The sequence below is a fragment of the Thermus albus genome (genome assembly GCF_022760855.1).
GTDB lineage: Bacteria > Deinococcota > Deinococci > Deinococcales > Thermaceae > Thermus > Thermus albus.
The window spans coordinates 217,271-271,950 of record NZ_JAKTNR010000001.1; the positions used below are offsets into that span (position 1 = coordinate 217,271).

54 protein-coding genes, 3 tRNA genes and 1 riboswitch (2 of these 58 running past the window's edge) are annotated in these 54,680 nt (G+C 64.6%); of the genes, 39 read left to right on the forward strand and 18 right to left on the reverse strand.

All coding sequences use genetic code 11. The features are described 5' to 3' along the window. On the reverse strand, positions 1-2,279 hold the 5' portion of the coding sequence (gene carB / locus L0D18_RS01135) for a carbamoyl-phosphate synthase large subunit (RefSeq protein WP_243026825.1). Its footprint begins 829 nt before the window's first position; the window shows 2,279 of its 3,108 coding nt (coding positions 1-2,279); the start codon lies at positions 2,277-2,279; its stop codon lies off the left edge, out of view. Between the two features lie 143 nt (positions 2,280-2,422). Here carB and L0D18_RS01140 point away from each other — a divergent pair, with 143 nt between their 5' ends. The 6 genes from L0D18_RS01140 (at position 2,423) to clpX (ending at position 6,025) form a co-directional block, all read left to right on the forward strand. Beyond that, positions 2,423-2,707 (forward strand): rhodanese-like domain-containing protein, encoded by a 285-nt coding sequence (locus L0D18_RS01140; protein WP_243026826.1) that lies wholly within the window; start codon positions 2,423-2,425, stop codon positions 2,705-2,707. A gap of 28 nt (positions 2,708-2,735) precedes the next feature. After that, positions 2,736-2,812, forward strand: a tRNA-His gene (locus L0D18_RS01145). 53 nt (positions 2,813-2,865) lie between these two features. Beyond that, positions 2,866-2,950, forward strand: a tRNA-Leu gene (locus L0D18_RS01150). Positions 2,951-2,984: 34 nt separating this feature from the next. Beyond that, positions 2,985-4,199: a trigger factor gene (gene tig, locus L0D18_RS01155; RefSeq protein WP_243026827.1), complete on the forward strand. Its 1,215-nt coding sequence runs from the start codon at positions 2,985-2,987 to the stop codon at positions 4,197-4,199. 61 nt (positions 4,200-4,260) lie between these two features. Further along, positions 4,261-4,845, forward strand: coding sequence for an ATP-dependent Clp endopeptidase proteolytic subunit ClpP (gene clpP, locus L0D18_RS01160; RefSeq protein WP_243026828.1), 585 nt, complete (start codon positions 4,261-4,263; stop codon positions 4,843-4,845). Continuing rightward, positions 4,832-6,025, forward strand: a complete 1,194-nt coding sequence (gene clpX, locus L0D18_RS01165) for an ATP-dependent Clp protease ATP-binding subunit ClpX (protein ID WP_243026829.1) — start codon at positions 4,832-4,834, stop codon at positions 6,023-6,025. The genes clpP and clpX overlap by 14 nt, the downstream gene beginning before the upstream one ends. On the opposite strand, the gene L0D18_RS01170 is transcribed toward clpX, so the two are convergent. Beyond that, a complete protein-coding gene (locus L0D18_RS01170) occupies positions 6,022-7,545 on the reverse strand; it encodes a nicotinate phosphoribosyltransferase (protein WP_243026830.1) in 1,524 nt (507 codons plus the stop codon). The genes clpX and L0D18_RS01170 overlap by 4 nt on opposite strands. 42 nt (positions 7,546-7,587) lie before the next feature. Here L0D18_RS01170 and metH point away from each other — a divergent pair, with 42 nt between their 5' ends. After that, positions 7,588-11,139, forward strand: coding sequence for a methionine synthase (gene metH, locus L0D18_RS01175; RefSeq protein ID WP_243026831.1), 3,552 nt, complete (start codon positions 7,588-7,590; stop codon positions 11,137-11,139). 26 nt (positions 11,140-11,165) lie between these two features. On the opposite strand, the gene L0D18_RS01180 is transcribed toward metH, so the two are convergent. Continuing rightward, positions 11,166-11,687 (reverse strand): Uma2 family endonuclease, encoded by a 522-nt coding sequence (locus L0D18_RS01180; protein ID WP_243026832.1) that lies wholly within the window; start codon positions 11,685-11,687, stop codon positions 11,166-11,168. Between L0D18_RS01180 and L0D18_RS01185 the strand changes: the two genes are divergently transcribed. The 3 genes from L0D18_RS01185 to greA are packed head-to-tail and all read left to right on the forward strand — an operon-like array spanning position 11,657 to position 14,903. Then, the gene (locus L0D18_RS01185; protein WP_243026833.1) at positions 11,657-13,561 is read left to right on the forward strand and encodes a chorismate-binding protein; all 1,905 of its coding nucleotides are present in this window, start codon (positions 11,657-11,659) and stop codon (positions 13,559-13,561) included. The two genes, L0D18_RS01180 and L0D18_RS01185, sit on opposite strands and share 31 nt — an antisense overlap. Beyond that, positions 13,558-14,376 (forward strand): aminotransferase class IV, encoded by an 819-nt coding sequence (locus tag L0D18_RS01190; protein ID WP_243027037.1) that lies wholly within the window; start codon positions 13,558-13,560, stop codon positions 14,374-14,376. The genes L0D18_RS01185 and L0D18_RS01190 overlap by 4 nt, the downstream gene beginning before the upstream one ends. Before the next feature lie 56 nt (positions 14,377-14,432). Next, complete coding sequence (gene greA, locus L0D18_RS01195; protein WP_243026834.1) at positions 14,433-14,903, forward strand: transcription elongation factor GreA; 471 nt, start codon at positions 14,433-14,435, stop codon at positions 14,901-14,903. Here greA and recO read toward each other — a convergent pair. Beyond that, positions 14,898-15,569, reverse strand: a complete 672-nt coding sequence (gene recO / locus L0D18_RS01200; protein ID WP_243026835.1) for a DNA repair protein RecO — start codon at positions 15,567-15,569, stop codon at positions 14,898-14,900. The genes greA and recO overlap by 6 nt on opposite strands. Positions 15,570-15,591: 22 nt before the next feature. Between recO and L0D18_RS01205 the strand changes: the two genes are divergently transcribed. The 6 genes from L0D18_RS01205 (at position 15,592) to queA (ending at position 21,434) form a co-directional block, all read left to right on the forward strand. After that, the gene (locus L0D18_RS01205; protein ID WP_243026836.1) at positions 15,592-15,822 is read left to right on the forward strand and encodes a hypothetical protein; all 231 of its coding nucleotides are present in this window, start codon (positions 15,592-15,594) and stop codon (positions 15,820-15,822) included. Positions 15,823-15,973: 151 nt separating this feature from the next. After that, the gene (locus L0D18_RS01210) at positions 15,974-16,477 is read left to right on the forward strand and encodes a DsrE family protein (RefSeq protein ID WP_243026837.1); all 504 of its coding nucleotides are present in this window, start codon (positions 15,974-15,976) and stop codon (positions 16,475-16,477) included. A 37-nt stretch (positions 16,478-16,514) separates the two neighbouring features. Beyond that, positions 16,515-17,273 carry a TIGR00282 family metallophosphoesterase gene (locus tag L0D18_RS01215; protein WP_243026838.1) on the forward strand — a complete coding sequence of 253 codons (759 nt, stop codon included), beginning with the start codon at positions 16,515-16,517 and terminating at the stop codon, positions 17,271-17,273. Continuing rightward, positions 17,270-19,855 carry a phosphoenolpyruvate carboxylase gene (locus L0D18_RS01220; protein WP_243026839.1) on the forward strand — a complete coding sequence of 862 codons (2,586 nt, stop codon included), beginning with the start codon at positions 17,270-17,272 and terminating at the stop codon, positions 19,853-19,855. Before L0D18_RS01215 ends, L0D18_RS01220 begins: the two co-directional genes overlap by 4 nt. 11 nt (positions 19,856-19,866) lie before the next feature. Continuing rightward, a complete protein-coding gene (locus L0D18_RS01225; protein WP_243026840.1) occupies positions 19,867-20,403 on the forward strand; it encodes a LabA-like NYN domain-containing protein in 537 nt (178 codons plus the stop codon). Then, entirely contained in the window at positions 20,400-21,434 is a 1,035-nt protein-coding gene (gene queA, locus L0D18_RS01230) for a tRNA preQ1(34) S-adenosylmethionine ribosyltransferase-isomerase QueA (protein WP_243026841.1), read from the forward strand. The genes L0D18_RS01225 and queA overlap by 4 nt, the downstream gene beginning before the upstream one ends. Positions 21,435-21,650: 216 nt before the next feature. On the opposite strand, the gene L0D18_RS01235 is transcribed toward queA, so the two are convergent. Next, positions 21,651-22,040: an ADP-ribosylglycohydrolase gene (locus L0D18_RS01235; RefSeq protein WP_341474579.1), complete on the reverse strand. Its 390-nt coding sequence runs from the start codon at positions 22,038-22,040 to the stop codon at positions 21,651-21,653. Continuing rightward, complete coding sequence (mgtE, locus tag L0D18_RS01240) at positions 22,040-23,389, reverse strand: magnesium transporter (RefSeq protein ID WP_243026843.1); 1,350 nt, start codon at positions 23,387-23,389, stop codon at positions 22,040-22,042. Before mgtE ends, L0D18_RS01235 begins: the two co-directional genes overlap by 1 nt. A 206-nt stretch (positions 23,390-23,595) precedes the next feature. Between mgtE and ffh the strand changes: the two genes are divergently transcribed. The 6 genes from ffh (at position 23,596) to rplS (ending at position 27,282) form a co-directional block, all read left to right on the forward strand. Continuing rightward, positions 23,596-24,900, forward strand: coding sequence for a signal recognition particle protein (gene ffh, locus L0D18_RS01245; protein WP_243026844.1), 1,305 nt, complete (start codon positions 23,596-23,598; stop codon positions 24,898-24,900). A gap of 6 nt (positions 24,901-24,906) precedes the next feature. Further along, a complete protein-coding gene (gene rpsP, locus L0D18_RS01250; RefSeq protein WP_243026845.1) occupies positions 24,907-25,167 on the forward strand; it encodes a 30S ribosomal protein S16 in 261 nt (86 codons plus the stop codon). A gap of 115 nt (positions 25,168-25,282) precedes the next feature. Next, on the forward strand, positions 25,283-25,501 hold the full coding sequence (locus L0D18_RS01255) for a KH domain-containing protein (protein WP_243026846.1): 219 nt from the start codon (positions 25,283-25,285) through the stop codon (positions 25,499-25,501). Positions 25,502-25,561: 60 nt separating this feature from the next. Then, positions 25,562-26,050: a ribosome maturation factor RimM gene (rimM, locus tag L0D18_RS01260; RefSeq protein ID WP_243026847.1), complete on the forward strand. Its 489-nt coding sequence runs from the start codon at positions 25,562-25,564 to the stop codon at positions 26,048-26,050. Continuing rightward, entirely contained in the window at positions 26,051-26,770 is a 720-nt protein-coding gene (gene trmD, locus L0D18_RS01265) for a tRNA (guanosine(37)-N1)-methyltransferase TrmD (RefSeq protein ID WP_243026848.1), read from the forward strand. Between the two features lie 56 nt (positions 26,771-26,826). Then, the gene (gene rplS / locus L0D18_RS01270; RefSeq protein WP_243026849.1) at positions 26,827-27,282 is read left to right on the forward strand and encodes a 50S ribosomal protein L19; all 456 of its coding nucleotides are present in this window, start codon (positions 26,827-26,829) and stop codon (positions 27,280-27,282) included. A 3-nt stretch (positions 27,283-27,285) separates the two neighbouring features. On the opposite strand, the gene L0D18_RS01275 is transcribed toward rplS, so the two are convergent. Further along, on the reverse strand, positions 27,286-27,939 hold the full coding sequence (locus tag L0D18_RS01275; protein WP_243026850.1) for a response regulator: 654 nt from the start codon (positions 27,937-27,939) through the stop codon (positions 27,286-27,288). A gap of 44 nt (positions 27,940-27,983) precedes the next feature. Here L0D18_RS01275 and sdaAA point away from each other — a divergent pair, with 44 nt between their 5' ends. Then, positions 27,984-28,847, forward strand: coding sequence for an L-serine ammonia-lyase, iron-sulfur-dependent, subunit alpha (gene sdaAA / locus L0D18_RS01280; RefSeq protein ID WP_243026851.1), 864 nt, complete (start codon positions 27,984-27,986; stop codon positions 28,845-28,847). A 37-nt stretch (positions 28,848-28,884) separates the two neighbouring features. Here the strand turns inward: sdaAA and L0D18_RS01285 are convergent, their stop codons facing one another. Continuing rightward, positions 28,885-29,742: a sulfurtransferase gene (locus tag L0D18_RS01285; protein WP_243026852.1), complete on the reverse strand. Its 858-nt coding sequence runs from the start codon at positions 29,740-29,742 to the stop codon at positions 28,885-28,887. 257 nt (positions 29,743-29,999) lie between these two features. Between L0D18_RS01285 and L0D18_RS01290 the strand changes: the two genes are divergently transcribed. Then, entirely contained in the window at positions 30,000-30,680 is a 681-nt protein-coding gene (locus tag L0D18_RS01290; RefSeq protein WP_243026853.1) for a zinc metallopeptidase, read from the forward strand. Next, positions 30,681-30,920 (forward strand): TFIIB-type zinc ribbon-containing protein, encoded by a 240-nt coding sequence (locus L0D18_RS01295; RefSeq protein WP_243026854.1) that lies wholly within the window; start codon positions 30,681-30,683, stop codon positions 30,918-30,920. It abuts the gene before it with no gap. A gap of 54 nt (positions 30,921-30,974) precedes the next feature. On the opposite strand, the gene L0D18_RS01300 is transcribed toward L0D18_RS01295, so the two are convergent. From L0D18_RS01300 to L0D18_RS01335, 8 genes are all read right to left on the reverse strand, one after another. Continuing rightward, a complete protein-coding gene (locus tag L0D18_RS01300; RefSeq protein WP_243026855.1) occupies positions 30,975-31,625 on the reverse strand; it encodes a peroxiredoxin in 651 nt (216 codons plus the stop codon). Between the two features lie 75 nt (positions 31,626-31,700). Further along, positions 31,701-32,027 (reverse strand): nucleoside triphosphate pyrophosphohydrolase family protein, encoded by a 327-nt coding sequence (locus tag L0D18_RS01305; RefSeq protein ID WP_243026856.1) that lies wholly within the window; start codon positions 32,025-32,027, stop codon positions 31,701-31,703. Next, the gene (locus L0D18_RS01310) at positions 32,014-35,052 is read right to left on the reverse strand and encodes an AAA family ATPase (protein ID WP_243026857.1); all 3,039 of its coding nucleotides are present in this window, start codon (positions 35,050-35,052) and stop codon (positions 32,014-32,016) included. The genes L0D18_RS01305 and L0D18_RS01310 overlap by 14 nt, the downstream gene beginning before the upstream one ends. Then, positions 35,049-35,546, reverse strand: a complete 498-nt coding sequence (locus L0D18_RS01315; RefSeq protein ID WP_243026858.1) for a GerMN domain-containing protein — start codon at positions 35,544-35,546, stop codon at positions 35,049-35,051. Before L0D18_RS01315 ends, L0D18_RS01310 begins: the two co-directional genes overlap by 4 nt. A gap of 2 nt (positions 35,547-35,548) precedes the next feature. Continuing rightward, complete coding sequence (locus L0D18_RS01320; RefSeq protein ID WP_243026859.1) at positions 35,549-36,694, reverse strand: N-acetylmuramoyl-L-alanine amidase family protein; 1,146 nt, start codon at positions 36,692-36,694, stop codon at positions 35,549-35,551. After that, entirely contained in the window at positions 36,691-37,125 is a 435-nt protein-coding gene (smpB, locus tag L0D18_RS01325) for an SsrA-binding protein SmpB (RefSeq protein ID WP_243026860.1), read from the reverse strand. Before smpB ends, L0D18_RS01320 begins: the two co-directional genes overlap by 4 nt. A gap of 1 nt (position 37,126) precedes the next feature. After that, positions 37,127-37,837, reverse strand: a complete 711-nt coding sequence (locus tag L0D18_RS01330; protein ID WP_243026861.1) for a carbon-nitrogen hydrolase family protein — start codon at positions 37,835-37,837, stop codon at positions 37,127-37,129. A gap of 1 nt (position 37,838) precedes the next feature. Then, positions 37,839-38,447, reverse strand: a complete 609-nt coding sequence (locus L0D18_RS01335) for a biotin transporter BioY (protein ID WP_243026862.1) — start codon at positions 38,445-38,447, stop codon at positions 37,839-37,841. Positions 38,448-38,632: 185 nt separating this feature from the next. On the opposite strand from L0D18_RS01335, the gene gap reads away from it, so the two are divergent. From gap to mnmE, 9 genes are all read left to right on the forward strand, one after another. Then, positions 38,633-39,628: a type I glyceraldehyde-3-phosphate dehydrogenase gene (gap, locus tag L0D18_RS01340; RefSeq protein ID WP_243026863.1), complete on the forward strand. Its 996-nt coding sequence runs from the start codon at positions 38,633-38,635 to the stop codon at positions 39,626-39,628. Beyond that, positions 39,629-40,798: a phosphoglycerate kinase gene (locus tag L0D18_RS01345; RefSeq protein ID WP_243026864.1), complete on the forward strand. Its 1,170-nt coding sequence runs from the start codon at positions 39,629-39,631 to the stop codon at positions 40,796-40,798. Between the two features lie 55 nt (positions 40,799-40,853). Next, a complete protein-coding gene (tpiA, locus tag L0D18_RS01350) occupies positions 40,854-41,606 on the forward strand; it encodes a triose-phosphate isomerase (protein ID WP_243026865.1) in 753 nt (250 codons plus the stop codon). Positions 41,607-41,638: 32 nt separating this feature from the next. Then, positions 41,639-42,754, forward strand: coding sequence for a pyridoxal phosphate-dependent aminotransferase (locus L0D18_RS01355; RefSeq protein ID WP_243026866.1), 1,116 nt, complete (start codon positions 41,639-41,641; stop codon positions 42,752-42,754). Next, positions 42,751-43,791 (forward strand): pyruvate dehydrogenase (acetyl-transferring) E1 component subunit alpha, encoded by a 1,041-nt coding sequence (pdhA, locus tag L0D18_RS01360; RefSeq protein ID WP_243026867.1) that lies wholly within the window; start codon positions 42,751-42,753, stop codon positions 43,789-43,791. Before L0D18_RS01355 ends, pdhA begins: the two co-directional genes overlap by 4 nt. Then, positions 43,785-44,780: an alpha-ketoacid dehydrogenase subunit beta gene (locus tag L0D18_RS01365; protein WP_243026868.1), complete on the forward strand. Its 996-nt coding sequence runs from the start codon at positions 43,785-43,787 to the stop codon at positions 44,778-44,780. The genes pdhA and L0D18_RS01365 overlap by 7 nt, the downstream gene beginning before the upstream one ends. Before the next feature lie 294 nt (positions 44,781-45,074). Further along, entirely contained in the window at positions 45,075-46,100 is a 1,026-nt protein-coding gene (locus L0D18_RS01370; protein WP_243026869.1) for an arsenic resistance protein, read from the forward strand. A gap of 21 nt (positions 46,101-46,121) precedes the next feature. Beyond that, positions 46,122-47,396: a glutamate-1-semialdehyde 2,1-aminomutase gene (gene hemL, locus L0D18_RS01375; protein WP_243026870.1), complete on the forward strand. Its 1,275-nt coding sequence runs from the start codon at positions 46,122-46,124 to the stop codon at positions 47,394-47,396. 3 nt (positions 47,397-47,399) lie between these two features. After that, positions 47,400-48,698 carry a tRNA uridine-5-carboxymethylaminomethyl(34) synthesis GTPase MnmE gene (gene mnmE / locus L0D18_RS01380; protein WP_243026871.1) on the forward strand — a complete coding sequence of 433 codons (1,299 nt, stop codon included), beginning with the start codon at positions 47,400-47,402 and terminating at the stop codon, positions 48,696-48,698. 2 nt (positions 48,699-48,700) lie between these two features. Here mnmE and metX read toward each other — a convergent pair whose 3' ends face one another. Then, the gene (metX, locus tag L0D18_RS01385) at positions 48,701-49,843 is read right to left on the reverse strand and encodes a homoserine O-acetyltransferase MetX (protein ID WP_243026872.1); all 1,143 of its coding nucleotides are present in this window, start codon (positions 49,841-49,843) and stop codon (positions 48,701-48,703) included. Continuing rightward, complete coding sequence (locus L0D18_RS01390; RefSeq protein WP_243026873.1) at positions 49,840-51,105, reverse strand: O-acetylhomoserine aminocarboxypropyltransferase/cysteine synthase family protein; 1,266 nt, start codon at positions 51,103-51,105, stop codon at positions 49,840-49,842. The genes metX and L0D18_RS01390 overlap by 4 nt, the downstream gene beginning before the upstream one ends. A 129-nt stretch (positions 51,106-51,234) precedes the next feature. Beyond that, positions 51,235-51,371, reverse strand: a riboswitch (SAM riboswitch). Between the two features lie 114 nt (positions 51,372-51,485). Here L0D18_RS01390 and L0D18_RS01395 point away from each other — a divergent pair. The 5 genes from L0D18_RS01395 to L0D18_RS01415 all read left to right on the forward strand — a co-directional run. Beyond that, positions 51,486-51,562, forward strand: a tRNA-Pro gene (locus L0D18_RS01395). Between the two features lie 41 nt (positions 51,563-51,603). After that, positions 51,604-53,094, forward strand: a complete 1,491-nt coding sequence (locus tag L0D18_RS01400; protein WP_243026874.1) for a PhoU domain-containing protein — start codon at positions 51,604-51,606, stop codon at positions 53,092-53,094. A gap of 10 nt (positions 53,095-53,104) precedes the next feature. Continuing rightward, a complete protein-coding gene (locus L0D18_RS01405) occupies positions 53,105-53,620 on the forward strand; it encodes an RsmD family RNA methyltransferase (RefSeq protein WP_243026875.1) in 516 nt (171 codons plus the stop codon). Beyond that, complete coding sequence (gene coaD, locus L0D18_RS01410; RefSeq protein ID WP_243026876.1) at positions 53,621-54,106, forward strand: pantetheine-phosphate adenylyltransferase; 486 nt, start codon at positions 53,621-53,623, stop codon at positions 54,104-54,106. Positions 54,107-54,125: 19 nt separating this feature from the next. Next, positions 54,126-54,680: the beginning of an aldehyde dehydrogenase family protein gene (locus tag L0D18_RS01415; protein WP_243026877.1), read on the forward strand. Its footprint extends 1,035 nt past the window's final position; the window shows 555 of its 1,590 coding nt (coding positions 1-555); it begins with the start codon at positions 54,126-54,128; its stop codon lies off the right edge, out of view.

The window sequence follows — 54,680 nt, forward strand, 5'->3', positions numbered from 1 at the left end:
ACGTCCAGCTCTAAGGCGCCTTCCAGGTACCGGTCCAGGAGGATGGAGGGCTTGTCCTGAAGGGGTTCGTAGACCTCCTCCAGGTAGCGCTCCAGTTCTTCCCGGCCGTGGAGCACCCGCATGGCCCGGCCTCCCAGCACGTAGCTGGGCCGGGCCAGGAGGGGAAAGCCCACCTCCTGGGCCAAGCGAAGGGCTTCCTCGGGGGTGGCTGCCACCCGGCCCTCGGGCTGGGGGATGCCAAGCTCTTGGCAAAGGCGGTTAAACTCCTGGCGGTCCTCCGCCTTATGGATGGCGGCGAACGGGGTGCCGAGAAGCCGTACCCCAGCCTCCTCCAGGCCCTTGGCCAGCTTCAGGGGGGTTTGGCCGCCCAAGGTGGCGATGACCCCCAGGGGCTTCTCGTGCTCCACCAGGTTGAGGACATCCTCCAGGGTAAGGGGCTCAAAGTAGAGGCGGTCCGCGGTGTCGTAGTCGGTGGAGACCGTCTCCGGGTTGGAGTTCACCATGATGGTTTCGTAGCCCGCCTCCCGCAGGGCCCAGACCGCATGCACCGTGGCGTAGTCAAACTCCACCCCTTGGCCGATGCGGATGGGCCCCGAGCCCAGGATCACCACCTTGGGTTTTGGCGTGGGCCAGACCTCGTCCTCCAGCTCGTAGGTGGAGTAGTGGTAGGGGGTGTAGGCCTCAAACTCCGCAGCGCAGGTGTCCACGGTCTTGTAGACGGGGACCACCCCCAAGGCCTTGCGCTCGGTGCGCACCTCCCCTTCTCCTCTGCCCAAAATCTCCCCCATGCGGGCATCGGTGAGGCCCAGACCCTTGTAGAAGCGCCAGTCCTCCCGGTCCTTAGGTGGGTTATGCCTTAGCCAAGCCTCGGCCTCCACGATCTCCTGGATTTGATGCAGGAACCACCGGTCAATCCGGGTGGCCTGGTGGAGGTCCTCGAGGGGCATCCCCCGCCGCAAGAGCTCTATGACCGCATAGATGCGGTCGGGGTTTGGGTAGAGCTTTTTCTCCAAATCTTCCGTGCGCACCTGGGCCAGGGCCTTCACGTCCCGCTCCAGGCCCCTCAGGGCCTTCATGAGGGCCTCCTTGAAGGTGCGGCCGATGGCCATCACCTCCCCCACGGATTTCATCTGGGTGCCCAGCTGGTCCGTGAGGCCTCCCAGGGTGTTGGGGAGGTCCTTGAACTTCTCAAAGGCAAAGCGGGGGATCTTGACCACCACGTAGTCAATGGTGGGTTCAAAGGAGGCTGGGGTCTTGCGGGTGATGTCGTTGGGAAGCTCGTCCAGGCGGTACCCCACTGCCAAGAGAGCGGCGATCTTGGCGATGGGAAAGCCCGTGGCCTTGGAGGCCAGGGCGCTGGAGCGGGAGACCCGGGGGTTCATCTCAATGACCACCTGGCGGCCTGTCCTGGGGTCCACGGCGAACTGGATGTTGGAGCCCCCGGTGTCCACCCCGATCTCCCGGATCACCGCCTTGGCGGCATCCCGCATCCTTTGGTACTCCACATCGGAAAGGGTTTGGGCGGGGGCCACGGTGATGGAGTCCCCCGTGTGCACCCCCATGGGGTCCACGTTTTCAATGCTGGTGATGATGACCACGGTGTCCGCATGGTCCCGCATCACCTCCAGCTCAAACTCCTTCCAGCCCAGGACCGATTCCTCCACCAAGGCGGTGTGCACCGGGGAAAGGAGGAGGCCCCGGCCCAGGATTTCCTTTAGCTCCGCCTCGCTATGGGCGATGCCGCCCCCGGTGCCCCCGAGGGTGAAGGAGGGGCGGACCACCACGGGGTAGCCCACCTCCCGGGCAAAGTGCAGGCCCTCCTCCAGGCTACTCACCATCTGGCCCCGGGGCACCTCGAGGCCGATCTTGCGCATGGCCTTCTGGAACTCCTCACGGTCCTCTCCCTTCTTGATGGCCTCCGCCTTGGCCCCAATAAGCTCCACCCCGTAGCGGGCGAGGATGCCTTCCTCGTGGAGGGCCATGGACAGATTTAGGGCGGTCTGGCCCCCCAAGGTGGGCAGGAGGGCGTCGGGGCGTTCCTTGGCGATCACCTTTTCCAGGTACTCCAGGGTCAGGGGTTCCAGGTAGGTGCGCTCGGCCAGCTCGGGGTCGGTCATGATGGTGGCGGGGTTGGAGTTGACCAAGATGGCCTCATAGCCCGCACCCCTTAGGGCCTTCACCGCCTGGGTGCCCGAGTAGTCAAACTCCGCAGCCTGGCCGATGGTGATGGGCCCGGAACCGATGATGAGGATTTTCTTGAGGTCTCTTCTCGGCGGCATCGCGTACCCAATGGGCGAGGATAACATATTTGCCCCGGGTTGTCCAAGGAGGACCCCACTTCTTATGCAGAACATCCCGGGGATGTTGCATAACTTTGCGCATGGTCCTCGAGGCCCCGCCTTCCCCTGGTACAATCAGGGGTATGCGTAGGGTCAAACCCGAGGAGCTCCCGGCCCTTTTGAACCAGGGGGTGAAGGTGGTGGATGTCCGCCCCGCGGACAAGCGCCACACCCCCTTGCCCTTTGCGGCGGAGTGGGTTCCCTTGGAGAAGATCCAAGCAGGGGAACACCACCTGCCCCGGGTTCCCCTCCTCCTGGTGTGCGAGAAGGGGCTTATCAGCCAGGTGGCGGCCCTTTACCTGGAGGCGGAAGGGTATGAGGCCATGAGCCTGGAGGGGGGGCTTCAGGCCTTGACGGTGGGGGGTTAGGCCCTTAGAATGGCGGATGCTGAGCGTGGTGAGCGTAGCTCAGCTGGTCAGAGCACCGGACTGTGGATCCGGGGGTCGTGGGTTCAAGTCCCATCGCTCACCCCAATACCTCCACCCCGAAAGGGGTGGTATTTTGAAGGGGGGCCTCGTCCTCCCACGCGAGGATGGCGGAACCGGTAGACGCGCCGGACTTAGGATCCGGTGGGGTAACCCGTGCGGGTTCAAGTCCCGCTCCTCGCACCACGCGGGCGAGGCCCCTTGTTCAGTGAGGTGAGGCGTGGCGGAGATCCTGGAGCGTTCCGGCTATCGGGTAAAGGTGCGGGTGGAGGTGCCTGCGGAGAAGGTACAAGAGCGCTACCAGGCCCTCCTCAAGGACGTGGCTAAGCGGGTGCGCATCCCGGGCTTCCGCCCGGGCAAGGCCCCCTTGAAGGTGGTGGAAGCCCGGATCGGGCGGGAGGAGCTTCTTTCCGACCTCAAGGAGCGCCTGGTGGAGGAAACCTATCCCTTGGCGGTGCAGGAGCTTGGGCTTTTGCCCGTGGCGGCCAGGGTGGTGGAGGAGGAGCTCAAGGAGGGGGAGGGTTTCCGCTACGTGGCGGAGGTGGAGAACTACCCCGAGGTCAAGCTTCCCGACTGGCGGAGCTTTGACCTCGGGGTGGTGCCGGAAGAGGTCACGGAGGAGATGGTGGAGAAGGCCCTCGAGGAGCTCCGCCAGCGCTACGCTGAGCTTGTGCCCGTAGATCGGGAGGCCCAGGAGAAGGACCACGTTTTCGTGCGCACCGAGGAGGGGGCGGAGTTCCCCATTGACCTTTCCAAGGCCCTTCCCCATGTGCGGGAGGCCCTTTTGGGCAGGCGTGCGGGGGAGGTGGTCATGGTCCCCGTCTTGAACGAGCAGGGGGAGAAGGTGCGGGAGGTGCGCACCGAGATTCTGGAGGTGAAGACCCTCGAGCTTCCCGAGCTGGATGAGGAGTTCGCCAAGACCCTGGAGGCGGAAAGCCTGGAGGACCTAAGGCAAAAGGTGCGCGAAAGCCTGAGACGGCAGGCGGAAGCCCAGTACCAGGAGGCCCGCGAACGCGCCTTCTTGGAGAAACTGGCCGAGGGGTTGGAGGTGGAGATCCCTCCCTCCATGCTGGAGGCGGAGGAGCGCCATCTCCTAGAGCACCTGGCCGAGGACCTGGCCCGTCAAGGGATTCCCCTGGAGGCCTACTTCCAAGCCTTGGAGGAGAAGGGCGAGTTGGCAAAGTTCCGGGAGGACCTGAGGCAGGAGGCCTTGAAGCGGGTGCGGCGTTCCTTGGCTAAGGAGCGCTTGGCTGAGGAGCTCAAGCCCGAGGTGAGCGAGGAGGAGTGGCAGGCCTACCTCCAGGCGGTGGCCCGGTCCTACGGCGTCTCCGTGCAGGAGCTGAGGCGGCAGTTTGGGGAGAGGGGTCTTGCCCGGCTGAGGGCGGCGTACATCCAGGAAAAGGCCGTCAAGGAGGCCTTGTCCAAGCTGGTTTAGGTGCGCCATGGTGGCCCAGGGGGGTTTTCCCCCTGGGCTTGCCGCTACAATGGGGACTGGTATGGTCATACCCTACGTCATAGAGCAGACCGCCCGCGGCGAGCGGGTCTACGACATCTACTCCCGGCTACTCAAGGATCGCATCATCTTCCTGGGCACCCCCATAGACTCCCAGGTGGCCAACACCATCGTGGCCCAGCTTCTTTTCCTGGATGCGCAAAACCCCAACCAGGAGATACGCCTTTACATCAACTCCCCGGGGGGTGAGGTGGATGCGGGCCTGGCCATCTACGACACCATGCAGTTCGTCAGGGCCCCGGTTTCCACCATTGTGATCGGCATGGCGGCCAGCATGGCCGCGGTGATCTTGGCCGCTGGGGAAAAGGGCCGGCGTTACGCCCTGCCCCACTCCAAGGTCATGATCCACCAGCCTTGGGGCGGGGTGCGGGGCACGGCCAGCGATATCGCCATCCAGGCCCAGGAGATCCTGAAGGCCAAGAAGCTTTTGAACGAGATCCTGGCCAAGCACACTGGCCAGCCCCTGGAAAAGGTGGAAAAGGACACCGACCGGGACTATTACCTTTCAGCCCAGGAGGCCATGGAGTACGGCCTCATTGACCAGGTGGTGAGCCGTGAGGAAGCCTAGGCCCTTCTGTAGTTTCTGCGGCCTGCGCCCGCCGGAGACGGGGCGGCTTCTGGAGAGCCCTGTCGCCGAGGTCTACATCTGCGAGGAATGCGTGGAGCGGGCCCGGGAGCTTCTTTCCAGGGAAAAGCCAGTTCCCAAGGGGCCCAGCCGCCTGCCCAGACCCCGGGAGATCAAGGCCCATTTGGACCAGTACGTGGTGGGGCAGGAGGCGGCCAAGAGGGCCTTGAGCGTAGCCGTCTACAACCACTACAAACGCCTCCTCCATCCGGAGGCGGAGATCGGCAAGGCCAACATCCTCCTCATCGGTCCCACGGGCACGGGCAAGACCCTTCTTGCGGAAACCCTGGCCCGGTTTTTGGACGTGCCCTTCGCCATCGCCGACGCCACCACCTTAACCGAGGCGGGGTACGTGGGGGAGGACGTGGAGAACGTTATTCTTCGCCTCCTGCAAAACGCCGACTTTGACGTGGAGCGGGCGGAGATGGGCATCGTCTACATTGACGAGATTGACAAGATCGCTCGCAAGTCGGAAAACCCCTCCTTAACCCGGGATGTTTCCGGGGAAGGCGTGCAGCAGGCCCTCTTAAAGATCATTGAGGGCACCATCGCCAACGTGCCGCCCCAAGGGGGGCGCAAGCACCCGCACCAGGAGTTCATCCCCGTGAACACCAAGAACATCCTCTTCATCCTGGGCGGGGCCTTTGAGGGCCTCGAGGCCATCGTGAAGGCCCGAACCGAGCGCACCACCATCGGCTTTACCCGCACCAAGACCAAGGACGAGCCCCTGGAGGTCATCCCCGAGGACCTGGTGAAGTTCGGCATGATCCCGGAGTTTGTGGGCCGGGCCCCCCTCATCGTCCAGCTCCACCCCCTTACGGAAGATGACCTGGTGCGTATCCTTACCGAGCCCAAAAACGCCCTGGTGAAGCAGTACCAGGAGCTTTTGCGCATGGAGGGGATTGAGCTCCGCTTTACCCAGGCGGCCTTGAAGGAGATCGCCCGCAGGGCCCTAAAGCGGGGCACGGGGGCCCGGGGCCTAAGGGCCATCCTGGAGAAGACCATGGTGGACCTGATGTTTGAGGCCCCGGGAAGCGGGGTAAAGGAGCTGGTCATTGACCTCCCCCACCTGGACCAGCCCCTTAGGGCCCTGGAGGAGGCCAAGCTTCGCCAGGCCTCCTAAGCCTGGCCCAGCCGGGCCACCAGTTCCTCCTTCAGGGCGAAAAGCCTTTCGCTAAGGGATACGTGGTAGATGTGGGGGTTTACCAGGCGGCGCACCCCGGGGTCTAGGCGCTCCACGTCCTTGTGCCGCCTTTCTTGTAGTATCTCTAGGGGCAAGGGGGGAAAGAGGCGCCTTCCCCGGTAGGCTTCTTCCAGGAGGGGCTCGAGGGTGAACCCTCCTGGCTTGAGGGTGCGGCGCTTGGTGGGGTCCGTGGGGTGGCGCAAGGTGAGGGGCTGGTCCTCTCTGACCTCCTCGTCAAAGGCGGCGAGGAGGTCGGCGGTGGCCAGGCCCCTATGGTCGTAGACCCGGAAGACCTTTTTGTGCCCGGGGTTCAGCACCTTTTCCAGGGAGTCCGAGATCTTGATGGCCGGGGCCCAGGTGCCGTTTTCCCGGATGGCCACCAGCTTGTAGACCCCTCCTAGTGCGGGATAGCCCCAAGAGACCACCATCTTGGTGCCCACCCCATAGACCAGGCGCTTCAAAAGCCGGTCCGGGTCCACCCCGTACCGGGGGGCCTCCTCCTGGATCTGGCTTTTGATCTGCCAGATGACCAGCTCGTCCAGGTCCCCGGAGAGCACGATGAGGGTCTCCGGGAAGCCCGCCTGGTCCAACTCCTTGGCCACCTGGATGGCCAGGTAGGCCAGGTCCCCGGAGTCAATGCGTACCCCCACGGGCCGGTGCCCTTTGCGCCTTAGCCTTTCAAATACCCGGATGGCGTGGGGCAGGCCTGAGTGGAGGGTGTCCACCGTGTCCAGAAGCAGGATGGTGTCGTCGGGGAAGACCTCGGCAAAGGCCTGGAAGGCCTCCTCCTCAGAGTGGCCCAACGCCAAAAAGGCTTGCACCATGCTGTGGGCGTGGGTGCCGGAGGAGGGAAGGCCCAGGAGGTGGGAAAGGCTTACGGCGCTACTGCGGTTGGCCCCCCCGATGAGGCTGGCCCGGGTGGCGGCCTCCCCCCCCTTGGCGGGGGCGCGGCGGAGGCCGAACTCCAGCACCGGCGCCTCCCCTGCGGCCTCCCGCACCCGGCTGGCCTTGGTGGCGATGAGGGTTTCGTAGTTGATGCGGTTCAAAAGGGCGGTTTCCAGGAGCTGGGCCTGGAGGAGAGGGCCTTCCACGCTGATGAGGGGCACCTGGGGATGGGCCACCCGGCCTTCGGGAAGGGCCCTTAGGGTAAGCCCCGGAAAGCCTCCTATCCCCCTTAGATATGCCAGGTAATCCTCGGCGAAGAGGGGCTTGCCGCTACGGCTCTTTAAGGTGCGGAGGGCGGCCAGCTCCTCTGCGCCAACCTGGGCGGCTTCCATCCAACTCAAGAGGGGATCCAGACCGGCGAAGACGGTGTAACCCGCCTGATGGGCCCCGTAGTCGGGGTTCTTGCGATAGAAGGCTTCAAAGAGGGCTTCCCTTTCGTGCAGGCCAAGCCGGAAGTAAACCTGGCCCATGGTGAGCTGGTAGAGGTCGGTGTAGAGGATGCCGAAGGGGTCCATGGGCCTAGCATAGCCCGCTTCTTTTCGCTACACTAGCGGGATATGGTGGAGGTCCACACCTGTAGCCCTGGCTGCCGCCACCACCTGGGGGGTGCAGGGTTTGGGGATGCCCCCTTGGTGCGGCTTGGCTATAACAAGGAAGCCCGGGCGCAGAAGTTCCCTTACCTGAAGGCCCTTTTGGAAAGACCCCTGGTCTTTGACGGGGCTATGGGCACCGAGTTGCAAAAGAGGGACCTCACCCCTGAGGATTACGGGGGGGAGGCCTACTTTGGTTGCCCGGAGGTTTTGAACCGTACCCGGCCCGAGGTCATCCAGGAGATCCACCGGGCCTACCTGGAGGCCGGGGCCGAGGTGATTGAGACCAATACCTTTGGTGCTCTCCGCCATGTGCTGGCGGAGTATGGCCTCGAGGGGGAGGCGGAGGAGCTGGCCTACCTGGGGGCTCGCATCGCCAAAGAGGTGGCCGCGCCCTACGGGGCCTTCGTGGCGGGGGCCCTAGGCCCAGGGACCAAGCTTATCTCCCTGGGCCAGATCACCTGGGACGAGCTTTTTGCCGCCTATAAGGAGGCGGTACGGGGGCTTCTAAGGGGCGGGGTGGACCTGATTCTTCTGGAAACTGCCCAGGACATCTTGCAAGTGCGGTGTGCTGTCCTTGCGGCCCGGGAGGCCATGGCCCAGGTGGGCAGGGAGGTTCCCTTGCAGGTCCAGGTGACCATGGAGGCCACGGGCACCATGCTGGTGGGCACGGACGAGCAGGCGGCCCTGGCAGCCCTGGAGAGCCTGCCCATTGACGTGGTAGGCATGAACTGCGCCACGGGCCCCGACCTCATGGACGCCAAGATCCGCTACTTTGCCGAGAACGCTACCCGTTTCGTGAGCTGCTTGCCCAATGCGGGCCTGCCCCGGAACGAAGGGGGAAGGGTGGTCTATGACCTCACCCCAGAGGAGTTGGCCAAGTGGCACCTCAAGTTCGTGACCGAGTACGGGGTGAACGCCGTGGGGGGCTGCTGCGGCACGGGGCCGGAGCACATCCGCCAGGTGGCGGAGGTGGTCAAGGGGAAGCCGGCCCCCAAGCGTCCTGAAGCCTTCCCACCCCAGGTGGCCTCCCTGTATCAGGCGGTTCCCCTGCGCCAGGAGGCCAGCGTCTTCCTGGTGGGGGAGCGCCTGAACGCCACCGGGAGCAAGCGGTTTCGGGAGATGCTCTTTGCCCGGGACCTGGAGGGGATCCTGGCCCTGGCACGAGAGCAGGTGGAGGAGGGGGCCCACGCCCTGGACCTCTCCGTGGCCTGGACGGGAAGGGATGAGCTTGCGGACCTCGCCTGGCTCCTTCCCCACCTGGCCACGGCGGTCACCGTGCCCTTCATGGTGGATTCCACTTCCCCCGAGGCCATGGAGCTGGCCCTGAAGCACCTTCCGGGCCGGGTCCTTCTCAACTCTGCCAACCTCGAGGACGGCCTCTTGAAGTTTGACCAGGTGGCTTCTCTGGCCAAGGCCCACGGGGCGGCCTTGGTGGTCCTCACCATTGACGAAAGGGGCATGGCCAAAACGCAGAAGGAGAAGGTGCAGGTGGCCTTGCGCATGTTTGAGCGCCTCACCGAGCACCACGGTTTCCACCCGGAGGACCTCCTCTTTGACCTCCTCACCTTCCCCATCACCCAAGGGGACGAGGAGAGCCGCCCCTTGGCCAAGGAAACCCTGCTGGCCATGGAGGAGCTACGGGAGAGGCTTCCCGGGGTGGGCTTCATCCTGGGGGTATCCAACGTTTCCTTTGGCCTGAAGCCCCGGGCCCGGCGGGTCCTGAACTCCATTTTCCTGGACGAGGCCCGGAAGAGGGGGCTTACCGCCGCCATTGTGGATGCGGGGAAGATCCTCCCCATCAGCCAGATCCCCGAGGAGGCCTACGCGCTGGCCCTGGATCTCATCTATGACAAGAGGAGGGAGGGGTACGACCCGCTACTGGCTTTTATGGCCTATTTTGAAACCCACCGGGAGGACCCTGCCCTTAAGGAGGATGCTTTCCAGACCCTTCCCCTTTTGCAGAGGCTAAAGCGCCGGGTGGTGGAGGGGAGGAAGGGGGGCCTCGAGGCGGACCTGGACCAGGCCTTAAGGGAAGGGCATAGGCCCTTGGACCTCATCAACGGTCCCCTTCTGGAGGGGATGAAGGAGGTGGGGGAGCTTTTCGGGGCGGGGAAGATGCAGCTTCCCTTTGTCCTGCAGGCCGCCGAGGTGATGAAGCGGGCGGTGGCCCACCTCGAGCCCCACATGGAGAAGCGGAGCGAGGGCCGCGGCAAAATGGTCCTGGCCACGGTGAAAGGGGATGTCCACGACATCGGCAAGAACCTGGTGGACATCATCCTCACCAACAACGGCTACCAGGTGGTGAACCTAGGCATCAAGGTGCCCATAGAGGAGATCCTGAAGGCGGTGGAGGAGCACAAACCCCATGCCGTGGGGATGTCGGGCCTTTTGGTGAAAAGCACCGTGGTCATGAAGGAAAACCTGGAATACATGCGGGATAGGGGCTATTCCCTGCCCGTGATCCTAGGGGGTGCCGCCCTTACCCGCGCCTACGTGGAGGAGCTCAAGGCCATCTATCCGAACGTCCATTACGCGGAGGACGCCTTTGAAGGCCTTAGGCTCATGGAGACCCTCACCCGAGGCGAGGCGTTTCCCCCCCCTAAGGAAGCCCCAAGGCCAAGGGAGGCGTCCAAGGTGGCTCCCAGGGCCAAACCGGTGGGAGAGGCCCCCTTCGTTCCCCGGCCCCCTTTCTTCGGGGTGCGGGTGGAGGAGAACCTGGATCTGGCCACCCTCGCCCACTATGTGAACAAGCTGGCCCTGTACCGGGGCCAGTGGGGCTACAGCCGCAAGGGGCTTTCCCGGGAGGCGTGGCAGGCCTTGGTGGATCGGGAGGCGGAGCCGGTTTTCCGGCGTCTCCTCAAGGAGGCCATAGAGGAGGGGTGGCTTAAGCCTAAGGTCCTCTACGGTTTCTTCCCCGTGGCCCGGGAGGGGGAGGAGCTTCTGGTGTTCTCCCCTGAGACCGAGGAGGTGCTGGAGCGCTTTGCCTTTCCCCGGCAAAGGGGTGGGGGCCTAAGCCTGGTGGACTACTTTCGTCCCCGTTTTGCCCCTCCCTTGGGGGATGAGGCCGGGTGGCTTCCCGCCTTTAAGGCCGGGGCGAGGGATGTGCTGGGAGTGCAACTGGTCACCATGGGGGAGGAGCCAGGCCAAAAGGCCAAAGCCCTTTTTGAGACTGGGGCCTACCAGGACTACCTTTTCGTGCACGGTTTCAGCGTGGAAATGACCGAGGCCTTGGCGGAGTACTGGCATAAGAGGATGCGGCAGATGTGGGGGATAGCGGGTAAGGATGCCACCGAGATCAGAAAACTTTTCCAGCAGGGCTACCAAGGGGCCCGCTACTCCTTCGGCTACCCCGCCTGCCCCGATCTGGCTGACCAGGCCAAGCTGGACCGCCTCATGGGTTTTGGCCGGATTGGGGTGCGCCTCACGGAGAACTTCCAGCTGGACCCGGAGCATAGCACCAGCGCCATCGTGGTGCACCACCCCGAGGCGCGGTATTTCAACGTGGATAGGGCTTAGTCCATGGAAAGCGGGTTTGGCCCGGGCTAGACCCACCAGACGATGGGTCGGTGGGGAAGGGCCTTTGGGGATACGGGGGTGCCCTTGGGATACCGCTCCTGCGCGTAGTGGGGGAGGGCGTAAGTCTCCAGTACCTCTTCCCCTAGGTTTACGATCCAGACCTCGGGAATACCGGCCTCTTGGTAAAGGGGAAGCTTGAGGGAGCGGTCTTGCATCAAGGTGGAGTCTGAGATTTCCACCACCAAAAGGGCGTCCTCGGCGGTGGGGGGGCGTTGGTCATATCGGCTTTCCGGCAACCTGAGGAGAACTAAGTCGGGCTCAGGCTCTGAGAACTGGGAAAGAAGCAAAGGAATTTGGGAAACCACTAGGGCCTCTTGGGAAAAGGCCTCGCTTAGAACGCGGGTAAGGTGTATCAAATAGCGGATGTGGTTTTTGCCCATGAGGGACATGGTATAGACCTCACCGTCTAGAAGCTCCACCCGTTCGGGCAGGATGCCCGCCTGGTAGGCCTTATGGTATGCCTCAACGGGGAAGCGATACCGGACCATCACCTCTCAGTATACTTGGCCCCGTGTTGGGGCTTTACCACGCTGCCCGTACCCTGGGGCTAAAGCCCTTTCTCCTGGAATCCTTGGGGGTCAGGACCCCTTTCTCCCAACTTTCCCTCCTGGGAGTGCGGCCTAAGCACCGCCTCGAGGTCCAGGAGGGGCGCCTTTACCTGGATGGCCGGCGGGTGGGGGAGGCGGTGGATCTCTTCGCCTATCTGGAGAAAGGTCTTGGGCGGGGATACTTCCCGGCTTGGATGGGCTTTGTGGCCTACGAGTTTGCCCGTCACCTGGGGCTTGCCGCCCACCCACCCTTACCCGGTTTACCCGAGGCGGTTTTCTTCTACTATCCGGAGGGCTTTGCCCTCCTGGAGGGGAAGCTTGTGGAAAGGCCTTCGATTTCCTTAAGGCCCCTGGCTTACACCCCGCCCCCCTTACTCCCCCATCCCGTGGTTTCGGACTTCCCCCAGGAGGCTTTCCTCCAGGGGGTTTTGGCGGTGCAGGAGAGGATCCGGGCCGGGATGGTCTACCAGGTAAACCTTTCCCACCGCTTCCGGCTTCTTGGGGCGGTGGACCCCCTTCTCCTTTACGCCCGCCTCCGCGCCATAAACCCTTCTCCCTTCATGGGCCTTTTGGAGGGGGAGGGGTGGGCGGTGGTGTCAGGAAGCCCAGAGAGGCTCTTCCAAAAGGTGGGTAGCCGCATCCAGGCCCGGCCCATAGCGGGCACCCGGCCTAGGGGCCACTCCCCGGAAGAGGACGTGCTCCGGGAGGGGGAACTTCTTTCCTCTCCCAAAGAGAGGGCGGAACACGCCATGCTGGTGGACCTCCTGCGCAACGACCTGGCCCGGGTGGCTTTGCCGGGAAGCGTAAGGGTGCGGGAGCTTTTCACGGTGGAGCGTTATGCCCACGTCATGCACCTGGTTTCCCAGGTGGAGGGGTATACCCGGGCTTCCTTAGGCCAGGTGTTCGCCAGCCTTTTCCCAGGGGGTACCATTACCGGAGCCCCTAAGGGGATGGTGATGGAGGCCATCCGGGAGCTGGAGCCTGTACCCCGGGGGGCGTATACGGGAAGCCTAGGGTATGTTTCCGGCCGAGGGGCTGACTTCAACATCCTCATCCGCTCCTTCCAAAAGGTGGAAGAAGAGGTGCTTTTTGCTGCGGGAGCAGGCATCGTGATGGGTTCTCGGCCGGAGGCGGAGTACCAGGAAACGCTTCACAAGGCGGAAAGCCTCCTTCTGGCCCTGGACAGGGGCCGGCCCGGGGCTAGCCCAAAGCTGCCTAAGCCCAGGGCCTCCTGGGCCCCACCCCTTCCTCCCCGCCAGGTGAAGGCCAGGGTCCTCTTTGTGGAAAACCGCGATTCCTTTAGCTATAACCTGGTGGACTACCTGAGGGCCTTGGGGGCGGAGGTGGTGGTGGTGGACCAGGAGGAGCCTCCCCGTTTCCAAGGCTTTACCCACCTGGTGGTGGGGCCAGGGCCCAAGGACCCCTTTGCGGCGGGTAGGCTTATGGATTGGACCCATGGGGCTTTGGCGGAAGGAATCCCCTTCTTGGGCATCTGCTTGGGGCACCAGGCCCTGGGGGTAGCCTTGGGGGCGGAGCTCTACCGGGAAGCGCCCGTGCACGGGGAGGCCCACCCCATCTACCACCGAGGACAGGATCTTTTCCAAGGGCTTCCCAACCCCCTTCCCTTCGCCCGCTACCACTCCCTGGCCCTAAGAAACCTCCCTGAGGGGGTGCGCCTTCTGGCCTGGACAGCGGAGGGGATCCCCATGGCCATCTGGGATGGGCGGCGGGCCTATGGCGTCCAGTTCCACCCGGAGAGTATCCTGTCCCCGTGGGGGATGGAGCTTCTGGCAAGGTTCCTGGAGGAGACCTGAGGCGGGTCCTTCTGCGGGGGGAGCCCTTCAGCGAGCCCCTTCCGGAAGGGTTTTTGTACCATGGCCTAAGCGTTTTCACCACCTTGCGGGTGGAAAGGGGAGAGGCCCTTTGGCTAGGGGAACACCTCCACCGCCTAAGGCGGCATGCTTCGGCCTTGGGGCTTCCCTACCCGGGGGATGGGGTGTTCCTAAAGGACCTCGAGGCCCTGAAGAAAGAGCTTTCCCACCTTCCTTGCCTCCGCCTCCGCTTCACCGTGGGGGAGGGGGTCTGGCTTACCGAGGCCCGGCCCTATACGCCCCTTCCCTTGGCGGCCTATGAGGAAGGGGTGCGGGTTCTCTTGACGCCCTACCGGGTGCATCCGGACCTGTACCGCTTTAAGACGGGCAACTACCTGCCCTACCGTCTGGCCTGGAAGGAGGCGGAGGGGCAGGGGGCTTTTGAGGGGCTTTTGCAGGATGGCGAGGGCTATGTGGTGGATGGAAGCCGCACCAGCCCCCTCCTTTACCGGGATGGGGTGCTCTTGCTCCTGGAGGGGGGCCTCGAGGGGATCACCCGGATAAAGGTGGCTGAGGCGGCTCGGGAACTGGGCCTCAGGGTGGAAAGGGCCCGGCTTTACCCCTGGGAACTTCCCTTGGCCGAGCCGCCACCCCTTCCGCCGCAACTGGCCCTGCGCCGTCGGGGAGGGGAGCGGGAAGGGGCAAGGGGAAACTTGCTCCTAGCGGGAAGCGGCGTGGGGCTTTTGCCCGTGGGGTTTGGTCCCTCTGAGCTTCGCCCCTTGGTGGAGCGCTTCCTTCCCGCCTGCTATACTAAATAGCGGAAGTTCCAGCCCATGCCCATGGGCTGGTGTGTCTTTTCACGCGGAGGGAAGGGATGAAGAAGCCGGTCTACCTGACCCCAGAAGGCTATAGGCGCCTTCAGGAGGAACTCAACCACTTAAAGACCACCAAGCGGCAGGAGATTTCCGCTGACTTTGAGCAGGCTTTGGAGGAAGGGGATTTAAGGGAGAACGCTGGCTACGATGAGGCCCGCCGGGCCATGTGGCAGAATGAGGCCCGGATTGCCCAGCTGGAGGACCTCTTGGCCCGGGCGGTGGTGGTGGAGGGGAATGGCTCCTATGAGCAGGTGGCCTTGGGCTGCCAGGTGGAGCTGGAAACCGAATCCGGGGAGAGGCTCTCTTTGGCCATTGTGGGGAGCCACGAGGCGGATATTTTCAGCGGCAAGATCTCCGACGAGTCCCCCTTGGGCCAGGCGCTTTTGGGCAAGAAGGTGGGGGATGTGGTGGAGATAAGGGGCAAGAAGGGAGCCCAGGTCTACACCATCCTCGAGATCAAGCCCCTATAGTTCTGCGGTGAGCGCGGGCGTGGCCTTAAGAGGGCCCAGGGCCTCTTCCGCATGGTGTTTGAGGGCCAGCAGTAGCCTTTCCAAGGGAGCTTCCTCCAGATAGGGAAGGGCCTCGCTACCCGGGAGGTGGAGGATGGCCCTGAGGGCTTCCACGCCCCTTTCCCCCAGGTAGACGCCCTCATCCTCCAGGCGGCCCGTCTTCAGGTATAAACCCGGCCCCAAAAGGTTGGGACCCAGGCCCCCCGCCTTCACCACCCGCCAGCCTGCCCATACCAGGGGTAGAAGGGGCCGGGGGTGTTTGGCGATGCCCCGTAGGCCCGAGATGAAGACGGGGTAGATCCTGGGCGCGGCCTCGGGGGAGGCCAGGCGGTAGGCTAGTTCCGCCAGAAAGGAGGCCAGAAGGAAGCGCCTAGGCTCCTCCAGACCATGGAGCCGGCCCATTAGCTCGGCCTGGGTGAGGGTGGGCAGGCCCTCGCCCTTGCGGTAAAGCTGGAAGCGCACATGGTGAAAGAGGGAAAGCCTTCCCGAACGCCCCGTGGGGCGGAGGCCTTTGCGCACCATGGCCTCGAGGCTTCCCCCTGGGGTTAGGAACCGCAGGAGCAGGTCCCCTTGGGGTAAGGCTTTACGCCCCACCACGATGCCTTCCTCCAGGTGGTACCCCTCCACATTTCCAGTGTATCCTTAAGGCATGGAACGGACCCTGCGCGACATCCTGGAATGGGTAGTCCTGGGCCTACTGGTGGTGGTAGGGGTACTCCTTGCCCTCTGGGTTGGGGGATGGGTCTTCACCTTTTTAGGACGGGTGCTTTTGGCCCTTTCGGGGCTGATCTGGGAGCTACTTAAGTTCGCCATTCCCTTGCTGATCCTGGCGGCCATCGGCTACGGGGTGGTTTACCTTTTGCAAAAGCGTAGCGCATAAGGAGGCGGCAGCAAACGGTGCTCTCTGGATAAACCGCGATAAGTACCCGGCCTTAGCCCAGAAGGGCGGGTTTATCTATAACGTGCCCTATACCCTTGACCAAAAGACAATCAGGGGTGTATACTTTTTCCTTAGTTTAGGGGGAGGGAGTATGGACCGTAGGCTTCTGTTGAGGTTAGGTGCTCTTTTGGGGGCGGGCTCCCTGATGGGGGCTCGGGCCAACGAGAAGGTGGCCTATAAGGACTTCAAGAAGGAAACCCCGGTGGCGGTGGTCTACCACCTGGACTTTGGGGATCCTAACCGCTTTGGGCAGATGCTGACCAACATCGGCAACCACCTCTCCGTCTACGACAACGACCCCTTCAAGGTCAAAATCGTGGTGGTGGCCCATGGGGCCGGGGTTCAGTTTTTCCTCAAGGATCTGGAGGGTACCCCGTGGGCCTCGGCCCAGTACGACCGGGAGGCCCTTTTCAGCCGGGTGAAGCAGCTGGCCCAGCTGGGGGTGGAGTACTACCTCTGCGAGATTACCTTCAGCCGGAACAATATCCCCAAGGAAAAACTGCGGTCCGACGATTTCCTCAAGTGGGTGCCGTCTGGGGTAGGGGCTTTAGGGGAGCTCCAGGCCAAGGGTTATGCCTATATCAAGGTAGGTTAGGCCTTAAAGGGCCCATAGGGGTGCGTATAATGCCCCCATGCGGGTCCTTTTCATCGGCGACGTGATGGCCGAGCCCGGCCTCAGGGTGGTGAGCCTGCACCTGCCGGATATCCGGGACCGGTACGATCTGGTCATTGCCAACGGGGAGAACGCCGCCAAGGGCAAGGGCCTGGACCGTCGTTCCTACCGCATCCTACGCGAGGCAGGGGTGGACCTGGTTTCCTTGGGGAACCATGCCTGGGACCACAAGGAGGTCTACGACCTTTTGGAGAAGGAGCCGGTGGTCCGAGCCCTCAACTACCCTCCGGGTACCCCGGGGCGGGGTTGGTGGCGGCTTTGGGCAGGGGAGGAGAGCCTCCTCTTTGTGCAGGTGATGGGCCGGATCTTCATGGACCCCCTGGACGATCCCTTCCGCACCCTGGATGCCCTTTTGGCCCAGGAAAGGGCGGATTATATCCTGGTGGAGGTGCACGCCGAGGCCACCAGCGAGAAGATGGCCTTGGCCCACTACCTGGACGGGCGGGTTACCGCGGTGCTGGGCACCCATACCCACGTGCCCACCCTGGACGCCATGCGCCTGCCCAAGGGTACCCTGTACCAGACCGATGTGGGCATGACTGGCACCTACGAGTCCATCATCGGCGGGGAGGTGGAAACCTTCCTGGCCCGCTTCCTCACGGGTAGGCCCCAGCCCTTTAGGGCTGCGCAGGGAAGGGCCCGTTTCCATGCCACGGAGCTGATTCTGGAAGGAGGCAAGGGGGCTTCCATAGGCCCTTATGTGTGGGAGGAACCTTGACGCAGGGGAAGGAGGACACCTTTGACCTCTTGCGGGCGGAGGTGGACCTTTTGGGTCGCCTTCTGGGGGAGGCCATCCGGGCCATCTCGGGGGAGCGGTTTTTTGCCTTGGTGGAGGAGGTGCGCCTGCTTTCCAAAGCCCGGCGGCAAGGGGACGAGGGAGCGAGCGCCGTCCTCCTAAAGCGGGTCGAGGGGCTTTCCCTGGAGGAGGCGGAGGCCCTGGTGCGGGCCTTCACCCACTACTTCCACCTGGTGAACCTGGCGGAGGAGAGGCACCGGGTGCGGGTGAACCGGCTCAGGGCCCAGGCGGAAACCCCGGAGAACCCTAGGCCCGAGGGCTTCCTGGCCTTGGCCCAGGCCCTGAAGAAAAGGGGTCTTTCCCTGGAGGAGGTGGAGGCCCACCTCAACCGCCTGGAGCTATGGCTCACCTTCACCGCCCATCCCACCGAGACCCGCCGGCGGACCCTAAGGTACCATCTGGAAAAGCTTCAAGAAGAGCTGGAGGCCAAGGACCGCTCCCGTTTGGCAGCCAGGGTAGCCCTGCTTTACGCCACCGAGGAGGTGCGCAAGGCCAGGCCCACGGTGGAGGACGAGATCAAGGGGGGGCTGTACTACCTGCCCACCACCCTTTGGCAGGCGGTGCCGCGGGTGGTGGAGGGCCTCGAGGCGGCCCTGGAACAGGTGTATGGCAAACGGCCCCGCCTGAAGAGTCCGGTGCACTTTAGGAGCTGGATCGGAGGCGACCGGGATGGCAACCCCTTCGTCACCCCAGAGGTGACCGCCTTCGCCGGTCGGTATGCCCGCCAGGTGGCCCGGGAACGGTTTCTACGGGAGCTGGAGGACCTGGTGCGGGACCTCTCCCTCTCCGAAACCAAGGTGCCCGTCCCCCGGGGTATCCGGGAGGGGGGAGAAGGGGTGGAGCGCTTTCCCGGCGAACCCTACCGCCGCTTCTTTGCCCGGCTTTATGCCCGGCTGGAAAGGGAAGAGGTCAGCACCGAGGAGCTTTTAAGGGCGCTGCGGATGGCGGAGGAGGGCCTGGGGACGGTGGGCTTAGGGCAGGTGGCCCTCTCCTTTTTCCGGCCCCTCGAGGCCCGCCTGCAGGCTTTCGGCCTGGAGCTGGCCCCCCTGGACCTCAGGGAGGAGTCCATAAAGCTTCTGGAGGCCGCCCAGGAGCTTCTGGCCGTGGGGGGTGTCCATCCCGGCTTCCTCTCCCTTTCCCCGGAGGAGAAGGAGGCGCTTCTCACCCGGGAGCTGGCAAGCGCCCGACCCCTTTTGCCCGTGGGGGAGGAGCCCAGGGGCGAGGCCCTGCGGGTAGCCCTGGGGGCCCTTAGGGCCTGGCGGGACAAGGGGGCCCATGTGGTCTCCATGACCCACCATCCTGCGGACATCCTGGCGGTCTTCCTCCTGGCGCGGGAGGTGGGGTTATACCGCCCGGGCGCCTCCTTGCCCTTTGACGTGGTGCCCCTTTTTGAAACCCTAGAGGACCTCCACCGGGCCCCGGAGGTGCTGGCCCGCCTTCTCTCCAACCCCGTCTTTCTTGCCCATGCTCGGGGCCGGGGTGGGGTGGAGGTGATGATCGGTTACTCCGATTCCAACAAGGATGTGGGCTTCCTGGCCGCCAACCTGGCCCTGTACGAGGCCCAGGAGGCCTTGGCCAGGGTGGGGGAAGGCTTTGGCCTGCCGGTTTTCTTCTTCCACGGCCGGGGTACCTCCACCGCCCGGGGTGGGGGCCCCGCAGGCCGGGCCATCGCCAGCCTGCCCCCTAAGAGCGTGGGGTACCGCATCCGTCTCACGGAGCAAGGGGAAGCCCTGGCGGACCGGTACAGCCACCCTGAGCTGGCCGTGCGCCACCTGGAGCAACTCCTCTTCCATTTCGCCCAGGCGGCCTTGGGGGAGGGGATAGAACCCAAACCCGAGTGGCGGGAGGCCCTTTGGCAGGCGGGGGAGGAGAGCGTGCGCCGGTACCGGGCCCTTCTGGCCCAGGAGGGTTTCTTCCCCTTCTTTGAGGCCCTCACCCCCATCCGGGAGATCGGGGAGCTCCCCATCGCCAGCCGCCCCGTGTACCGGCACGGCCGGGTGCGGGAGATCCGGGACCTGAGGGCCATCCCCTGGGTGATGGCCTGGACCCAGGTGCGCCTCCTCCTGCCGGGTTGGTATGGGCTTAGCGCCTTGGAAAGCCTTCCCCTGGACCTTCTCAGGCGGATGTACCGGGAGTGGCCCTTCTTGGCCACCACCCTGGAAAACGCCGCCATGGCCCTGGCCAAGGCGGATATCGGGGTGGCGGGGCTTTACCTGCGCCTGGTGCCAGAGGAGCTTCATTCCCTTTTCCATGGCATCGCCCAGGAGTACCGAAAGACGGTGGCGCTTCTGGAAAACATCTTCCAGGCCCCCCTCCTCCACAACCAAAGGACCCTGGAAAGGCAGATCGGGCTACGCAACCCCTACGTGGACCCCATCAACTTCGTGCAGGTGGAGCTCCTCCGCCGCTACCGTGCCCCCGGAGGCCGGGAGGACGAGGCCCTGAGGAAGGCCCTCTTGCTTTCCTTGCTGGGGGTGGCGGCGGGACTCAGGAATGCGGGGTAAGATGGAGGCCGATGGAACTCGGCCAGCATCCTGACCAGCGGGTGGGCGTCTTCGTGGACACCCAGAACCTCTACCACTCCGCCCGGGACTACTACGAGCGCAACGTGAACTTTGAGAGCCTCCTGCGTTTTGCCGTGGGGGGGAGGCGCTTGGTGCGGGCCACCGCCTATGTGGTGGAAAAGGAAGGGGATACCTCAGCTTGGCCTTTCATCTACAAGCTTTCCACCATCGGCTACCGGGTTAGGCGCATGTACCTCACGGTGAAGGAGCTGGGCGAGGGAGGGAAGCCCATCTACGAGGGCAACTGGGATATGGGTATCGCTGCGGACATGGTGCGGCTCATGCCCCACCTGGACGTGGTGGTCCTGGGAAGCGGGGATGGGGATTTTGTGGAGATCCTCGAGGTCCTCATGGAAAGGGGCATCCGGGTAGAGGTCATCGCCTTCCGGGAGACCACGGCCCAGAGGCTCATAGACGCTGTGGACCGCTTTACGCACCTTCCGGAGATTCCCAACGCCTTCATGGAGCCCAAAAACGCCGAGCGATGAGCCTGGAGGCTTACGATTACTTCCTTCCCCCGGAGCTCATCGCCCAAGAGGGGGTGGAGCCCCGGGACCTGGCTCGGATGCTGGTGGTCCATCGGCAGGGCCCCTTTAGGGTGGAGCACCGCCGGGTGCGGGACCTGCCCGCGTACCTTCGGCCTGGGGATGTCCTGGTCTTCAACGAGAGCCGGGTAATCCCGGCCCGTCTCCTGGCTACGAGGCCCACAGGGGGAAAGGTGGAGGTGCTGTTGGTGCGGGAAAGGTCCCCAGGTCTTTGGGAGGCTTTGGTGGGGCCTGGGAGGAAGGCCAAGCCTGGGACTTGGCTGCGTTTTCTTTCGCCGCGGGATTTGCGGGAGGTTCCCGGCCTGCACGCGGAGGTGGTGGGGGTGGAGGAGGGTGGGGTGCGGCTTCTTCGCTTTGAAGGGGACCTCCTGGCCCATTTGGAAGAGGTGGGGGAGGTGCCCTTGCCCCCCTACATCAAGGCCAGGATTCCCCCTGAGCGCTACCAGACCGTTTACGCCAAGCGCCCGGGCTCGGTGGCGGCGCCCACCGCGGGGCTTCACTTTACCCCTGAGCTTCTCGCCCGCTTGCCGGAGATGGGGGTGGAGCTTCGTTTCCTAACCCTTCATGTGGGGCCTGGTACCTTCCGCCCGGTCAAGGGGGACCTGGAAAGCCACCCGATGCACTCCGAACCCTTTGAAATCCCCGAGGAAACCGCCGAGGCCGTAAACCGGGCCAAGAAGGAGGGGAGACGGGTGGTGGCGGTGGGCACCACCGTGGTGCGGGCCTTAGAAAGCGCCTATAGGGAAGGGGTGGGGGTGGTGCCGGGTGCGGGGGAGACCCGGCTTTTCATCCACCCTCCTTACACCTTCCGCGTGATAGATGCCCTTTTCACCAACTTCCACCTGCCCCGCTCCACCCTCCTCCTGCTGGTGGCGGCCTTTTTGGGCTACGAGAGGACCATGGAGGCCTACCGGCTGGCGGTGGCGGAGCGGTACCGGTTTTACTCCCTAGGGGACGCCATGCTTATCCTGTAGGGCGTTCCGTGAGGGCAGGAAGCCACGCAGCACCCACCGGATGCCTCGCCTGCGTGCTTTTCTCCGAAGCGCTATCGGGGTGCGCTTTTTTTAAGCGAAGGCGGTGTGGATTGATACCCTTTTTTCGTGTTTCGTTCCACGAGTTCTAGAGAGATGTCGCCTATCCAAGGGCTTTTCCGGGGCCCCCACCCTGGCGCAAGCCAGGGTGGGGTGGTATTAGAGGGGAAGGCCTAGGCTTTTGAGGAAGGCTTGGGCCTCGAGGGGGCCCAGGAAGGCGGGTTGGCGATCCGGGTGAAACCAGGCCAGGAGGGGTTCTATAGCCCGGCTGTCTAGGGGTTTCTGGCCGGCCAGGACCAGTTTATGGTCCCCATCCCTAAGCCATACCATGCCCACCACCTCCCCTTCTGCCCGGGTTCCTGGGGGAAGGGGAGGGCCGAGGAAAACCGCATCCACCTCCTCTCCGTCCGCGGGGTTAAAAAGGCCGGGGATAAGGCCGTAGTTCACCGGCGCCGGTTGGTCCACCGCCACCAGGCTGAGCTTCCCTTCCTTCCAGGCATAGCGGAAGGGGCTTCCCTTGCTCCACTCCACCACCATGGAAAGCCGCATCATCCCAGGTTAAGGAGAAGCCGGGCCACGGTAAGGTAGATGAGAAGGCCCGAGATATCCGAAAGGGTGGCCACCAGGGGATTGGACACCAAGGCGGGGTCTACGCCAAGACGCCTCAGCACCACCGGGAGCATGGCCCCTACCAGGTTGGCAAACAGGACCAGGAGGAAGAGGGCTAGGCCCACCGCCGGGGCCAGTGGGGCGTGGCCGTCCAGGAAGACCTTGCCCAAAAGCAGCGTGGCCAGGGTGAGGCCCAGAAGGCTTCCCACCAGGCTTTCCTTGAAGAGGACCCGCCGCCAGTCCCTTAGGTCCAGGTCCCGGGTGGCCAAGGCCCGGATGATGAGGGTGGCGGACTGGTTGCCGGTGTTGCCTCCCGTGCCCAGGAGCACGGGTACGTAAAAGGCCAGGGCCGTGGCCGCCTCGAGGAGGCTTTCAAACCCTTGCAGGATGGAACTGGTGACCATGCCGGTCAGGATCAGGATCACCAGCCAGCGCACCCGGGCCAGCCACAGGGTGATGGGGGAGGCCTGGCTATAGACCAGATCCGGCACGTCCACGGCGGCCAGGCGGTGGATATCCTCGGTGGCCTCCTTTTCAATCACGTCCAGGACGTCATCTACCGTGACGATACCCACCAGCACCCCGTCCTCGTCCACCACGGGCAGCACGGTGAAATCGTAGTCGGCCATCAGCCGGGCCACCTCTTCTTGGTCGGTGTCCGTGCGGGCGAAGACCACCTTGGGGTTCATGATCTCCGCCACCTTGGTCCGGGGGTCGGCCACGATGAGGTCCCGCAAGGAGAGCACCCCTTTAAGGCGCCCCGCCTCGTCCACCACATAGATGTAGTAAATGGTCTCCGCATCGGGGGCGGCCCGGCGCAGGAAGCGGATGACCTCATCCACGGTCATCCCCTCCCGCACCGCCACGTACTCGGGGGTCATGAGGCCGCCCGCCTCGTCCTCCTCGTACTGGGTGAGTTCTTCCACCTCGGCCCGGGTCTCGGGGTCCAGGGCTTCCTTTAGGCGGCGGAAGAGCTCGGGGTCCTCCTCCTCCACCGCCTGGAGGGCGTCGGCCAGGTCGTCTAGGGAAAGCTCTTCCAAAAGCTCCCGCACCCGCCAAGGGGGGAGGGTCTTCAGGTACTCCGCCTGTTCTTCTGGGGGAAGGTTGGAAAAGACCTCCGCGGCCCGATCTTTGGGGAGGAGGGTGAGGATCACGTAACGGTGCTCCCCCTCGAGGTCATCCCAAAGGGCCAGGAGGTCCTGGGGATGGATTTCCTCCAGGAGCCTTTGCAAGGTAAGGGTGTCGCCTTCTTGCAGGGCTTGGCGAAGGGGGGAAGGGGTCGTTTCCACAGGCGGCCTCCTTTCTCGCTGAAGGCCGCCCATGGCGGCCTTCAGGACCTAGGACTCGAGGGCAAAGCCCCTGTCATACCCTTTCTAGCCTAGGGGGTCAGACTTTCCCCGTCAACCGACCTCGCTAGAAGTGTGGGAAAAATTGAGGTTGACACGCTCAAGGGGTGTGCCCTATCCTAAGGCCCGGCCTGGTGGCCGGGAGGCGCATGTTTGCCAAGCTAGCGGGGAAACTGCAGGAAGCCATAGACCGCCTAAGGGGCCGGGGCCGCATCAGCGAGGAGGACCTGAAGGCCACCCTCAGGGAGATCCGTCGGGCCCTGATGGACGCGGACGTGAACCTGGAGGTGGCCAGGGCCTTTGTGGAGAGCGTGCGGGAAAAGGCCCTGGGCCAGAAGGTCCTGGAGAGCCTTACCCCGGCGGAGGTGGTCCTGGCCACGGTCTACGAGGCCCTAAAGGAGGCCTTGGGCGGCGAGCCCCGTTTCCCTACCCTGAGGGACCGTAACCTCTGGTTCCTGGTGGGTCTGCAGGGCTCGGGTAAGACCACCACCGCCGCCAAGCTGGCCCTCTTTTATAAGGGCAAGGGGCGCAGGCCCCTCCTGGTGGCCGCCGACACCCAGCGCCCCGCGGCCCGGGAGCAGCTTCGCATCCTGGGGGAGAGAATCGGGGTTCCGGTCCTGGAGGTCCAGGACGGGGAGGCGCCTGAGTCCATCCGCCGCCGGGTGGAGGAAAAGGCCAGGCAGGAGGTTCGCGACCTGATCCTGGTGGACACCGCCGGGCGTCTGCAGATTGACGAGCCCCTCATGGCGGAGCTGGCCCGCCTCAAGGAGGTCTTGGGCCCCGACGAGGTGCTTCTGGTCCTGGACGCCATGACCGGCCAAGAGGCCCTGGGGGTGGCCCAGGCCTTTGACCAGAAGGTGGGGGTCACGGGCCTCATCCTCACCAAGCTGGACGGGGATGCCCGGGGTGGGGCCGCCCTTTCCGCCCGGCACGTGACGGGGAAGCCCATCTACTTCGCCGGGGTTTCCGAGCGCCCTGAGGGTCTGGAGCCCTTCTATCCGGACCGGCTGGCGAGCCGTATCCTGGGCATGGGGGACGTGGCCACCCTGGCGGAGAAGGTGAGGGCGGCAGGCCTCGAGGCCGAAGCCCCTAAGTCCGCCAAGGAGCTCACCCTGGAGGACTTCCTCAAACAGATGCAAAACCTCAAGCGCCTCGGTTCCTTCTCGGAGGTGCTCTCCATGCTCCCTGGGGTGGGGAAGGCCTTGCCCGCAGGGGTTCAGGTGGACGATAAGGCCATTAGGCGCCTGGAGGCCATCGTCCTTTCCATGACCCCGGAGGAGCGGAAGGACCCCCGCATCTTAAACGCCTCCCGGCGCAAGCGCATCGCCAGGGGAAGCGGCACCAGCGTGCAGGAGATCAACCGGTTCATCAAGGCCTTTGAGGAGACCAAGGCCCTAATGAAGTCCCTGGAGAAGAACAAGGGCCGGGGACTCATGGGAATGTTCAGGAGGTAAGGGAGAATGGTCAAGATCCGTCTTTCTCGTTTCGGCTCCAAGCACAACCCCCATTACCGCATCGTGGTGACCGATAGCCGCAAGAAGCGCGACGGGGCGTACATTGAAAAGATAGGCTACTACGATCCCCGGAAGACCACCCCGGAGTGGCTTAAGGTGGACGTGGAGCGGGCCAGGTACTGGCTCTCCGTGGGCGCTCAACCCACGGACACCGCACGTAGGCTTCTCCGGCAGGCGGGGGTTTTCCGGCAAGAGCAGCCCGCTTAGCCCTTCGCCCAGCTGGGGCCCCAGGTATAGCCAGGGCTCGGGGCCAAGGGGGCGAAGGGGGAGGCCAAGCGCCGGCAGGGTTTTCCCTCCGGCGTTTTCCCATTAGGATTAGGGCATGAAGGACCTGGTGGAATACCTGGCCAAGAGCGTGGTGGACCGGCCGGAGCAGGTCCGGGTGCAGGAAAGGCGCACCCGCGAGGGGCCGGTGTACATGGTGGAGGTGGCCCCTGAGGACAAGGGCCGGCTTATCGGTAAGCAGGGCCGGGTGATTGAGTCCATCCGCACCCTGGTGCGGGCCTACGCCAAGCGCAAGGTGGGGGTGGAGGTGCGCTAGGACTAGACCCCTTCCGCCTCAGCGTGGGCGCAGGCAAGGGGATTTTGGCATAATAGGGGTATGCGCCTGGTGGAGATAGGCCGGTTTGGGGCCCCCTATGCCCTTCAAGGAGGGCTTAAGTTCCGGGGTGAACCCGTGGTGGCCCACCTGGAGCGGGTCTATGTGGAAGGGCATGGCTGGCGGGCGCTGGAGGACCTCTACCAGGTGGGGGATGAGCTGGTGGTGCACCTGGTGGGGGTGCGAAGCCGGGAGCTGGCGGAGCCCTTGGTGGGCCTCAGGGTGTACGCCGAGGTTTCGGAGCTTCCCCCTTTGGAGGCGGGGCAGTACTACTACTTTGCCCTCATGGGCCTGCCGGTGTTCGTGGAGGGGGTTCAGGTGGGCGAGGTGGTGGACATCCTGGACGCCGGGGCCCAGGACGTCTTGATCATCCGCGGGGTGGGGGAGAGGCTTCGCGACCAAAGGGAGTTCCTGGTACCCTTGCAGGCTCCTTACGTGCGGGTGGAGGCGGAAGGGATCCACGTGGAGCCCATCCCTGGGCTTTTTGAGTGAATGCGCTACAGCATCCTTACCCTTTTCCCTGGGCTCATCCTTCCTTGGCTTTCGGAATCCCTGATCAAAAGGGCCAGGGAGCGGGGGCTCATCAGGGTGGAGGTGGTGGACCTAAGGGCCTTTGGCCTGGGCCGCCATCGTACCGTGGACGATACCCCCTATGGCGGCGGGGCGGGGATGGTGATCCGTCCTGATGTGGCGGTGGCGGCTTTGGAGACGGTGCTCCCTGCGGACGAGGTGATCCTCCTCTCCCCGGCGGGGGAGCCCTTCACGCAAAAGGTGGCGGAGGAGCTGGCCGAGAAGGAGCACCTGGTCCTTCTTTCCGGGCGTTACGAGGGGTTTGACGCCCGGGTGGAGGCCTTTGTGACCCGTTCCCTAACCATTGGGGACTACGTGCTCATGGGGGGAGAGGTGGCGGCCTTGGCGGTGTTGGAGGCCACGGCTCGGCTTCTTCCCGGGGTGATCGGGGATCCGGAAAGCCACCGCAAGGACTCCTTCGTAGGGGGGCTTTTGGACTACCCCCACTACACCCGTCCGCCGGAGTTCCGCGGACTAAAGGTACCCCAGGTCCTCCTTTCCGGGAACCACCAGGAGGTGGAGCGCTGGCGCCGGCGGGAGGCCTTGCGGAAAACCCTGGCCCTGCGCCCCGAGCTTCTTAGGGAGGCGAGGCTTGGGCCCCTCGAGGCCCAGTGGCTTGCAGAAGCGGACCGGGAGGGCTAGACTAGAGGCTGTTGCCCATGAACCCCTAAGGGTTCCTCTGGGGTAGGAGGATTGGGATGAACCGAGGAGCTCTTCTTAAAGTGGTGGAGGCCAAGTATACCCGCACCGACCTGCCCGAGTTCCGGCCTGGCGACACCGTGCGGGTGGCCTACCGGGTAAAGGAAGGCAACCGCACCCGGGTGCAGAACTTTGAGGGCATCGTCATTAAGATCAAGCGGAACGGCTACAACACCAGCTTCACCGTGCGCAAGGTGAGCTATGGGGTAGGGGTGGAGCGCATCTTCCCCCTGAACTCCCCCCTCATTGAGCGGATTGAGATCGTCCAGCGGGGCCGGGCCCGGCGGGCCAAGCTTTACTTCATCCGTGAGCTTTCCGAGAGGGAGATCCGCCGTAAGCTCCGCGCCGACCGCAAGCGCATCGGCCAGGACCAGGAGATGGCCAAGGCCGCCAAGGAGGCAGCTATCGCCGAGGCCGCCGAGGCACCCACCCAAGGGGAGTCCAGCGCCGAGTAGCCGTTATCCCGTGCTAGGGGGCGGGGAATCCCGCCCTCCGGCTTTTGTCAGAAACCCCAGGGCTCTGGCCCTCGCCAAGGCCTCCACGCGGTTCCGGGCCAGGAGCTTGCCGTAGAGGCTTTCCAGGTGGTCTTTCACCGTATCCGGGGAAAGGCCCAAGGCCTTGGCTATCTCCTTCACGGAAAGCCCGTGGGCCAGAAGGCCCAGCACTTCTTCTTCCCTGGGGGTCAGGACGGGGAGGTCAGGGGGGGTGAGGCGTTCCTCCCCCCGGGCCACGCGCAGGAGGCGCCTTTTCAGCTCGGGGGCAGACAGCTCCTTGGAAAAGTAGGCGTCGGCCCCAGCCAGATAGGCTTCCCGTACCAAAGCGGGCTCCTGGTAGGTGGTGAGGAGGGCGATAAGGCCTTGGTATCCCGCTTGGCGTAGTTTCCGGGCGCACCCTAACCCGTCCAATACGGGCATCCTGAGGTCCAGGAGCACGGCTTCTGGCCCTAGGGCCAGGGTCTTGTCCAGGGCTTCTTGTCCGTCCTGGGCCTCGGCCACCACCACAAGGCCTTCCCCCTCGAGGCCCGCCCTAAGCCCCAGGCGGAAGAGGGGGTGGTCATCGGCGATCAGGACGCGGAGGCTAGGTTCTGGAGTCCCCATTCCTGCCCTTAGCATAGGCCCACCCCTGGGCGGATGGGGCCAAAGCCTATACTGAGGCTATGCCATTAACCCTGAACGAACTGGCAAGCCTTTCCGGCCGGGCGTCGGAGGCGGTGCTTCGCGAGGAGGTGGAGGAAACCGGTTTAGTCCCGGAGGTTATCCTGGATAAGCTTCGGGAGCGCCTGGGCGTCATGCGGGATTCCATCCGCAGGGGTCTAGCCTCGGATGCTCCCAGCGTGGCGGGGATGGTGGGTAGGAACGCCAAGACCTTGTGGGAGACTCCCGATCCCTTGCGGGACCCCCTCTTGAAACGGGTCCAGGCCTACGCCATGGCGGTCAATGAAGAGAACGCCCGCATGGGCCGGATTGTGGCCGCACCCACAGCGGGTAGCGCCGGGACCCTGCCGGGGGCTCTTCTGGGGGTGGCGGATCACCTGGGTATCCCCGACGAAGCCCTCCTCATGCCCATGGTCCTGGCCGCCGGCGTGGCCAAGATCATCAACCGCCAGATCTACATCGCGGGGGCCAGCGGGGGGTGCCAGGCGGAGATCGGTTCCTCGGCAGCCATGGCGGCCGCCGCCGTTACCGAGCTCCTCGGAGGGAGCCCCGAGGCTTGTGCCCACGCGGCCGCTTTAGCCCTGCAGAACACCCTGGGCCTGGTTTGCGACCCCGTGGGGGGGTTTGTGGAGGTCCCCTGTGTGATGCGCAATGGGTTTTATGCGGTCCATGCGGTGAGCGCTGCCTCCATGGCCCTTGCGGGCATCAGGAGCGTGATCCCCCCCGATGAGGTGATCCTGGCCATGGCGGGCATCGGCCGTCTCCTGCCCTTGGAGCTAAAGGAAACGGGCCTTGGGGGCTTGGCGGACACCCCCACGGGGCGCCGGCTTGCCGCCCAGGCCCTAGGGCAGGTTTCCGAGGATTGAGCCCGGCCACCATGGAGCGCCAGGGGGCAGGATGGGGCTACTCCTCTCCTTTGGCCACCGGCACCCCCACCAGGTTGCCCCACTCTGTCCAGGAGCCATCGTAGTTCTTCACGTGCGGATAGCCCAGAAGGTACTTGAGGACAAACCAGGAGTGGCTGGAGCGCTCGGCGATGCGGCAGTAGACCACCACGTCCTTGTCCGGGGTGATCCCCAGGGACTGGTACAGGGCCGCTAGTTCCTCTACGGTCTTAAAGGTGCCATCGGGGTTCACCGCCTTGGCCCAGGGGATGTTTTTGGCGCCCGGGATGTGGCCGGCCCGTAGGGCCCCTTCCTGGGGATAACCGGGCATGTGGGTGAGCTCTCCCCGGTACTCCTCGGGGCTGCGCACGTCCACCAGGGCTCCCTTACCCTCCTTGGCCTTAAGGATGTGTTTGAGCACCTCGTCCCGGTAGGCGCGGATGGACTCATCCCGATAGGGGACGCGGTAGTGGCCTTTTGGGAAGGTGGGCACCTCGGTGGTGAGGGGGCGGCCCTCCTGCACCCATTTCTGGCGCCCCCCGTTCATCAGGCGCACGTCCTGGTGGCCGTTGTACTTGAGGAACCAGAAGGCATAGGCGGCCCACCAGTTGTTCTTGTCCCCGTAGAGGATCACCGTGGTGTCGTTGGAGATGCCAAGCCTTTCCATGAGGTTGGCAAACCCCTCTTCATCCACGAAATCCCGCACCACGGGGTTCCAGAAGTCCCTCTGCCAGTCCACTTTCTGGGCGTTGGGGATGTGGCCGGTGTCGTAGAGGAGGATGTCCTCGTCCACCTCGAGGATCCGAACCTGTGGGTCCTGCAGGCGCTCCTGAACCCATTCCGTGCTTACCAGTACCTCAGGATGGGCATACCCCATACCTCACCTCCCAGGCCAACATACCCCTGAGCGTGAAGTAATAAAGGAAACGAGCCCACATTTGGCAACAGGGCCTTGCCATGGGGGTGGGCGTCTGGTATAAAGGTACCTGCGGGGAGTAGCCTCCCCTAGTGGGGGCCAGCCGGTCGTCAGTACGGGAGCCTTCCCCGGTCGGCTGGGGCGCCTGAAGGCGCATGGCGAGACCACCTACGGGTGGCCTCGGTTTTTTGCTACTCTCCGTAAGGAGGTGGACGGGAATGGACATGTTGGCGCTTTTGCTCATGGTGCTGGTCTTCGTGGCCAGCTTGGCGATTCAAGGGGGTTTACAGGCCACCTTTGCCCGCTTTAGCCGGTTGGCCAATAGCCGTGGCCTCACGGGGGCCCAGGTGGCCCGGGCCATCCTGGATGCCCATGGCCTCACCCACGTGCGGGTGGAGCCGGTGCCGGGGGCTCTCACCGACCATTACGACCCCCACGCCAAGGCGGTGCGGCTTTCCGAGCCCAACTACGCCTCGCCCAGCCTAGCCGCCCTGGCGGTAGCGGCCCACGAGGTGGGGCATGCGGTGCAGGATGCCCAGGGGTATGCTTGGCTGCGGGTAAGGGCCAGCCTGCTGCCGGCCGCCAGCCTGGGTTCCAACCTGGGGCCTTGGCTGGTGATCCTGGGGCTTATGGTGGGGGCGATCGGTTTGGCCAAGCTGGGCCTCTACCTCTTCCTGGCGGTGGCCCTTTTCCAGCTGGTCACCTTGCCGGTGGAGTTTGACGCCTCGAGGCGGGCCTTGGAGTTCCTAAGGCGCATGGGCTTTCTTTCCCAACAGGAGATGGCCCCCGCCCGCCAGGTGTTGACCTGGGCAGCCCTTACCTATGTGGCGGCCCTAGCCAGCTCCTTGGCCACCCTTCTTTACTACGCCAGCCTCCTCATGGGCCGCCGGGAGGAGTAGATGCCCCTTCTCCTTTGCCCCAACTGCCAGGTGGGCATGCGGGAGGTGGAAAGACGGGGGGTCCTGTTGGACGTATGCCCCCAGTGCGGGGGTGTTTGGCTGGACAAGGGGGAGCTGGAGAAACTCCTGGCCGAGGCCCGGGAAGTGGAGCGTTCCTACGAGGAGGAAAGGGAGGCCTACTACCGCAAAGAAGGGAAACCCTACAGGAAAAAGAAAGGGTTTCTGGACATCTTTGACTGAGGGCATGCCACCTGAAAGCCCCCGGGAGACTCCGGGGGCTTTTTGGGGGATAGGCTACTCCGCCTTCTTAAGGCGGAGGTACCAGCGCCTGTACTCGGCGTACTCGGTTTTTCTGGCTTCGTCGGCCTTGAGCTCGTCCAAGGTGGCCGGAGGCTTGACGATGGCGGCCTCCCCGGGTTGCCAGTCGGCAGGGGTGTTCAAGCCGGTGCGGTCGGTGAACTGGAGAGCCCGGATGAAGCGCAGAATCTCGTCAATGTTCCGACCCGTGGTGAGGGGGTAATACAGCATCCCCCGGAGGATACCGTTGGGGTCAATGATGAACACCGCCCGCACCGCAGCGGTTTCGCTGGCGGCGGGGTGGATCATGCCATAGAGCTTGGACACCTTCATGTCCAGGTCGGCGATGACCGGGAAGTTAATCTGGACCCCGGACATCTCCTCCAGGTCCTTCAGCCAGGCCAGGTGGGCGTAGATGGAGTCAATGGAAAGGCCTACCAGCTGAACGCCCAGCTCCTCAAACTCCTTTTGCCGCTTTGCGAAGGCCAGAAACTCCGTGGAGCACACCGGGGTAAAGTCGGCGGGGTGGCTGAAGAGCACCACCCATTTGCCCTTGAGGTCGGATAGCCGAAGCTCCCCAGCCGTGGTCTTGGCCACGAAGTCCGGCGCAGGTTCGTTTAAACGGGGAAGGGTAACGGTCTCTTCCATATCAGACCTCCGCGGCTGATGTGCCAGCCGAGGGACACTATACCTTAAAGGGGTATCAGATGCAAGTGATTTGCGTTAGCGGTTGTCCCCTGAGCCCCCGATCTTTCCCCGTTCCAGCCGGGAGCGGAGCTTAGCTAGATTGCCTTGGGCAACCTCCTCCAAGCTCACCCCCAGGTCGGTGGCCAGCTGGGCCACATACCAAAGCACGTCCCCAAGCTCAGCCAAGAGATCCTCCCGAGCGTCCGGGCCGAGGGTTCCCCCGCGGTCTCTAAGCACCTTCTTTACCTTGTTGGCCAGTTCCCCTGCTTCACCCACCAGGCCCAAGGTGGGGTACAGGATCCGGTAGGCCTCGGGGTAAAGGGCGGTCTTCTTGGCCTGCTGCTGGTACTCATTCAGGGTCATGGGCTACCTCCTTGCGGATGGAGTAGACCCGGCTCACGCCTCCTTGGGCGGTGACCCCGTAGAGGGCGTGGCAGGCCTCCATGGTGCGCTTTTGATGGGTGATGAGGATGAACTGCTGCCCCGAGTGCAAGAACCTGGTGAAGCGGGCCAGGTTGGCGTCATCCAAGGCGGCGTCTACTTCGTCCAGTACCGCTAGGGGCAGACCCCCTTGGAGTTCCCCCAGGGAGAACAGAAAGGCCAAGGCGCCCAGGGTTTTTTCTCCCAGGGAAAGGAGGCGGAGGTCCTGGGTGCGTTTGCCTGCGGGAACCAGCGCCAGCTTCAGGCCCCGGCCCTCCCGCCGCACCTCGGCCTGGGCTCCCAGGAGGGCAGAAGCATTGCGCCGGAAGGCTTCCTGGAACACGGCGAAGCTTTCCCGCAAGCGCTCAGCGTATTCCCTTTCCACGGCCTTGGTCTCCGCCTCGAGGCGGTGCAGGGCTTCCAGGGCTTCTTGGACCTCCTCCTCCTGGGCTTTAAGGCGGGCTTCCAGCTGGAGGAGTTCCCTTTCCGCCAGGGCGTTCACGGGTCCTAAGCTGGCCCGCTCCCGTTCTAGCTGGGCCAGCTTGGCCTGCAGGGCCTTGGGGGTACCGGGGATCCTTTCCACGGGAGGCAAAGCGGCCCGCTCCCGCAAAAGCTCCTCCAGGAGGGCTTCCCGGCGGGCCAGGAGGAGGCTTAGGTTTTCCCGCTCGGCCAAAAGGGCGTTGGCCCGGGTGAGGGCCCGGGTTTCCCGTTCCTGGAGCGCTCGCCTTTCCTCCCGTAAGGCCACCAGCTGGCTTTCCAGGGCTTGCATCTCGGCCAGGAGGGGTTCGGTGGCGGCCAGTTTGGCCTTCAGCTCCTCCATTCGCAGCTGGAGGCGGCGCACCTCCTGTTCCGCCTCTTCCCAGGCTTTCTGGGCTTGGGAAAGAAGCTGCCAGCGTTCGTGGGCATCGGCCTGGGCCAAGGCTTCCTCCAGCTTTGTTAGCTCCTCCTCCAGGACCTGAAGCTGGGTTTCCTCCCAGGGGTCTTGGGGAGGCGGGGGGGGCTCTGGGGGCGGGGGTAGGGGGGAGGCGAGGGAACGCTTGAGGGTGGCCACCTGGGCCCGGAGTTCCTCCAGGTGCTGGTAGGAGGCCAAGGGGGCCAAGGCCTCCTCCAGGGCCCGGACCTTTTGCGGGAGGAGCTCTTCTTCGGCCTCGAGGTCCTCCAGGCGCCGTCTTAGGAGGAGGGTCTCCCCTCCTCCCCTTGGCCTTCCCCCGGTGAGGGCCCCCAGGCGTTCCAGCACCTCTCCTTCTACGGTGACCAGCCGTTCCCTGCCCCCCGCTTTACGGTAGGCGAGGGCGGTATCCAGGTCCCTGAAGACCAGGGTGTCCCCGAAAAGGGTGAGGAGAACTTCCTCTTCGTGGGGTACCCCGAGCCGCAGCCGGGCCAGCCGGAAAGCGGGTCCCAGGAGGCCAGAGGCCGGCTGGGGTGAAGGGGGAGGTGGGGGGGAAAGAAGGCTGAGGGGTAAGAAGGTGGCCCGGCCCCCTTCCCGCTTCAGGAGGGCGATGGCGGCTTTGGCGGCTTCCTCATCCTGGGTAAGCACCCATTGGAGCCGGGGGCCCAGGGCCACCTCCAAGGCCAGCTCCAGCCCCGGTTCGGGCCTCACCAGGTCGGCCACCACCCCCAGGACCCCGGGAAGCTTGCGCACCTTTCTGGGGCCCTCTTGCAGGTCGCTTCCCGCCTGCAACAGGCGCCTGAGGCGCTCGGCCTCCCGCTGGGCGGCCTGGGCTTGGGCCTTGAGCTCGGCCAGCCTTGCCTCCAGCTGCCTTCTTTGGGCCGCCTGGGCCTCGAGGACCCTCAGGGCCTCCTGCTTGCGGCCAAGTTCCTCCTCCAGACGTTGCCGCCGGGCGAGGGCCTCCGCATAGGCCTTTTGCCTCTCCTCGTAGCGGGCCCGTTCGCTCAGATAGCGGCGCAAGGCTTCTTCGTGGCGGCGCTTTTCCTCCTTTAGCTGGTTTTCCCGGGCCCGCAGGGCCTTGAGGCGCTGGCGGAGTTCCTCCGCCGGTACGGGGGGAGGGGGAACGGGGGGACCGGGGTCAGGCGGCGGGGGACGGTCCAAGGTCTTTTGAAGCCGGGAAAGCTCTCTTAGCTCGCGCTCCCAGCCCTCCCGTTCCTTGAGGCGAAGGCGCACCGCCTCCAGTTCCTGGCGCAAGGCCTCCTCCTTCTTGCCTAAGGTTTGGCGGTGGGCCTCGAGCCCTGCCCGTTCCTCCTTTAGGGTTTCCTCTTCCTGGGCTAGGGCTTCAAGCCTTTCCTGGGCCCTTTGCATCTCCTTCTGGGCTTCCTCTATCCGGGCCTCGAGGAGGCTTGCCTTCAGCGCCAGAACCTGGAGGTCCAGCTCCCGGGCCTTTTGCGCGGTTGCCGCTTCCCTTCTTAGCCCTTCTGCCCGGGCCTGGAGTTCCTCTAGCCCAAGCCTTCGCTGCTCCAAGAGGTCCCAGGCTTCCCGAAGGCGTTCTTCCGTGGTCCGGGCCGCCTCCGCCACGGGCCTAAGTCCCGAGGCCTCCTCCAGATGGCCAAGGAGCACCTCCTCCGGGGCCTCCAAAAGGGTGGCCACCTCCCCCTGGCCCACGATGGCGTACCCCCCCCGGCCCAGGCCCGTGCCGGCCAGGTGCAGGGCCAGGGTCTTGGCGCTGATGGGGCGGCCGTTCACCCGGAAGATGGAGCGCTCCCCTTCTATGCGCCGCTCCACCACCAGGCGTTCCCGGCCCCGGGAAAGCTCCAGCCGCACCTCGGCCAGGCCTTGGGGCGGTCGGCTTTCGCTTCCGTGGAAGAGGAAGGCCCTGAGTTCCTGGCCCCTTAGGTCCTGGGCCCGGGCCCCGGTGACGAAGCGCAGGGCCTCCACCAGGTTGCTCTTGCCCGAGCCATTGGGCCCGATAATGCCGGTGATGGGGTCAGGAAAGTCCAAAGCGGTGCGCTCCGCAAAGGACTTGAACCCCTGGAGGAGCAAGCGGTCAATGCGCCAGGCTTCCTTTTCCCTCATGGCAGGCGATAAGGTTGGCTTAGGTCTAAATGGGCCAGCCCCGGCTTAGGTTCCCCCTCCACCAGGAAGCGCACCCCCTGGGCCTGGGGGAAGGTGGCCAGGAGGGTGTAGGCCAAGCTGTAAAGGCGTAGGGCTTCCTGGCTGGCATCCAGACCCAGGGGGAAATCGGCGGGAAGATCCACCACGAAAACCTGGGCCATCCGGTAGAGGGCCCGGGGTTTAGGGGCCTGCAAGGCCTCGGCCCAGGCGGCCAGAACTTTGTGCTCCGGCGTATCCCCCGGGGCCAACTCCAGGGTGCGGGTTTCCTTGCGGAGGCCTTGAGGGGGATTGGGAAGGTAAAGGATGGTGGGCAGGCTGCTTGCGGCCAGGGTCTCCTCCGAGGGCAAAGGCAGGGCGGAGGAAGCCTGGTGCCCTGGGCTTTGCCAGTAGACCAGAGCCCCCAGGGCGAAGACGGCAAGGCCAAGGAGGTTCCAGAAGGTCAAGAGTCGGCGCATGGTTACTCCAAGTAGGTGCGGATGGCCTGGGCGATGGCCTCCGCCACCTGGTTGCGGGCCTCAGGGGTCTTGAGCCGCTCCACCCCCACCTCCAGGAGTACCCCTGCCCCCGGGATATCCGTGAGGGCGTAGGGACCCTCGGCCCGGGCCAGCACGAGGCCCAGGGCAGAAAAGGCCTTTTCCAAGGCCACGGCCAGGCGCCGCGGGTCACCGGCATAGACCTTCAACAAGGCGGCTTGCTCCGCTGGGGCCGTGGCCAGGAGGGCCTCGGCGTTCCGGGCAAGGGGAGAGGTGCGGGCCTTGGGGAGGTAGAGGTTCACGGCGCTGCCCTGGGTCACGTGCAGGGAAACCATCACCGAGGCGGTTTGCGCCTGGGCCAAGCGGGCCTCGAGGGGCACGTACTGGTCGGTTTGCCGGGTGAGTCTGGCGTTGGCCAGGCGGGAGGCTACCCTCTTGGCCAGATCCAGGGTGAGGTCCTTTTCCCAGAAGCCCCCCGCCGAGATACCTGGGTCCTGCCCCCCGTGTCCCGGGTCCAGGAGCACCGTGGGCCTGGGTCTAACCAGGGAACCCCACTCCAGGACCACCTGGCCCCCGCCGGGGTAGTAGAGCCGGGCGGGCGGGCTTTCCAGGGCCAGGCGCAGGCCCTGGGCCTCCTGGCTCAGGCCCGCCCCCTCTCCCTGGGCCAGGAGGAAGAGGACGCTGTTGCCCTCCACCAGGGCGTTCACCTCCCGGGAGAAGCGCACCAAAAGGCGGGCTGGCCCGCGTTCCACCGAAAGAAGCTTAGCCCAGGGAAGCCGGAGCAGGATACCTTCCTGGGCCCGGTATTCCAGGCCCAAGGCCTCGCTTAAGGGCCGTAAAGGGACAAGGACCTCCTGCCCCCGTTTCCAGGCCGCCCCCCGGGCGGCCGCCTGGGCCTCGTTGGCCACCAGGGGGAAGGCCTTGTAGCGGCTTCCCAGGCCCAGGGCCACCTGGCCTTCCCCTTGCCACAGGGCAAGCCCCAGGCCCCGGGCTATAAGGCCCACTTCCCCGTAGGCCAAGCCCCGCCCCCCGGGATACAAGGCCTGGCCCACCTCCCCCCCCACCAGGAGGGGCCTTGGCGCCTGGGCCAGGGCGAGAAGGAGGAATAAGGCCAGCGCCAGGAACCTCATAGCTCCTCCAGGGCGCGGCGCACGGCCCGCTTTTTGTCGTCTTCCTTCCTTTGATAGGCCTTTTTCCCCCGGGCCAAACCCAGGAGCACCTTGGCGTAGCCCCGTTCGTTGAAGTAAATCTTTAGGGGTACCAGGGTGAGACCCTTTTGCTCCACCTTGCCCCTTAACCGGTTGAGCTCGTGGCGGTGAAGAAGGAGCTTCCGCTTTCTCCTGGGGTCCACGTTGGTGTAGGATCCCTTTTCGTAGGGGGCGATGTAGAGGTTTTCCAGGTAAAGCTCACCGTTTTCAAACTTGGCGAAGCTCCCGGTAAAATCCACCTTACCGGCGCGCAGGGACTTGACCTCGGTTCCCTTGAGGACGATCCCCGCCTCGTAGGTTTCCAGGATCTCGTAGTCGTGCCGCGCCCGGCGGTTCTCCAGCACGAAGGCCATCTTACCAAAGGCGGTAGGCTTCCGGCCGCCGGTGGCGGAGGATGGGGTAGCGGGCGCGGTACTCCTCCAGGAAGGCAAAGTCTAGGTCCACCAGCAAAACCCCCTCCTCATGCCTTAGGCCCAGGAGGCGCCCATCAGGGGCCACCGCCAGGGAGGGGCTTCCCGTGTCCGCACGGTTGGCCAGGAGCAGATAGGCCTGGTTCTCCGCAGCCCGGGCCCGGGCCAGGACCGAGAGAAGCTCTTGGTACTCCCCGGGCCAGGCCGAGCCCACCAGAAAGCCCTCGGCGCCCATCAGGGCATAACTGCGAAACAGCTCGGGAAAGTCCAGATCGTAGCAAAGGGCAAGCCCGAACCGTTTGCCGCGAAACTCCCAGATCACGGGGCCTTCCCCGGGCGCAATCCCCTCATCCCCCTCTTCGTCCGACGCCAGGTAGGGATGCACCTTATCGTAAAAGGGACCCTGGGGGAAGATGCCAAGCCGGTTCCTGGGGCCAGGGGCCAGGAAGCCTGCGAGCACCGGTATCCGGTTTTCCTCAGCCAGGGCCTTAAGGGCCTGGGGAAGGGTGTCTTCCCCTTGCTTCCCTAGGATCAGCTCGGGAAGGAGGAGGGCCAAGGCCCCCTCCCCTTGCGCCCTTTCTATTAGGGGTAGGAGGGCCTTGAGCAACTCGGAAACGCTGGGCTTTTTGCCCAGGTGGGCTAGGGCTACCCGCACGCTAGCGCTTTCCCAGGAGTTTCCAGGCGGAGGGCAAAAGGAGGGCAGCCAGGACCGCCTTCACCAGGTCCCCGGGGATGAAGGGGAAAAGCCCCATGGCCAGAAGTGCGCCCGTTCCGGCGAACTTTCCTGCCCCCATGAGCCAGGCGGCAAGCCAGGGAAGCCCCACCAGGTAGAGGAGGGCGTTGCCCGCCAGCATGGCCAGTAGGGTACCCAGGAAGCTGCGGTCTAGGCCAAACCGCTCTACCAAAAGACCCACGAGCCCCGCTGCCAAGGGGAAGGCCAACAGGAACCCTCCGGTGGGGCCCAGAATCCTGGCCAGGCCGCCCGTGCCCCCCGCGAAGACGGGTAGCCCCATGGCGCCCTCCGCCAAATAGGCGAGAAGGGCCAGGAATCCCAGGCGGCTACCCAGGGCCGCGCCCACCAGAAGAATCGCCAAGGTCTGGCCGGTGATGGGCACGGGGGTGAAGGGCAAAGGGATGCTGATCCTGGCGGCCAGGGCCACGAGGAGGCTACCCGCCAGGATTAGGGTGAGGTCTCGAGCCAGGCTACGATTTGGCCAAAGGATTTTTACCAAGGGGGTATAGGGAAGAACCTCGGTTTTCCACATAGCTACCTCCGGGCCACCAGGGTGGCCGTCAACCATGCTATGGTTTTTGGGTTGACGGGTCAAGGCTGGGGGTTCGCTTAAGCCAAGTGCCGGCAATCACTTATGGAAGAGCCGCTATACTAAAGCCATAGCTCTTTACCCCGCCGGCACAGCAAGGGGGCAAGAGCCACGCTAGGAGGTAAGCTATGAAGGTAGGCATCAACGGATTCGGCAGAATCGGCCGCCAGGTGTTCCGTATTCTTCATGGGCGGGGCGTGGAGGTGGCCCTCATCAACGACCTGACCGACAACAAGACCCTAGCCCATCTGCTGAAGTACGATTCCATTTACCACCGCTTCCCTGGGGAGGTGGGGTACGACGACGAGAACATTTACGTGAACGGCAAGCCCATCCGGGCCACGGCCATAAAGGATCCCAAGGAGCTTCCTTGGGGAAGCCTGGGTGTGGACGTGGTCATTGAGTCCACGGGGGTGTTCACCGATGCCGACAAGGCCAAGGCCCACCTCGAGGCGGGAGCCAAGAAGGTGATCATCACCGCCCCGGCCAAGGGCGAGGACATCACCATCGTCATGGGGGTGAATCACGAGCAGTACGATCCCGCCAGGCACCACATCATTTCCAATGCCTCCTGCACCACCAACTCCCTGGCCCCGGTGATGAAGGTGCTGGAAGAGGCCTTCGGCGTGGAGAAGGCCCTCATGACCACCGTGCACTCCTACACCAACGACCAGCGGGTTCTGGACCTACCCCATAAGGACCTGCGTCGGGCGCGGGCGGCGGCCATCAACATCATCCCCACCACCACCGGGGCCGCCAAGGCCACCGCTTTGGTGCTTCCTTCCTTGAAGGGCCGGTTTGACGGGAGCGCCCTCAGGGTGCCCACGGCCACGGGGAGCATCTCCGACATCACCGCCCTTCTCAAGCGGGAGGTGACCGCGGAGGAGGTGAACGCCGCCCTCAAGGCGGCGGCTGAGGGGCCCTTGAAGGGCATTTTGGCCTACACCGAGGACGAGATTGTCCTTCAGGACATCGTCATGGACCCTCACTCCTCCATCGTGGACGCCAAGCTCACCAAGGCCCTGGGCAACCTGGTGAAGGTCTTCGCCTGGTACGACAACGAGTGGGGTTACTCTAACCGGGTGGCGGACCTGGTGGAGCTGGTGCTGAAGAAGGGGGTCTAGATGCGCACCCTTAAGGATCTGGATGCCCGGGGCAAGCGCATCCTGGTGCGGGTGGACTACAACGTCCCCATCAAGGATGGGGCGGTGCAGGACGATACCCGCATCCAAGAAAGCCTTCCCACCCTGCGCCACCTTCTGGAACAAGGGGCCTCCCTGGTGCTTCTTTCCCACCTGGGTCGGCCCAAGGGGGTGGACCCTAAGTACTCCCTGGCCCCGGTGGCGGAGGCCTTGGGCCGGTATCTAACCGGCGTCCGTTTCGTGCCCCACAGCCCCGGTTCCGACCAGGCGCATCAGGCGGTGCAGGCCCTGGCCCCGGGTGAGGTGGCCCTTTTGGAAAACGTGCGCTTTGAACCGGGGGAGGAGAAGAACGACCCCGAGCTTGCCGCCCGTTATGCCCGGCTGGGGGAGGCTTTTGTCCTGGATGCCTTCGGGAGCGCCCACCGGGCCCACGCCAGCGTGGTGGGGGTGGCCAGGCTTCTCCCTTCCTTTGCGGGCTTCCTCATGGAGAAGGAGGTGAAGGCCCTCTCCCGCCTCCTTAAGGATCCGGAAAAGCCCTACGCGGTGGTGATCGGGGGGGCCAAGGTTTCCGACAAGATCGGGGTTATTGAGAACCTCCTGCCCCGCATAGACCGCCTCTTCATCGGTGGGGCCATGGCCTTCACCTTCATCAAGGCCATGGGGGGTGAGGTGGGGAAGAGTTTGGTGGAGGAGGACCGCCTCGAGCTGGCCAAAGACCTCCTAAGGCGGGCGGAATCCTTGGGGGTGAAGGTGCACCTCCCCGTGGATGTGGTGGCGGCGGAGCGGATTGAGGCGGGGGTGGAAACCCGCACCTTTCCCGCCGACGCTATCCCTGTACCCTACATGGGCTTAGACATCGGGCCCAAGACGCAAGAGGCCTTTGCCGAAGCCCTAAAGGGGGCCAGGACGGTGTTTTGGAATGGGCCCATGGGGGTTTTTGAGGTCCCGCCCTTTGACCAGGGCACCTTGGCGGTGGGGAGGGCCCTGGCCGCCCTGGAGGGCGCCTTCACCGTGGTGGGGGGCGGGGACTCGGTGGCGGCGGTGAACCGCTTGGGCCTTAAGGAACGTTTTAGCCACGTCTCCACCGGGGGCGGGGCAAGCCTGGAGTACCTGGAAAAGGGTACCCTCCCCGGGATTGAGGTCCTAGAGTAAGGTAGTTGGTTTCCGCCCCGCCCCTTTGGGCGGGGTTTTCCTATAGGATGGCGGCATGCGTAGGGTCTTGGTGGCAGGAAACTGGAAGATGCACAAGGTGCCTTCGGAGGCCCGGGTGTGGTTTGCCGAGCTCAAGAGGCTTTTGCCCTCCTTACAGTCCGAGGCGGCGGTGTTGCCGGCCTTTCCCATGCTGCCTTTGGCCAAGGAGGTGTTTTCCGGAAGCCAGGTGGCCTATGGGGCCCAGGATGTCTCCCCGCACCGGGAAGGGGCCTACACGGGGGAGGTTTCTGCCCGGATGCTTTCCGACCTGGGGTGCCGCTATACCGTCGTGGGGCATTCGGAAAGGCGGCGCTACCATAGTGAAAGCGACTCTCTGGTGGCGGAGAAGGCCAAAAGGCTTTTGGAAGAGGGGATTATCCCCATCCTCTGCGTGGGGGAACCCTTGGAGGTAAGGGAGAGGGGGGAGGCGGTGCCCTATACCCTGGCCCAGCTGAGGGGGAGCCTCGAGGGGGTCAACCCCCCGGGTCCCGAGGCCCTGGTCATCGCCTACGAGCCGGTTTGGGCCATCGGCACCGGGCGGAACGCCACCCCCGAGGATGCCGAGGCCATGCACCAGGCCATCCGCCAAGCCCTGGCTGAGCTCTACGGAAGGGCGTTTGCGGATCGGGTCCGCATCCTGTATGGGGGCAGCGTCAACCCCAACAACTTCGCCGACCTCCTTTCCATGCCCAACGTGGACGGGGGGCTGGTGGGCGGGGCCAGCCTGGAGCTGGAAAGCTTCCTGAGCCTTCTCAGGATCGCCGGTTGAGCCTCAAAGGGCTTTGGGCTACCCTTATACCTATGCGGCTCCACCCCCGCACCCAGGCGGCCCGGGAAAGCATCTTCCCCAAGATGAGCCAGCTCGCGGCCAGACTCCAGGCGGTGAACCTGGGCCAAGGCTTTCCCTCGAGCCCTCCGCCCGCCTTCCTGCGGGAAGCGGTGCAAAGGGCCCTGGGCCGCTTTGACCAATACGCCCCTCCTGCGGGCCTTCCCCAGCTTAGGGAGGCCTTGGCGGAGGAGTTTGCGGTGGAACCCGAGTCGGTGGTGGTCACCTCGGGGGCCACGGAGGCCCTATATGTGCTCCTCCAAAGCCTGGTGGGTCCGGGGGATGAGGTGGTGGTGCTGGAGCCCTTTTTTGATGTCTACCTCCCCGATGCTTTCCTGGCCGGGGCCGAGGCCAGGCTGGTGCGCCTGCCCCTGGAGGAGGGGGGATTCCGGCTGGACCTAGGGGCCCTGGAGGCGGCCATCACCCCCCGTACCCGGCTGCTCCTTCTCAATACCCCCATGAACCCCACGGGCCTGGTCTTCCGGGAAGCGCTTAAGGCGGTGGCGGAACTGGCCCGGAGGCACCAGCTCTTTCTGGTTTCCGACGAGGTCTACGACGAGCTTTACTTCGGGGAAAGGCCACCCCGGTTACGGGACCTGGCCCCCGAGCGCACCTTCACCGTGGGCAGTGCAGGGAAGCGCCTCGAGGCCACCGGCTACCGGGTGGGCTGGATCGTTGGGCCCCAGGAGTTCATGCCCACCCTGGCAGGGATGCGGCAGTGGACCAGCTTCTCGGCACCAAGCCCCTTGCAGGCAGGGGTGGCGGAGGCCTTGAGGGTGGCCCGAAAGGAGGGGTTCTACGAGGCCTTGCGGGAGAGCTACCGGAAGAGGCGGGATCTGCTCCTTTATGGGCTTAGGTCCTTAGGCCTAAAGGCCCTTGAGCCTGAGGGCACCTACTTCCTTATGGCCGAGCTTCCAGGTTGGGATGCTTTCCAGCTTTTGCAAGTGGCCAGGGTAGCTTTGATCCCCGCCAGCGCCTTCTACCGTGAGGATCCACCCCCATGGCTTTTTCGCTTCGCCTTTTGCAAGGGCGAGAATGAGATCGCCCTAGCTCTGGAGCGCTTAGCTCCTGTGGTAAACTCCCCGGCGTGAAGCCCAAGGTAATCCGATACCTGGATAAGGGGGAGTTTCCCATAGGCGAGGGGGAAGCCTTGGCCCTTTACCGGGCCATGCGCCGGGCCCGGTTTTTTGACGAGAAGGCCCTTCTCCTTCAGCGCCAGGGGCGGCTTGGGGTCTATGCCCCCTTCATGGGACAGGAGGCGGCGCAGGTAGGGGTGGCCTTGGCCTTGGACCCGGGGGACTGGGTGGTTCCCAGTTATCGGGAGTCCGCCATGCTTCTGGCCCGGGGCCTTCCCATCCACGTGTTAATCCTTTACTGGCGGGCCCATCCCGCAGGCTGGCGGTTTCCCCAAGGGGTGCGGGCGGTGAACCCCTACATCCCCATCGCCACCCAGATCCCCCAGGCGGTGGGCCTGGCCTTGGCGGGGCGGTACCGGGGGGAGGGCTGGGTGGTGGGCACCTCTATAGGGGACGGGGGGACCAGCGAAGGGGATTTCCACGAGGGGCTTAACTTTGCTGCCGTCTTTGACGCCCCCGTGGTCTTCCTGGTGCAGAACAACGGCTACGCCATCAGCGTGCCCCGGCAGAGGCAGATGCGGGTGGACTACATCGCCCGGCGGGCGGAGGGGTACGGGATTCCTGGGGTGGTGGTGGACGGAAACGATGTCTTGGCGGTCTATGTGGAGGCTAAGAAGGCCGTGGAGAGGGCGCGGAAGGGGGAGGGGCCCACCCTCCTGGAGGCCCTCACCTACCGCCTGGCTCCCCACACCACCTCCGATGACCCCAGCCGCTACCGCAGCCGGGAGGAGGAGGAGGCCTGGCGGGCCAAGGACCCCATCCTCCGCCTCCGGAAGGCCCTCGAGGAACAGGGACTATGGGGGGTAGAGGCGGAGGAGGCCCTCTTGGGGGAGCTCGAGGAGGAGTTCGCCCGGGAAGTGGCCTTGGCGGACCAAGCCCCTGAGCCTACTCCCGAGATGATCGTGGAGCACGTCTACAAGGAGATGGGCCCCGACCAGAGGCGGGCTTGGGAGGCCTTAAGGCAGGGGAAACACGTGGAGGAACTATGGTAGCGGAAAAGGCCAGGGTGCTGAACCTGGTTCAGGCCATCAACGAGGCCCTGGACCTGGCCTTGGCCCGGGATGAGCGGGTTTTGGTCTTCGGGGAGGATGTGGGCCAGCTTGGGGGAGTGTTCCGGGTCACGGAAGGCCTCCAGGCCAAATACGGGGAGAAACGGGTATTTGATACCCCCTTGGCGGAAAGCGGCATTCTGGGACTGGCCATCGGACTTGCCATGGGGGGATTGCGCCCGGTGGCGGAGATCCAGTTTGCCGGCTTCCTCTACCCGGCTTTGGACCAGATCCTTTCCCACCTGGGCCGCTGGCGGCACCGGTCCCGGGGCCGAGTGGGTTTGCCCGTGGTGGTGCGGGCCCCTTATGGGGGAGGGGTGCACACCCCTGAGCAGCATGCGGACTCTCCCGAGGCCCTTTTGGCCCATACCCCTGGGGTTAAGGTGGTGATTCCCTCGAGCCCTGAAAGGGCCAAGGGGCTTTTACTTTCGGCCATTGAGGACGAGGACCCCGTCTTTTTCCTGGAGGCCATCAAGCTCTACCGGGGGGTGCGGGCGGAGGTGCCCGAGGGCTACTACACCCTGCCCTTGGGGAAGGCCCGGGTGGTGCGGGAAGGGAGGCACGCCACCCTGATCGGCTACGGGGGCATGGTGGAGGTGATGCAGGAGGCGGCCTCAGTGGCGGCTAAGGAAGGGGTGGAGGTCATGGTGGTGGACCTGGAAACCCTGGTTCCCCTGGATGAGGAGACCCTCCTCGAGGCGGTACGCGAGACGGGGCGGGCGGTGGTGGTCTATGAGGCCATGCGCACGGGGGGCTTTGGCGCCGAGATCGCCGCCCGCATCGCCGAGGGGGCCATAGAGTACTTAAAGGCCCCGGTGGTCCGCGTGGCGGGGTACGACGCACCTTACCCTCCCTTTGGCGCCATTGAACACCACTACCGCCCCAATGCTCGCCGGGTGCTGGCGGCCTTGCGGCGGGTTTTGACATACTGAGAGAATGTCGTAAAAGCTCCGCATCGCCTTCTACGAGACTGTTGTAAAAGTCCGCTATACTTGAAGGTGAACTCTACACGTAACCCTTACCCCAGCGACCTGTCCGATGCCGAGTGGGCCCTCCTAGGTCAGGGGCCCCGCCCGTACCTTGAACCCTTGACCCCAGCTCCTAAGCCCGGCAGCTGAAGGAGCAAAGGTGCCCCTGCTTTGCCCGAAGGGCAAACATCTTGGGAGGGGAGATCGCAAACGCCATCCACTTGCTTAGGGCTTGGGCTTGTAGTAGGCTAAGCCCCGATGGAGCGGGTGAAAACGGGGCTTACTCCCTTGGACCGGGCTTTCCCCGGCTTGGTCCTCCTGGCCATAGCCTTGGGCTTGGCAATGGGGAAATGGGTCCCCCAAGTGGGGCGGGTCCTGGAACCCTTTATTCCCTGGGGGCTCTTCCTCATGATCTACCCTACAGCGGCTAAGGTGCCCTTTCGGGCCCTCGGCCGCTCGGCCCTGGAGACCCGCCCCCTTCTCGTGGCTATCCTTTTCAACTACCTGATTAACCCCCTTTTGCTCTTCGCTTTCGGTTGGCTTTTCCTGCGCCAGTATCCGGAGCTTTTTGCCGGGCTTGTCCTCCTGGGCATCGCGCCTTGTATTGGAATGGTCTTGGTGTGGGCGGATCTGGCGGGTGCCCACCGCCCCCTGGCCGTGGGCCTGATGGTGTGGAATAGCATCCTGCAGATCGCCACTGTTCCCCTTTGGCTATATGCGCTTTTAGGGGCAAAAGCTTCCCTTCCCCTAGGAGCCGTTTTCGGGAGCGCGTTCCTCTATCTGGGCCTTCCTCTTTTGATGGCTTATGTGACACAGCGGCTGGCCTTTGGGTGGAAAGGGGAGGGTTGGTTTTGGGAGCGGCTGGCACCACGCTTGGGGAAAGTCCAGCTTACAGCCCTCTTGGCCACCTTGGTGGCCATGTTTGCTCTCAAAGGTGAGGCTATCCTCGAGGCTCCCTGGCTCATCGGTCACATGCTCCTGCCGTTGGTGCTCTTCTTCGGTCTTCTCTTCGCCTTGAGTGCGTCCTTCGCTTGCTTGCTCCTAGGGCTTCCCCTGGACAAATCTTTGGCAGTGGCCTTTAACGTCACGGGACGGAATTTTGAGCTGTCCATTGCCCTAGCCCTTTCTGCCTTCGCTGCCTCTCCTTTGGTGGCGGTGTCCACGGCGGTAGGACCCTTGATTGAGGTTCCTTTTATGCTTCTTTTGGTGGAAGTGGGAAGACGGCTTATGCAGAGCTACCCCCTGTGCTGCCAAGCCTCGTCTTCCGGCTGCTCTTCAGCTTAAAGCTGGCGTAGAGTGTAAGGCATGGAGAGGCCTATCTCCGAAAGGCTTTTTTCCGAGGCCCAAGGGCATATCCCCGGCGGGGTTTCCAGTCCCGTTAGGGCGTTCAAGGCGGTGGGGGGTACGCCTCCTTTCCTCGTGCGGGGGGAGGGGGCCTACGTGTGGGATGCCGATGGGAACCGGTATCTGGACTACGTGCTGAGCTGGGGACCCTTGATCCTGGGCCACGGCCATCCTCTGGTGGTCCAAAGGGTTAAGGAGGTGGCGGAACAGGGCCTCACCTTTGGCGCCCCCCACCCCTTGGAGGTGGAGCTGGCCAAGGCGGTGAAACGGGCCTTTCCCCAGGTGGAGCTGGTGCGCTTCGTGAACTCCGGGACCGAGGCCACCATGAGCGCCTTGCGCCTGGCCCGGGGGTATACGGGAAGGCCCTACATCGTCAAGTTCCGGGGCAACTACCACGGGCATGCGGACGGCCTCTTGGTGGAGGCGGGAAGCGGAGCCCTCACTTTGGGGGTTCCCAGCAGCGCCGGGGTGCCGGAGGAATACGCCCGGCTTACCTTGGTCTTGGAGTACAACGACCCTGAAGGCCTTAGGGATGTGCTTAGGAAGCGGGGAGAGGAGATCGCCGCCATCATCTTCGAGCCCGTGGTGGGCAACGCCGGGGTCCTGATCCCCACGGAAGCCTTCCTCGAGGCCCTCCACGAGGCCAAGGCTTACGGGGTCCTCCTCATCGCCGACGAGGTGATGACGGGTTTCCGCCTGGCCTTCGGTGGGGCCACGGAGCGGTTTGGACTCAAACCCGATCTCATCACCCTGGGGAAGATTCTCGGGGGAGGTCTTCCCGCCGCTGCTTATGGGGGAAGGCGGGAGATCATGGAGAAGGTGGCCCCCTTGGGGCCCGTGTACCAGGCGGGGACCCTTTCGGGAAACCCTTTGGCCATGGCCGCGGGCCTGGCCACCTTGGAGATCCTGGAGAGAAATCCCGGTTACTACCCCTACCTGGAGGGTCTGGGGGCGAAGCTGGAGGCGGGGCTTAGGGAGGTTCTTTCCCAAAAGGGTATTCCCCACACGGTAAACCGCATGGGTTCTATGTTGACCGTCTTCTTCACCGAAGGGCCGGTGGTCGCCTTCCGAGATGCCAAGCGCACGGACACGGAGCTTTTCAAGGGCTTCTTCCATGGCCTCCTGGACCGGGGCGTGTACTGGCCGCCCTCCAACTTTGAGGCGGCCTTCCTTTCGGTGGCGCATGGGGAGGAGGATGTGGCCCTTACCTTGGAAGCCTTGGACAAAGCCCTCTAGCCCATGACCCTTAAGGAGCCCATCTGCGCCATCGCCACCCCCATGGGAAAGGGGGCCATTGGGGTGGTGCGGCTTTCCGGGGAAGGGGCCTTGGGGGTGGCCAGCCGGGTGTGGCGGGGGAGGGACCCGAGGAGCCTCAAAGGAGGCCGGTTCACCCTGGGGGAGGTGGTGGATCCCGACACGGGGGAGGTCTTGGACCAAGCCCTCCTCCTGGTCTTTCGCGCGCCCAAATCCTATACGGGGGAAGACGCCTGTGAGTTCCACACCCATGGCTCGCCAGCGGTCTTGAGGAGGGTCCTGGAGGCCCTGGTGAAGGCGGGAGCCCGCCTGGCGGCTCCCGGGGAGTTCACCTTCCGGGCCTACATGAACGGCAAGCTGGACCTGGCCCAGGCGGAAGCGGTCTTGGCCCTGGTGGAGGCGGAAGGGGAGCTGGCCCGCCGCCAGGCCTTAAGGAGCCTAGAAGGGAGTTTTTCGCAAAAGATTGCCGGCCTGGAGGACAGGCTCCTTTCCCTGCTTGCCCATATCCAGGCCCTACTGGACTACCCCGAGGAGGGGGTGGAGCCCCTGGAGGCCAAGCGGGTGATTGGGGAGGTGCTGGAGGAGGTGCAGGCCCTCCTGGCCCAGGGCCGGGCCTCCCGGCTGGCCCAGAAGGGAGCCCGCCTGGCCCTAATCGGGGCGCCCAATGCCGGTAAGAGCTCCCTTCTGAACGCCCTTTTGGGCTACGAAAGGGCCTTGGTTTCCCCTATCCCCGGCACCACCCGGGACTATCTGGAAGCCCCTTTGGAGCTTTTCGGCATTCCCCTGGTGGCGGTGGACACCGCGGGGATAAGGGACACGCAAGACCCCCTGGAAAGGGCGGGGGTGGAACGGGCCTTAAGGATCGCCGAGGAAGCCGACCTGGTGCTTTACGTGGCCGACCGCTCGGCTCCCAAGCCTCCCCTTCCTCCCTTGCCCCCCAGGAGCTTGAAGGTGGCCACCAAGGCCGACCTTCCCCCCGTATGGGAAGACCCGGAGTTTCTTCCCGTTTCCAGCCTCACCGGCCAGGGCCTGGACCGGCTTAAGGAGGCCATCCGGGAGGCCCTTTTGGGCAGGGAAGGGGGGGAGTACCTCCTCACCGAGCGACAGCTTCAGGCCCTCCACCGGGCCCGGGAGAGGCTTCTAGAGGCCTTGGACCTCCCCGAGGACCTGATGGGGCTGGCTCTGGAGGAAGCCGTGCGCACCCTGGCCTCCCTAAGGGGCAGGAGGGAGGTTTCCCCGGAGGTGGTGGCCCGCATCTTCCAGAACTTTTGCGTAGGGAAGTAGGGCTAGGGCAGGAAGGAGTCCAGAATGGCCTCCACCTGGTCGGTCTCAATCAGGAAGGCGTCGTGGCCATGGGGGCTACGGATCTCCCGGTACCGACCCCCGCTTAGCCGGGCCACTTGCCGCACCTCTTCCGCCGGGTAGAGGAGGTCGGTGTCTATGCCCACAAAAAGGGAGGGTAGGTTCTTCAACCGCTTCAGGGCCTCCTCCACCCCACCCCTTCCCCGGCCTACATCGTGGGTGTCCATGGCCCGGGAGAGGACCAGGTAGCTTTCCGCATGGAAGCGTTTTAGGAACTTTTCCCCCTGGTAGTCCAGGTAGGTCTCCCCCTTTTCCGGCTCCTGGCCCCAGCGGGCTTCAAAGCCCCGGGGTGCGCGGTAGCTCATCATGGCGATGCCCCGGGCCAGGGCCATGCCCTTAGGGGCAGGGTGGCCCTTTTGGTAGTCGGGGTCTTGCAGGATGGCCTGGCGGCTTAGGTGGTTGAAGGCCCGGGCCCAGGGCCCGTGCCTGGCGGGGGCGGCCAGGACCACCAGCTTCTTCACCCTTTCGGGGTACATCAGGGCGAACTCCAAGGCCACCATCCCCCCCAGGCTTCCCCCAATCACGGTGGCCTTTTCCACCCCCAGGTGGTCCAGAAGCCTGGCCTGGGCCCGGGCCAGGTCCCGGATGGTGAGGGGTGGAAACTCCTTTCCGTAGGGCCTTCCCGTGCGCAGGTCCAGGGAGAGGGGCCCGGTGGAGCCATAGCAGCTTCCCAAGTGGTTGGCGGAGATCACGTAGTAAAGGGCGGGGTCCAGGATCCGCCCGGGGCCCACCAGGGCATCCCACCAGCCATGCCGACCGAAGGCCTTTTCCAGTGGCGAAAGGCTCTCAAACGTGGCCTCGTCGTAGGTGCCCGCCAAGTGGGCGCTTCCCGTGAGGGCATGAAAGACCAGCACCGCGTTATCCCGGAGCCGGGAAAGCCGACCATAGGTCTCAAACCGCAGGCGCACCTCGGGCAGGAAGCCGCCCTGCTCCGTGTAGAACCCCTCCCGCCTGGGGAAGAGGACGGCGGTGCGGGGCCTTGGGGGGGGGATGGAAAGGGGAGAGCGGGGGGGCTTGAGGATGAGGGCCTCGTGCTCCCCCCAGGTCTCCAAGGCGATCTCGCTCATGCCAAGGCCTCCTGGAGCTCCGCCTTCAGGTCCTCCACGTGCTCGAGGCCCACGCTTAGGCGCACCATCTCCGGGGCAACCCCGGCCAGGGCCTGCTCCTCGGGGGAGAGCTGGGAGTGGGTGGTGGAGGCGGGGTGGATGGCCAGGGTGCGGGTGTCCCCCACATTGGCCAGGTGGGAGATGAGCTTAAGACGCCCGATGAAGCGCTTGGCGGCCTCGTACCCTCCCTTAAGGCCGAAGGTGAGGACGGCCCCAGGCCTACCCCGGAAGTACTTTTGGGCGCGGGCGTGGTGGGGATGATGGGGGAGCCCGGGGTAGTTTACCCAGGCCACCTGGGGCTGTTCCGCCAGCCAATGGGCCAGGTGCAGGGTGTTCTCCACGTGGCGCTCCGCCCGCAGGGAAAGGGTTTCCATGCCGAGTAGGACCACCCAGGCCTCAAAGGGGCCCAGGGCCTGGCCCTGGTCGCGGAGGCCGTCCACCCGGGCCTTGACGATGAAGGCCAGATGGCCGAAGGCTTCCGTCAACTTAAGCCCGTGGTACCCCGGCTGGGGCTCGGTGAGGAGGGGGTAGCGGCCGTTATCCCAGGGGAAGTTTCCCCCGTCCACCATGGCCCCGGCGATCACCGCCCCGTGCCCCCCTACCCACTTGGTGAGGGAATGGGTCACCACCGCCGCCCCCCATTCCAGGGGTCTTAGCAAATACCCCCCCATGCCAAAGGTGTTGTCCACCAGAAGGGCCACCCCCACCTCCCGGGCGGCTTGGGCCAGGGCCTCGAGGTCGGGGATGTTGAGGGCCGGATTACCGATGGACTCCACCCACCAGGCCCGGGTCCTTTCGTCGGTGAGGGCCAAAAACTCCTCGGGGCGCTCCTCGCGGGAGGTGAAGCGCACCTCAATCCCAAGCCGTTTCAGGGTTACCTTGAACTGGTTAAAGGTTCCGCCGTAGAGGTTCGGGGTAGCCACGAGGTTGTCCCCCGCCTGGGCCAGGGTGGTGAGGGCTAGGAACTGGGCCGCGTGCCCCGAAGAGGTGGCCAGGGCTGCCTTACCCCCCTCGAGGGCCGCTAGACGCCTTTCCAGCACCTCCACCGTGGGATTCATGATGCGGGAGTAGATGTTTCCGAACTCCTTAAGGGCAAAGAGGTTGGCGGCATGCTCGGGGCTTTGGAAGAGGTAGCTGGTGGTGGGGTAGATGGGCACCTGGCGGCTCAACGTGGTGGGCTCGGGCTCGTAACCGGCATGCAGCTGCAGGGTCTCAAAGCGCATCCTTGGCCTCCTTTCCAAGAACCTGCCGGGGGCGCTTGGAAGGGGCCAATAAGAAGGCCCCTTCTGGCGGGAAGTGCAAGGGCACCGTTCTCTCGCCTAGAAGGGGTTGGGCGTGGCGCTTACCCCCCTCTCTTATCGTCCCCGGGCGTTTCCCCCACCCGGGCCGGCCTTGGCACCAGCCCCACCCGCATCCGGCCATGGAACGGAAGGGATGGGAGGTTGCCGCGGTTTCACAGGGCCGTACCCTCCACCGCTCTGGATAAGAGAACGGGCTGGTTTTCGCCGCGCCCCGGCGCGGTTAAGGGTTAGTGTAGGAGGAGGGTTCTTTTCCGTCAACCCTTTGACCTTTTAGCCTTCCTACCCTATACTGATGGGCGCTACGGGGAGTAGCGCAGCCCGGTAGCGCACCTCGTTCGGGACGAGGGGGTCGCTGGTTCAAATCCAGTCTCCCCGACCAGAAGGCCGGCCCTAGGGCCGGCTTTTCGTATACTGCTCCCCATGGGCTTTTTGCCGGGCCTGGCCCTTTTGCTCCTGGGGCTTTACCTGGTGGGGGAAGGGCTTGCTGGTCTGAAAGGGAGGCGCCACCTCCTGGCAAGGGCCTTAGGAAGCCCAGGTGGGATCGTCCTTTCTGGTGGACTTCTAGGGCTTCTTTCCGGAAGCGGCACAGGGTTTTCCCTCCTGGCCTTGGGTTTGCTGGAGGGCGGGGTCTTCGCCTTGGGGCAGGCGGCCTTGCTCTCCCTGGCCGCCACCTGGGGGGCCAGCCTCTGGGTGGGGGTGGTGGCCCTGGGCAAAGGGGAGCTGGCCTCCTTTTTCCTAGTCTTGGGGATTCCCTTTTATATCTGGCCTAGGGGGCGGAGGTTGGGAGTTTTCCTTCTAGGGATGGGCCTGCTCTTCCTGGGGTTTACCGAGATGTCCCAGGGGGCGTGGCACCTGGCTTCCCTTTTCGCCTTGGGAGGGCTTCCTCCTTGGGCAGGATATGGGGTTGGGTTTTTCCTGGGGTTCCTCCTGGGTAGCGCCAACGGGGCGGCCGCCTTGGCCTTGGCCCTTGTACCCCTTTTGGGGGTTTCTGGTAGCCTGGCCCTGACCTTGGGGGCGGGGGTAGGGGTCTCCGGGGCCCTTATCTGGCCTGCCCTTTCGGGAAGGCGGGAGGCCTGGAAGCTTTTGGCGGTGCTCCTAGGGCACCGCTTGGCCTTCTCCTTGCCCCTTTTGCTTTTCGTAGACCATCTTGCCCCCTTGGGGGTGGTAGGGGTGCACATCCTGGGGCATCTGGTCTATACCCTGACCTTTTTGCCGCTTTTGGCTCGGTACGAGGGTTTAGGGGAACGCCTTTTCCCTGTCCGTACCGTGAGCCCCAAGTATTTGTCCCTCGAGGCCCTGGAAACCCCCAGCTTGGCCTACGCCTTAGTGCAGCGGGAGCTGGGCCGGGTGGCGGATGCCGTGCGGGACATGTTGGCCAAGGCGGTGCGCATCCTGGCCCAGGAAGAGGGCGGCGAGGCGGAGCTCGAGGCCCTGGAGGAGAAGGTGGACCGGCTTACCCGGGAGGTGGTCCTCTACACGGCCGAGCTTTCCACCCGCACCCGGGACGAGCGGGCGGTTCGCTTCTTCGTGGCGGCCAGCGAGCTGGAGCACCTTGGGGATCTGGTGCGCCGGGTGGTACGGCAAGCGGAGAAGCTTTGGGCCCAGGGTTTGACCTTCAGCCCTGAAGGGAAGGAAGACCTCTTGGAAGCGGGGCGATTGGTCTTGAATCGCCTGGAACGCATGGCAGCGGCCCTGGCTACCGGGGACAAGGCCTTGGCCCAGGGGGCTTTGGCCGAGGAGGACGAGGTGGCGGCGTTTGTGGACCGCTTACGGAGGGCCCATCTTTCCCGCTTGGAGAGCGGCAGGCCTGAGAGCCGGGCCACCACCTTGGCCCATCTGGATATCCTGATCACCTTGGAGGAGGTCCTGGCTGGGGTGGAGAGGCTTTGCCGCTTGGTCCTGGAGCTTTAAGCTTAAGGGTGTGGTGAGGATTTTAGGCGGCAAGGCCAAGGGGGTTCCCCTGAAGGTGCCCGCCTCGGCAAGGCCTTCCCCAGTGAGGCTCAGGAAGGCCCTCTTTGACTACCTGCGCCTGCGCTACCCCAAGCGGGGCCGTTTCCTGGACCTCTATGCGGGAAGTGGGGCGGTGGGCCTCGAGGCGGCCAGCGAGGGGTTTGAGGCCACCTTGGTGGAGAAGGACAGGGAAGCCGTGGCCCTCCTTAAGGAGAACCTTCGCCGCACGGGGCTTAAGGCCCGCATCGTGCCCCTGCCGGTGGAGGTTTTCCTTCCCCAGGCCAAAGCCCGGGGCGAACGCTACACCGTGGCCTTCATGGCCCCTCCCTACCCCCTGGATCTCGTCCAGGCCTTCCAGGCCCTCCTGGAAAGCGGCCTGGTGGAGAAGGGAGGGCTTTATATCCTGCAGCACCCTAAGGACCTGCACCTTCCCTTCGGGGAGCGGCGGGTGTACGGGGAGAATGCCCTTACCCTGGTGGAGGCTTAGATGCATGTGGTCTATCCTGGAAGCTTTGACCCCCTAACCAATGGTCATCTGGACGTGATCCAGCGGGCAAGCCGCCTCTTTGATAGGGTCACGGTGGCGGTGTTGGAAAACCCCAACAAGCGGGGCCAGTACCTCTTCACCGCCGAGGAGCGGCTCAGCATCGTGCGGGAAGCCACCGCCCACCTGCCGAACGTGGAGGCCCACACCTTTTCCGGCCTGCTGGTGGACTTCGTGAAGCGGGTGGGGGCCCAGGCCATCGTCAAGGGCTTGAGGGCGGTTTCCGACTACGAGTATGAACTCCAGATGGCCCATTTGAACCGCCAACTCCTCCCGGGCTTGGAGACCCTTTTCATCCTGGCGGCCACCCGCTACTCCTTTGTTTCCAGCACCATGGTTAAGGAGATCGCCCGCTACGGGGGGGATGTGTCCAAGCTGGTGCCTCCGGCCACCCTTAGGGCCCTCAAGGCCAAGTTCGGCCAGGGGTAAAATCCCCTTGGAGGTTGCCATGAAGGCTTTTTCCAGCAAGTACGGAAACGCCCTGGAGTTCGGGCATCTCATCGGCGGGGAGGAGGTTTTCGAAGGGGAGGTCCTGGAGAGGCGAAACCCCTCGGACCTCCAGGACCTGGTGGCCCGGTTCCCCGAGGGCACCAAGGAAACCCTAAGGAGGGCGGCCGTGAAGGCGCGGGAGGCCTTTAGGGAGTGGAGCCAAACCCCGGCTCCTGTGCGCGGACAGGTGCTTTTCAATCTGGCCAAGATTCTAGAAAGGGAGAAGCCCACCCTGACCCGGCTGATGGTGCGGGAGGTGGGGAAGACTTTTAAGGAGGCGGGGGGCGATGTGCAGGAGGCCATCGACACCGCCATCTTCTTCGCCTCCGAGGGCCGGAGGCTTTACGGCCAGACCGTACCCAGCGAGATGCGGGATAAGGAGCTCTTCACCTTCCGCAGGCCCCTGGGGGTAGTGGGTATGATCACCGCCGGCAACTTCCCCATCGCCGTGCCCAGCTGGAAGCTGATTCCCGCGGTGTTAACTGGGAACACGGTGGTGTGGAAGCCTTCCGAC

Bases quoted from the DNA above. Each gene is read 5' to 3' on its own strand.
- L0D18_RS01310 (WP_243026857.1), bottom strand. From the start codon at position 35,052: ATGAGGGAAAAGGAAGCCTGGCGCATTGACCGCTTGCTCCTCCAGGGG.
- ffh (WP_243026844.1), top strand. From the start codon at position 23,596: ATGTTTGCCAAGCTAGCGGGGAAACTGCAGGAAGCCATAGACCGCCTA.
- gap (WP_243026863.1), top strand. From the start codon at position 38,633: ATGAAGGTAGGCATCAACGGATTCGGCAGAATCGGCCGCCAGGTGTTC.
- L0D18_RS01225 (WP_243026840.1), top strand. From the start codon at position 19,867: ATGGAACTCGGCCAGCATCCTGACCAGCGGGTGGGCGTCTTCGTGGAC.
- mnmE (WP_243026871.1), top strand. From the start codon at position 47,400: ATGACCCTTAAGGAGCCCATCTGCGCCATCGCCACCCCCATGGGAAAG.
- L0D18_RS01275 (WP_243026850.1), bottom strand. From the start codon at position 27,939: ATGCTAAGGGCAGGAATGGGGACTCCAGAACCTAGCCTCCGCGTCCTG.
- L0D18_RS01255 (WP_243026846.1), top strand. From the start codon at position 25,283: ATGAAGGACCTGGTGGAATACCTGGCCAAGAGCGTGGTGGACCGGCCG.
- L0D18_RS01355 (WP_243026866.1), top strand. From the start codon at position 41,639: ATGCGGCTCCACCCCCGCACCCAGGCGGCCCGGGAAAGCATCTTCCCC.
- smpB (WP_243026860.1), bottom strand. From the start codon at position 37,125: ATGGCCTTCGTGCTGGAGAACCGCCGGGCGCGGCACGACTACGAGATC.
- L0D18_RS01400 (WP_243026874.1), top strand. From the start codon at position 51,604: ATGGGCTTTTTGCCGGGCCTGGCCCTTTTGCTCCTGGGGCTTTACCTG.
- L0D18_RS01335 (WP_243026862.1), bottom strand. From the start codon at position 38,447: ATGTGGAAAACCGAGGTTCTTCCCTATACCCCCTTGGTAAAAATCCTT.
- L0D18_RS01205 (WP_243026836.1), top strand. From the start codon at position 15,592: ATGGAACGGACCCTGCGCGACATCCTGGAATGGGTAGTCCTGGGCCTA.
- L0D18_RS01390 (WP_243026873.1), bottom strand. From the start codon at position 51,105: ATGCGCTTTGAGACCCTGCAGCTGCATGCCGGTTACGAGCCCGAGCCC.
- hemL (WP_243026870.1), top strand. From the start codon at position 46,122: ATGGAGAGGCCTATCTCCGAAAGGCTTTTTTCCGAGGCCCAAGGGCAT.
- greA (WP_243026834.1), top strand. From the start codon at position 14,433: ATGAAGAAGCCGGTCTACCTGACCCCAGAAGGCTATAGGCGCCTTCAG.
- L0D18_RS01315 (WP_243026858.1), bottom strand. From the start codon at position 35,546: ATGCGCCGACTCTTGACCTTCTGGAACCTCCTTGGCCTTGCCGTCTTC.
- clpP (WP_243026828.1), top strand. From the start codon at position 4,261: ATGGTCATACCCTACGTCATAGAGCAGACCGCCCGCGGCGAGCGGGTC.
- L0D18_RS01185 (WP_243026833.1), top strand. From the start codon at position 11,657: ATGCCTCAACGGGGAAGCGATACCGGACCATCACCTCTCAGTATACTT.
- L0D18_RS01170 (WP_243026830.1), bottom strand. From the start codon at position 7,545: ATGGACCCCTTCGGCATCCTCTACACCGACCTCTACCAGCTCACCATG.
- L0D18_RS01345 (WP_243026864.1), top strand. From the start codon at position 39,629: ATGCGCACCCTTAAGGATCTGGATGCCCGGGGCAAGCGCATCCTGGTG.
- L0D18_RS01370 (WP_243026869.1), top strand. From the start codon at position 45,075: ATGGAGCGGGTGAAAACGGGGCTTACTCCCTTGGACCGGGCTTTCCCC.
- L0D18_RS01365 (WP_243026868.1), top strand. From the start codon at position 43,785: ATGGTAGCGGAAAAGGCCAGGGTGCTGAACCTGGTTCAGGCCATCAAC.
- L0D18_RS01300 (WP_243026855.1), bottom strand. From the start codon at position 31,625: ATGGAAGAGACCGTTACCCTTCCCCGTTTAAACGAACCTGCGCCGGAC.
- rpsP (WP_243026845.1), top strand. From the start codon at position 24,907: ATGGTCAAGATCCGTCTTTCTCGTTTCGGCTCCAAGCACAACCCCCAT.
- L0D18_RS01235 (WP_341474579.1), bottom strand. From the start codon at position 22,040: ATGCGGCTTTCCATGGTGGTGGAGTGGAGCAAGGGAAGCCCCTTCCGC.
- rplS (WP_243026849.1), top strand. From the start codon at position 26,827: ATGAACCGAGGAGCTCTTCTTAAAGTGGTGGAGGCCAAGTATACCCGC.
- L0D18_RS01215 (WP_243026838.1), top strand. From the start codon at position 16,515: ATGCGGGTCCTTTTCATCGGCGACGTGATGGCCGAGCCCGGCCTCAGG.
- L0D18_RS01320 (WP_243026859.1), bottom strand. From the start codon at position 36,694: ATGAGGTTCCTGGCGCTGGCCTTATTCCTCCTTCTCGCCCTGGCCCAG.
- metH (WP_243026831.1), top strand. From the start codon at position 7,588: ATGGTGGAGGTCCACACCTGTAGCCCTGGCTGCCGCCACCACCTGGGG.
- L0D18_RS01295 (WP_243026854.1), top strand. From the start codon at position 30,681: ATGCCCCTTCTCCTTTGCCCCAACTGCCAGGTGGGCATGCGGGAGGTG.
- L0D18_RS01290 (WP_243026853.1), top strand. From the start codon at position 30,000: ATGGACATGTTGGCGCTTTTGCTCATGGTGCTGGTCTTCGTGGCCAGC.
- L0D18_RS01140 (WP_243026826.1), top strand. From the start codon at position 2,423: ATGCGTAGGGTCAAACCCGAGGAGCTCCCGGCCCTTTTGAACCAGGGG.
- rimM (WP_243026847.1), top strand. From the start codon at position 25,562: ATGCGCCTGGTGGAGATAGGCCGGTTTGGGGCCCCCTATGCCCTTCAA.
- tpiA (WP_243026865.1), top strand. From the start codon at position 40,854: ATGCGTAGGGTCTTGGTGGCAGGAAACTGGAAGATGCACAAGGTGCCT.
- coaD (WP_243026876.1), top strand. From the start codon at position 53,621: ATGCATGTGGTCTATCCTGGAAGCTTTGACCCCCTAACCAATGGTCAT.
- queA (WP_243026841.1), top strand. From the start codon at position 20,400: ATGAGCCTGGAGGCTTACGATTACTTCCTTCCCCCGGAGCTCATCGCC.
- trmD (WP_243026848.1), top strand. From the start codon at position 26,051: ATGCGCTACAGCATCCTTACCCTTTTCCCTGGGCTCATCCTTCCTTGG.
- L0D18_RS01305 (WP_243026856.1), bottom strand. From the start codon at position 32,027: ATGACCCTGAATGAGTACCAGCAGCAGGCCAAGAAGACCGCCCTTTAC.
- metX (WP_243026872.1), bottom strand. From the start codon at position 49,843: ATGAGCGAGATCGCCTTGGAGACCTGGGGGGAGCACGAGGCCCTCATC.
- L0D18_RS01210 (WP_243026837.1), top strand. From the start codon at position 15,974: ATGGACCGTAGGCTTCTGTTGAGGTTAGGTGCTCTTTTGGGGGCGGGC.
- L0D18_RS01180 (WP_243026832.1), bottom strand. From the start codon at position 11,687: ATGGTCCGGTATCGCTTCCCCGTTGAGGCATACCATAAGGCCTACCAG.
- L0D18_RS01285 (WP_243026852.1), bottom strand. From the start codon at position 29,742: ATGGGGTATGCCCATCCTGAGGTACTGGTAAGCACGGAATGGGTTCAG.
- sdaAA (WP_243026851.1), top strand. From the start codon at position 27,984: ATGCCATTAACCCTGAACGAACTGGCAAGCCTTTCCGGCCGGGCGTCG.